Below are 57,671 nucleotides of genomic sequence, written 5' to 3'. Positions count from 1 at the left end.
GCTCGGCGTGATCAATATCGTTACAAAATATAATGGTCTTCGACATTGAACCAATACGTGTTAAATAATTGGTCACGGTTTGCGCCACCAACTGAGTACGCTCATCGATGACTAAAGTTCGATCCATGTCTTTTTGGTTATAGATTCGATCCTCTATCACATTGCCTTTTTTATCTATTTGCTCTTTGTAAGGTCGCCAACCTTGTACATCAATATCAATGTCGACACGCACTACTTTGTAAGGCGCTAAGAAACCATCCTCAATGCCTTGCTTTAACGAATAGGTATAAATAGGATCGCCAAAATATTCGATGTTAGAGACTTCATCGGTTTCTTTTGGTGTGGCGGTCAAACCTACTTGAGTCGCAGAGCTAAAGTATTCAAGGATCTCTCGCCAAGCACTCTCTTCCGATGCGCTGCCACGATGGCACTCGTCGATAATAATTAGATCAAAGAAATCGGGATCGACTTGCTTGTAGGCTTTTTGGTCTTCTTCTGGTCCAGTTAAGGCTTGATATAAAGCAAGGTGAATTTCGTAAGCAGGATCAACTTTGCGGCCCGTGATTTTCGTCATGGCCGTGCCAAAAGGCTGAAAATCATTAATTCGGGTTTGGTCTACTAATATATTGCGGTCGGCTAAAAAAAGAATGCGCTTCTTAGCTCTTGCTTTCCATAAACGCCAAATAATCTGGAACGCCGTGTAGGTTTTACCTGTTCCGGTTGCCATCACTAACAACAATCGATTTTGGCCTTCAGCAATGGCTTCGACTGTTTTGTTAATGGCTTGCAGCTGATAATAACGCGGCGCTTTGCCTGTGCCATCATCATGATAATCTTGTGCGATAACCGGAAGATTTTCGGTTTTATAACCTTTCCATTGGCAGTATTTTTCCCAGAGTTGCTTTGGTGTAGGGAAATCTTCAAGGCGAATTTCGGTTTCTAATTGAGCTAGGTTGGTCTTATCGTGAAAAATAAAACCATCACCATTGGAAGCAAATACAAAAGGTACTTCAAGCAAACTGGCGTAACCTAAGGCTTGCTGCATGCCTTTGCCAACTTCGTGCTTGTTGGCTTTCGCTTCAATGACCGCGAGCGGCATACTTGGCTTATGATACAAAACAATGTCTGCCGACTTCACTTTCTTACGCGCCGCCATCTGGCCGCGAACAATGACCATGCCGTCTTTGAGCTTTACCTCTTGACGTATCTGCGTCATATCATCCCAACCAACGCTTTTTACAGCGGGCAGAATAAACTTAGTGATGATGTCGGTTTCTGTTAATTTTGCTTTGTTAATGCCTGAGGCCATGCCATTTATCCGCTGCAACTCCATTTAACTTCCTAATATAACGAAAGTTTTGTGTAAAGCCGAGCGTATTAGAAAACTAACCTGCAAACGGATCACCAATAAACACTTAAATACTGACCAAACCAAATTTGGTCAGTATTTAGTGGCCAAACTGGCTTTAGTCAATAATTTGTGCTTTTATTACGGCTGCACTTAGCGATTAATCTTGGCGAGCTGGGAGGATGGATGCATGAGTTTGAATAGCAAAGCGGCGCTTGGCGGTGTGATTACCGGTGATATGGTGAATTCTAGTGCTTTGTCTGATGAAGCACACCAAGCATGTTTGCAGCAGATAGAACAAACCATTGTCATTTTTCAAGATGAATTCCATGCTCAGGGCGATGTGTTTCGCGGTGATGAGTTTCAGGTATTTGCCCCTGAGCCAAAACACGCGCTGCGCTGCGCTATATTGTTAAGACTCACGCTGATGAAGTGTGTAAAAGGCGCGGATGCTCGGGTGTCTATCGGTATTGGCCGGTATCAACAGATCGAAACGGAGCTGAGAAAAACCGCCAAAGGCGAAGCTTTTCAACTATCAGGCCGAGCTTTAAAAGACATGGATGAAGAACGCCTCAAACTGTCTTTGCCAGACACAGTTGAAGCCAACCCCAGCCGTGATTTATTGATTCGCCACTTAGATTTTATGATGACGGGGCTCAGTGAAAAACAGGCCGAAGTCTTGTTCCCTCGCCTTCTTTATCCAGAATTCACTCAAGAGGCTCTTTCCGCGAAAACGGGAATCCACCGCCGTTCATTAGCCTCACGGTTGCAACGCGCCAACGCGAGTTTGATACTAGATACTTTGGATGTCATAGAAGCCACGTTAATAGGGAGTAAGTCGTGATGTTTCAGTTCGACGGTTTGGCCGTGTTGCTCTTGTTGTTACTGGGGCATGTGATTGGTGATTTCTTTTTACAACCCAACACTTGGGTGAAAGACAAAAATACCCATCAAGGACGTTCGCGCTCTTTGTATTATCATGGTCTGGTTCATGGTGCTATTGTCTTAGCGATTGTTAGTTTCGCAACCGCCACCAGCTTGTTAGGCTCGCTTTTCATCGGCTTATTATTCGCCGTTATTCATAGCCTAATCGATTATACAAAAGTGAAAGTTGGACAAGGCTTTTTGTGGTTTATCATCGACCAATTACTTCATGCCCTAAGCATCCTATTTTTATGGTTTTATCTCTTTGATAGCGCGATAGAGCAACTCAAAACACTCATCAATGACATAGATTACAACGCAGCTTTGCTCATCGCTCTCGCTTATTTAATGATGCTCAAACCGGCGTCTATCATCATCGGAGAGATTCTGTCTAAATGGTCGGCGGACTTGGAAGCCGATGTGTGTGATTCGCAAAACAAGAAAGTACAATCCTTACCGAATGCAGGCCAGTATTTGGGCTACCTTGAACGCGTCTTAGTGCTGACCTTTATACTAAACGGCCAATACACCGCAGTTGGTTTTGTACTCGCCGCGAAATCCATCTTTCGCATGGGGGATTTACGTGAAGCTCACGATAGGAAGTTCACCGAATACGTCATGCTTGGCTCACTGTTTTCAGTGAGCATTGCCTTATTTACCGGCTTTGTGGTGGCGAAGCTGTTGCCTTAGCCACCCTGTGGTTAAAACAGGTTCTACGATATTGCCATTTTCATCTGCTAAAACGGCTGACATATATTCATGTTTAGAAAATAACACCGATTAAGAGAGTAATTTATGAAACGTATTGGTTTTTTGGGTTTAGGCATCATGGGTAAGGCGATGGCATCAAATTTGGTTAAGGCTGGATTTGATGTGACGGTGTGGAATCGCAATTCTGCAAAATGCGCTGAGTTAGTGGCATTAGGAGCTCGCCAAGGCGCGACGCCAAAAGACGTGACTGCTAACTGTGATATCACCTTTGCCATGGTGTCGGACCCTGAAGCGGCGTTAGCACTTTGCCAAGGCCCGGATGGTGTTGCAGCAGGAATTGGCGCTGGTCGAGGTTATGTTGATATGTCGACGGTTGACGACGGCACATCAAAAACAATCGCTGCTTTGATAAGCCAAGCGGGCGGACGCTTTTTGGAAGCGCCGGTTTCTGGTACGAAAAAGCCCGCTGAAGACGGTACTTTGATCATTCTCGCCGCGGGTGATCAATCCCTTTATGACGATGTTAAGCCCGCGTTTGAGGTGATGGGTAAAATGTCGCCCTACCTTGGCAACGTCGGCCAAGGCGCAAATATGAAGCTAGTCGTTAATATGATGATGGGCGGCATGCTGAGCATTTTCAGTGAAGGCATGTCTTTGGGACAAAAAGCTGGTTTAGATGGTCAGCAGATTTTAGACATAGTCGATGCTGGCGCCATGTCGAATCCGATGTTTAAAGGCAAAGGCGCCATGCTGCTGAATGAGAACTACACCACCAGCTTTCCGCTTAAACATATGCAAAAAGATATGCGCTTGGCCGTCGCACTGGGTGATCAACTTGAACAACCTTTGCCAAGCGCCGCGATTGCCAATGAAGCGTTCAAACAAGCGATAAAAGCAGGCTTTGCGAATGAAGACATTGCCGCGGTTTATAAAGTGATAAAGTAATGAGCGTTCAAAGATGAGAAGGTAATTGAATCATTCAACTACCTTCTCTCTTATTCACTACCTGTGCTCAGTATGTTATTCAAGCTTAAACATACTGCCCTGCACAAAACCCACTCGCCCATGCCCACTGGAAGTTATAACCTCCAAGCCAACCCGTCACATCTAGCACTTCACCTATAAAGTAGAGCCCTTTTTGTTTTTGTGATTCGAAGGTTTTCGAGGATACTTCGTTGGTATTTACGCCGCCTAAGGTTACCTCTGCGGTGCGATAGCCTTCGGTTCCATTAGGAGCGATGTCAAAGTTGGCAAGATAATGAAACAGATTGTCGATCTGTTCGTTAGACATTTGTGCGCTTCGCTCGGTTAACCAAGGGAATTCTATTTTGACCAGCTCTACTAATCGCTTTGGTAATAAGTTTGATAAGAAGCCTTCGTAGCTTTTTTTCGGAGTGCTTTGGCGAACGTCGAGTAAGTCGTCTAAAGATAAGGTCGGTGCGATATTAATGTTAAGCGCTTCGCCTGGTTGCCAAAAATTGGTTATTTGCAAAATAGATGGGCCACTGACACCGCGATGGGTAAACAACATTGGCTCTTGGAAAGTTACACCACTTGCTGTTGCAGAGATCTCGCAAGCAATACCAGACAATTCAGCAAGCTGTGCTTTTCTATCTGGCTGTACCGTAATAGGTACCAAGCTAGCACGAGTTGGTAGAATATTGTGTCCTACTTGTTTAGCGATGTCGTAACCAAAGCCTGTTGCACCCATGGTTGGAATTGACAAACCACCCGTGGCTACCACAAGGGATTCACAAACAAAGTCCCCTTGATTAGTTTTAACAAGGGTCTGCCCGTCTTGAAAATCGATATTATGAATTTTTGTGTTTAACTTTAGCTCTGCGCCAGACCATTCAAGCTCTGTCAGCAATATATCAAGCAGGTCCTTTGCAGAGTGCTCACAAAACAATTGCCCTGGCGTCTTCTCTACATAATCCAGACCATGTCGATCAACTAGATCAACAAAGTCTTGCGACGAAAAACGGCGTAGCGCAGAAATGCAAAAATGTGGATTGTCAGATAAAAAATGCTTTGGTGCAGCATCTATGTTAGTAAAGTTACAACGTCCTCCGCCAGACATAAGAATCTTTTTGCCTGCTTTATTCGCGTGATCCAACACCACCACCTTTTTACCTCGGTAGCCCGCAGTTGCCGCACACATTAAACCAGACGCTCCGGCACCAATTACGATCACATCAACTTTATCCACAACCTACCTCATCACTTATTTGTGGCTGCATTATAGTGTCTGGGACATTTATTGCCATCGAATAGGCTGCGTTTTGTATCAAATAAAAGCAAAAATAGAATTGCCAAATCTTGTCCACAGAAACCGTTAAGAAGGCTGTGGGAATCATTAAAATCCCCTTAAAATTCAATACACTAAATAAAATCAAACATTATTTTTTATATTTTAAAAAAATCCTATATACGTCAATACCCAGAATTTTTTTGAGAAATGCAAACTATTTTTAAAAAAGACTCTGTACAAAATAACTGTCTGGATATACAGTACTGTATAAATAAACAGTAAAGATATTTTAAGGAAGTGGATATGATCAAGCTATTAAGCCCTACTCATACTATTCATAAAGTTGCACTTTTAGCCATTATGGCTTTAGCTTTGTACGCACCAGCAAAAGACCTTGCTCAATTTGCAGAAGCATATTTTGCAAAAGAAAGCATTCAAATTGTTGATGCATCATTTGGTACTAATATGCCTTGGCAGGAAGCAAGCTCTTCTTATGTAAAAGTCAGCCAAAATGCACAAACAAGCTTATCCAGTTCTCAAATTATCTATACAAAATTACGCTTTACTAATCCGACGTCTGAGCCACAAACCTACCGTAAGATTTGGTTAAATTTCTCTCACGCAAACGGTGATCAGGAATACACTACGGATTACACCTTATACAACACCGAAACTCGTCAGCGACTTATTGGGCAGTCAATTCAGTTAGGGGCCAACAGCAGTATTGATGTCGTTGCGGCATATCGATTTATTCCTAGCTATAAGAACAAATCACCTATCAGTATGAGTGTTTCTTGGGAAGGGCAGAATCTTTTAAGAGATAAAGCATGTGAATATGATCTTCACAATACGGCAGGCAATTCTTTTCAATATCAGTGCGGGAATTAATAGTTCCCCACTATTAATGTAAAAAATGTGCAAAGACATTCATTGATAATCGTTTTCATTTCTAATATTATGCTTGCACAAAATAATATTGGAGCTTCAGACATGAAACGATTGTTAACCCCCATCGCAATTTGCGTTACAGGTGCGATGCTTACTGCATGCGGACCTGCTACCGTAAAACAAGAATCTAACGCTATCACTGCAGATTCCGTCGTCGTTCATTATGCTGACATTGCCGAAGCTGTATACGGTGACTCTTTAACAACTGCAAAAACACTTCGTTCCTCTATTAATACATTCTTAGCTAATCCTACAGAAGCAAACTTGAAAGCCGCTCGGACTGCTTGGATTGCAGCTCGCGTTCCTTATCAGCAAAGCGAAGTCTATCGCTTTGGCAATCCAATTGTGGATGAATGGGAAGGCAAAGTTAACGCTTGGCCATTGGACGAAGGCCTGATCGATTACGTTGCGGTAGACAGCTACGGTACAGAATCCGATCTTAATCCTCTCTATGCTGCGAATGTTATTGCGTCAACAAGCTTGATGATCGGCGGCGTAAAAGTAGATACAACCAGCATTACTCCTGAACTAATTTCCGACAACCTTCAAGAAGCCGATGGTGTAGAAGCAAACGTTGCTAGCGGTTATCACGCGATTGAATTTTTATTGTGGGGCCAAGATCTAAATGGCACTAATCCTGGTGCTGGCGAACGCCCTGCCACAGATTTTGACCTAAACAATTGCACCAATGGAAACTGCGATCGCCGTCGTGATTATTTAGTAGCAGCTACCGATTTGTTAATTTCTGATTTAGAAGAAATGGCGAATAATTGGAAAGAAGGCGGCGCTGCACGCGTTGCGTTATTAGAACAATCACCAGAACAAGGCCTTTCTACTATTCTTACCGGTATGGGCAGTTTGGCATATGGAGAGCTGGGTGGCGAAAGAACTAAGCTTGGTTTGATGCTACACGACCCAGAAGAAGAGCATGACTGTTTCTCTGACAATACCCATTGGTCACATTATTATGATGCTAAAGGCATCAAGAATGCGTATTTAGGTGAATACAAACGTGTTGATGGTAGCTGGGTAAAAGGTGCGTCTCTATCTAATCTTGTTGCTAAGCAAAATCCACAATTAGACACAGAAATGAAGCAAAAGCTGAATGAAACAGAAGCCGCTGCTCAAGCAATGGTAGATGCTGCGAAAAAAGGTCAAACCTTTGATGTTCTCATTGCAATGAATAACACAAAAGGTAATCAACTAGTACAAACCTTTGTTGATTCATTGGTAAACGAAACACGCACCACTGAAGAAGTCATTCATGAGTTAAATCTTGAAGGCATTGCTCTTGAAGGATCTGATAGTCTAGATAATCCAAGTGCGGTATTTCAATAGAAAGTAGAATAATAATCTGCTACCTATAAGATTAACAAATGGGATGCCAAGGAAGATGTGTCATTTAGTCAGTTAATGGTATTTGTCTATTTATGACAGCAAATTTAAGAAATGGTATTTTTCTAGTAGCTGGCGTTTACGCCAGCTTTTTTTGTTTTCAGAACAAAGCTATTGCCAGTGATTATTCAACTCCGCTTGCAGGTATTAAGGTTGAAGACAAACTCGACTTTCATATCGGTGAAGGTGTTTTTCAAAAATTCTGGGTACCAGCACCCTCTTCAACGACTGCCAGCGACGGCTTAGGCCCGTTATTTAATACTCGCTCGTGCAACAATTGTCATGTCAACAATGGACGCGGCCATGCACCAGAAGCAAATATAAGTGGTACATCCGTTCCGTCTTTTTTAATTAGGCTTGGAAAGTCTTATCCTATCGTCAACAACAAGAGTAATAAAATCTACCCTCACATTGGCGATAAACGCTACGGGCATCAGTTTCAAGGTCAAAGCTCTCCTGGAATTTTGCCTGAAGGCGATTATTACCTTACCTACAGCACTCAGATTGAAACACTAAAGGATGGAACTCAAGTAGAGCTACGAAAGCCAAACCTTCATTGGAAAACGCTTAATTATGGCAACTTCGAAGACGGCACTGGTTTTACCATGTTGGTTTCACCAGCATTAGTGGGAATGGGACTATTAGATAACATTCCGGACGAAATAATTATGTCTGGCGCTGATCCTGACGATAAAAATAATGATGGTATTAGCGGTCGCGTCAGTTGGGTTTTCAGTGACAAAGAAAAAGTCATTGGCCGTTTTGGCTATAAAGCTTCTGTGGCTAGTGTTAGCGCGCAAAATCAGTCTGCATTTAATAGCGATTTAGGTCTATCGACGCAGCTTAACCCGTCACCGTCAGGCGACTGCACTGCGTTTCAACGCGATTGCATGGAAAGCCCAAATGGTAACAGTCCACATTTAGATAATTTAGAAGTAGATAAACAGCAAGCGAGATTGGTCGATCTTTTTGTATCATTATCTTCACCTCCCGCTATGCGTAATCTAACCAGCAACACTTTTTTAGACGGTAAACGTTTTTTTGAGGATGGAGGCTGCGCTAGCTGCCACACTCCCAAAATGAAAACAGGCAATAATTCAGATTTTGCAGTATTAAATAATCGTACTTTTTACCCTTTTACAGACATGCTATTACACGATATGGGGCCTGAGCTGGCCAGTGGATTTCCAAGCTTTTCCGCAAGTCCTAGCGAGTGGCGAACAGCGCCCTTATGGGGAATTGGGCTATCGAAAAAAGTGTCAGGCCGTGTGAGTTTTTTGCACGATGGCCGAGCTCAAACCATCGAAGAAGCCATTCTTTGGCATGGCGGAGAAGCTAAACGCAGTCAACAATATTATAAGAATCTAAACAAAGAACAACGTCAAAAACTCATCTACTTTTTGGAGTCGCTTTAATGAAATATCTTCCAAAGCTAATCGCCCTAGCCATTAGCGCTTCCACACCTCTGCTTGCCTCAGCTGGTCAGTGGGAAGGTCCACTCAACGGCATCGTAGCCAACGTGGTCAAACAAGGCTATGAATCCTATTCTGAATCATCAAAGACATTACAACAACGCACAGATGCACTCTGTGCTTCACCATCTAAAACAACTCTTCATGACGCGCAAGAGGCCTTTCAAACCAATGCGTTAGATTGGCAACAGGTTCAATGGCTGAACTTTGGCCCTGTCACTTACTTTATGCGTTATTACGCTTTTGAATATTGGCCAGATAAGAAAGGCGTTACTCAACGTCAGCTAAGAGCGCTAGCACAAGGCGATCCTGCGGTCATGGATGCACCGAAATTTTGGACCTCGGCAAGTATTGCTGTGCGTGGACTAACAGCAATTGAAAGTTTGCTTTACCATCCTGATTTCGAGCCAACACAATCCGTTGAGCACTGCCGATTACTAGGGAAAGTCACCGCTCATCATCTAGAAAGTGCCAACGCTGTAGCCAAACAATGGCAAGATGGAAAAGCACAAGATTGGGTATTTGACGAAGAAGGTACTGGCTTTGATCCAGAAAAAGTCGCGCTAGAATTATTTTTACAACAATGGATCGAACACATGTCGGCGGTTAAAGACGCCAAGCTCGAAACCCCGATAGGCTATAACAGCCGTGAAAACCTAAAACTTGCCGAATTTTACCGAAGCGATCTTTCCTTAAGAGCCATACAAAAGAATCTGCAGTCTTATCGTGAAATTTATCATGCAGGTTCACCATCTTTATACGAAATTGCCAAACAAACCAATCCTGCACTAGCTGAACAGTTTGAAGAGCAACTCACGCAGAATATTAAATTAGCCCTTCAATTACCAAGTGATTTCTTCCATGCCGACTACACGCAAGAAGCTCGTGTTGCTCTAGCAAAGCCGTTGGTGAAGTCCATATCTAATAGCCAATCTTATCTCGCCAGCATGGTGACTCAACTAGGCTTCCAAATTGGCTTTAATAGTAGAGACGGAGACTAACTACAGATGCTTTCAAGACGGTCTTTCCTTACGATGAGTAGCGCTTTGAGTGGCGCGATCATTACTGCACCATCTTGGGCAACATTAGCCCAACAGAATGCAGGTAAGAAACTTTATGCTTCGGCCTATTCTCTCAATAAACAAGAGCACTTTTTTGGCCTGTTTGATGAGAAGGGAGAGATGATATGGGACACAAAGCTCTTAGATAGAGCACACGCTCCGGTTGTTCATCCTAACCAAAGTATTGTAGGTATTGTCGCCCGAAGACCTGGTTTTTTTATGGATTTTTTTGATGTATCAACACATCAAAATATAATGCGCATAGAGCCAACTCAAGACCATCATTTTTATGGGCACGCTCTCTTCACTACTGATGGAAAGCGCTTGATTACTCAAGAAAATCACTATCCTTCAGGACAAGGTAAAATATTTGTGCGCGAATGGCCAAGTGGTCAGGTGGTTCAATCTTTTAGCAGTAATGGTATTGGACCTCATGAGTCCGTACTTTTAAACGACCAAGTATTAGTGATTACCAATGGTGGATTGATGACTCATCCAGACGAAGACCGAAAAATCTTAAATCTGGATACCATGAAACCAAACGTTACTTACTTGAATCTAAAAGATGGCAGTGTCTTAAATCAGTCTGGCAATAACGATGAGCTGCACCAATTAAGCATTCGGCATCTTGACGTAAACCAGCATGGAACCGTTGCTTTAGGTTTTCAATATCAAGGGGCAATGTGGGATCAAGTTCCACTGGTTGCCTTATCGCGCATTGATCAAGAAGAATTAGAATATTTACCGATTCCGGAAGAGGTGAGAGTTCGTTTTAAACAATACTGCGGCAGCGTTTGCTTCGATAACTCAGGTGAAATACTTGCAATAAGTACACCTAGAGGCGGGCTGGTCGCCTATTGGCACGTGGGGTCAAAAACCTTCTTAGGAGTAGAAAATTGTCGTGATGTTTGTGGCCTTGTTGCTACAGACAATGCCCACGAATTTTTATTAACCAGCGGCATTGGCTCTCAGCTAACAAGCAATCCTGTACAAAAAGTCAGCAAAGTGATTAAAAAACACCCAGACTTACATTGGGATAATCATTTGCGACAAATCAATACATGATTTTTTAATTAAAACTATAAACTAACGTAGTCAAATTCTTGATTTTTAGGTACTGTCTATTGAAAGCCGCAAATAACTGCGGCTTATTTTTTTCGCATTATGAAGTTTATTAATGTTTATTGATTTTCTTAAAAATTACTTTCTAGTAGATTCAGATCCCTCAACAGGGGGAGACGAAAAAGCCTTCCAGCAAAGCGCCTTACGAATTTTACTCGCGCTGACAATTTGTATTTTTGCTGTCTCAGAAATCCACACTCTATTTATATCCAGCGAGATTTCTTTCTTAGGCATAAACAGCACGTACCTATGCTTTCTTGGTGCCCTACTTTACTTCAGTGACAAGTACACAAAAACTACAGCCGTTTTTTTTCTTATAACTCTAATAACCACAAGCTTTCTATTACTCACACTCAGCGATGAATTTCATGCAGAAAAATATGCATTAGTATCGTTATACTCGTTACCACTCATTACTCGCCTACTCTTCAGCTTCAAAGCCTCTCTAGTAGCAATGATTGTTAACCTTTATCCTTTTTATCTGATGACTAACGACGGACTGAATAACGGCCAAATAGATATTGCGTCGTCTTTTTATTTTCAATTGCTGACTTTCGTCACGCTCAACATCGGCTTACCTCTAGCGGTCTCAAGAATCATTCAAACGCTTGAAAACAACGCCTCACATATGAGATTGCTTTATCGCAAGCTAAACGATAATTACGCGATGTATGAAGAATTCTTTGAGAACACAGGGACGCCAACCCTACTTTGTGATCAACGAGGTAAAATCCTTAAAGCCAATCAATTGGTTCGCGAGTTACTTACCAACTCTCCCAACAAGCACATATCTGATTCCACAATTACTGACTGGTTGTCACCGCTTGGTCAGACAGGTCGCTTTTTTTGGCAATCGAACATAGCGGAATGCACTTTAAAGAAAAAAACAAACGTACACATTGAAATACGCAGAGCATCACTAACCCAGCATGGTTATTATGTTCTTCATTTACAAAACACAACTCAACTAAAAGCAATACAGCAAGAGCTTGAAAATACACAACAAACTAATAGCCGCTTAGCCCATTTTGATTTGCTCACACTTTTGCCTAACCATCGACACTTCTGTCGTCAAGTAAACCAACGCATTGACGATCAAGATAGTCATTTGACTGGCGCTATGTTCATTATTCGTATTAGCCAATTTAAACTACTCAACAAACAATACGGAAAAGATAGTGCCAATAAAGTCATTCTCAATTTCTCAAAAACATTACAAAATAAACTGTCTGAACACGCTATCATTGGCCGCTTACGGGGCGTAAAATTTTCTTGCTTTGTACCGTTAGGGCAAGCCTATTTAATTCAAAAAAACCTATCAGCTCTCATTCACTCTGTACTACCTAGCCAAATAACTGTCGATGGCAGTAGATTGAATATGGACTATCAGGTAGGCATCGCTTACTACCATACTGATGGCAAAACAGCAGAAGAACTATTAGAACACTGTGAAATGGCATTGGAGTACTCGACCAGTACAGATCGCTTCTCGTACTACAATAATAGTCTTGAACATAAGCTCATTGAAGAACACAAGCTTGGCTTGAAACTCAGCGCCGCCATTAAAAATAAAAAAATCGCACTCTGGCTACAACCACAAGTATCACCCAATGGACAAATACGCTCCTTCGAAGCACTTGCCAGATGGCAATGCGATGGAAAATTCATTCCTCCTACAACCTTCATCAAAATAGCAGAAAAACTAGGCCTACTTCCGCTACTAGCTGAAAACCTAGTACGCGAACTCGTAGAGACCCTATCGGAATGGCATAAAGAACACATTCATACACCAATAGCCTTTAACTTGGCTGGACAAGAACTGATGAATGATGCATTTTTTGCTTTGTTGATGACATTAATTGCTGATAATCCATGGCTAGGTAGTATGCTGGAACTAGAAATAACAGAAACCAGCCCAGTAATGACACACCCACTCATACACAAGCGTTTAAGAAGTTTATCGCAATATGGCTACTCAATCGCCATTGATGACTTCGGTACGGGCCAAGCCTCGCTGGGGCAGCTTGTCGACATCCCTGCTAACATACTAAAAATAGACCGTCGTTTTGTTTCACCCTTACCAGATGACCAACGCCATGTAGACATTGTCAAATCAACTATACAGCTTGCTGAATCACTTGGCATGAGAGTAATCGCGGAAGGAATCGAAACGAAAGAGCAAGCTAATTTACTAGCCGCCTTAGGCTGCCAAACACTGCAAGGTTATTATTTCGCTAAGCCATCACCTCTCAGCGACTGGACAGCAAAAGACAACGCCAAAGCGAAAGAGCTACGAATGGTGTATTAAGTCAAATAGAGTAAGACATCAGCAGTTTCAAAGAATTACCTACCCCAGGATACAAAAAACCAGAGATCAAATTGAATTGAACTCTGGTTTTTTAAAGCGTTGCCACTCAAAAGGGATAAGTTAGAACGCCATGTTCATTGCAACAGAGATAACATTAGCAGATGACTCATAATCTGCATTTAACGTTCCACGAGCACTATCTTCAGGCAAATTAGTACGATTCACAGATACATCATCTATCATCACATGCGTAAATGCGAACGTAGCAGATGTCATGTCATTGAAGTCATATGTGCCACCGATAGAAATCCATTTACGATCACCATCTGGTGTCCGTGCTGAACGATATTTGTCCGTCACAGGCGAATTATCCATGGCCACACCAGTACGTAAAGTCAATTTATCTGAATAGGTATAAGTCAAACCAGCAGAATACATCCATTGATCTTCAAAACCAAAAGTAAGTACTGAATTTGCCTGAGAGCTGTCAAAATCGATATTTAAACCTTCTAAGGAGCTCCAGCCAGTTCTGATCGCTGATAGCCCTAAAGACCATTCAGGCGTTAAATCCTGCTCAACACTAAATGTTAGTACAGACGGCAATGTCACAGAATCACTAACATTAGTATTAACTAAATTACGTGATTGTAAAAAAGCTAATGTAGCTGAATTACCTGTATATTTAACATCCCCTTCAAAATCAAAATCCACTTCACTGCGGTAACCCAAACCGAGACGAGTGCCTTTTTGAGGCTCTACCATTACGCCTAAAGCATAACCGTAACCAATATCGTCGGCCTCAATGCGACCAATCCCTTCACGATCTGACCCTACACTTATACCAACAGCCGACTCCAAAACCACTTCAGCTTTATGAATTTGAACACTGGCGCCAACTGATGCCCAGTCATTAACACGATGCGCTAGAGAAAAACTCAGAGCAATATCCTGAATGGCTGTTTCAGTAGCGTGAAAACGCCCCGCCCAGTCTTGACCATAATCCCCTGACAAACCAAAAGGTACATTTAATGAAATACCTGCTACCGTTTTATCAGAAAGCGGCTTAGCAAAATAAACAGAAGGTACCAAGGTATTATCAACGGAATCTTGCGTAGCACCATCAGCAGTTAAATCTTGAGGCCCAGGAAAACCACCTCCACTTGGTGTAACATCAGTTGCCGAGTTTACCGTCACATCCATACTCGGCATGACATAAGCTCCTGACACATAGACAGTTGTATCTTTAGCATTTACAAAGAGCGCAGGGTTCCAGAAGCTGGCAGAAATATCTTCATTAGAAGCTGCTACACCGGCTAAGGCTTTACCTGAAGCTGTGGCGCTGTGATCATTTAAAGCAAAACCAGCTGAATAAGCTGATGACGCTGCTGCTACAGAGGCGGCAACAAGACTTGCTTTAAACAAGAATTTTGAGGAGGTAGTCATAAATAAGCTCCATTGTTATTTTTATTGGAAATTTTATTTTCTATCATTAAACCACTTATACGCTTCAAGTATAGAAGCACATAGGGTGATATTACCAGCAAGTATTTCTTGCGCAATAGATTATTTACACAATATTAGTCTAAAAAGGAAAAATAGTGATGGGTCGCAGACATACTTACATTGTAAATTTATTTGGAATGAGTGAACTCAGGAAATGGTATGAGTAAAGCATCAATAACGGACTCCGCTGTAGCCCTTGATCTCATTGACCACCCTACGACCAATCTAGAAAATAGATCAACAACGACGGTCACGTAAAGCCAGCCTTCTTTTGTCCGGATGTACGTAAAATCGGTCACCCATACTTGATCTAGTTCTGAGACAACAAACGCTCTATCGAGTGTATTGGGGGCTGTATTACGTTCAGATCCACGATAAAAAACAGGGTGGCGTTTGTAGCCTATTAGCGCTTTTAGACCCTCGCGGCGCATCACCCTTAGCACAAAATTCTTCCCACAAGACTGACCTTCTCCCTTTAGGTCTGTGGTGATTTTGCGATAGCCATAAACACAACCTCTTTCAAGCCAATGCGGTTTAATGGCAATAGCAAGCTAGTCATCCTCTTGTTCTCGTCGACTTTTTGGACAACTTAGTCAAGCATAAAAAAACGCTCCTATAGACTTGCAGCGCTCGACACAAGACAACAATAGAATAATCATTGAGCCGTAATTTTATGGACGTGTACTTTTCTTTGACTCACCGGGAAAGTACACGGCGTCCTTTAAAATATACCTTCTGTTCGGTCACCCGTTTAAGTTCAGCTTTGAGCCGTTAGATCTCTGACAAAGCCGAATCTTCCGCTTTTCGACTCGTTTCAGATTTGCTGTATCGGGCAATCCAATCATGCATACTTTTGTAACTAACGCCAAGTCGCTCAGCCACTTCTACAATTTTATAGCCCCGCTCAGTGACTTGTTTAACAGCTTCAATTTTGGACTCATCGGTATAACGTTTTCCACTCATAATTAACCTCATTTTTACCTATTATTATATAGCTATGAGATGTCTACAAAAGTGGGTCCATACCGATTAAGCACCAAGCTTATGAACTATTAATATTTTGAAATTACGTTACTTCATACAGCTATATCTACAAGCTGTATTAAATAACTTGATACACGATTATCTCTTACAATACTGTCATGATCTCCTTCTAATATTATTTTGTTCGTATCACCATATTTATCCCATTCACCTTTCATAGCTCCTTTTTGATACATAGAGCCATTCAAAGTTTGGCTGGACCAAAAAACATGCAGCGAAGCTTGTACTGGTTGTAATACATGCTTTCTCATTTGCTTATGACTATTCATATAGAGCTGCATCTGCATAAAACGTAAGTCCTGTTCGCCCTCGCCTGAGAAGGTGTCTTGCCTTTCATCCAGCAGTTTGACCAGTGTCTCAAAGGCGTATTTATCCTGAGAGCGGTTTATGGTCTGTACATTCTGCAACGAGGTTTCCAGACGTTGTAATGCATCCTGTTTATAATCCAACAGCCATTCCCGGCGATGATGATCCAGACAAGCCAGATAGCGTTTTACCCGATCAAGGCCAGTGACCTGAAGAGATACATTGGACACATCTGCTCTGGCATCAATAAGGGTAACCCACTCCACACACTCGCCTTGTTCTTCCAGGTAACGGGTTAGCGACATGGCAAGCCAGGCACCAAAAGACCAGCCGACAAACCGATACGGCCCTTTCGGTTGTATCGAGCGAATACAGCGGACATAGCGCTTGGTCAGGTCTGCTATCGTTTCTTCAGTCTTTGTCTCTGCATACAGAGCCAAAGACTCAATGCCATACACCGGAAAACGGTTATCAAACGCCTGTACCATATCCTGATAAGCCCGTACGATGCCTCCCGCCGGGGGCAGAACAAACACACTGGCAACCTGTGTGTTGTGCGTTTTCAGGTTTGCTTTTGCCTGATCATTCATTGGCACTAACAACCTCTCCGTCTGATCATCAGTCTCTGTTGAGAGAAACAAAGCCTGTACCTGCTCCACGAGATCGCCTAACACTGGATAGCGAAACACCTGAGCCAGAGGCAGTTCGATGGCTAACTGGCGGCGCAGCATGGCAATCATTCTGCCCGCCAGTAACGAGTTGCCCCCAAAGGCAAAGAAGTCATCTTCCAAAGCAAGGTCACTCACACCCAACAGAGATTCCCAAACACGGGCAATGGCTTTTTCCGTTTGCGTAGCTGGTGCTGTTTTGCTGACATCTTCGCTCACTACCTGCTCAATAGACACAGACAAGGCCTTGCGATCTATTTTATTGTTGGCATTAAGCGGCATCGTATCAAGCGGAACGATATACTGCGGCACCATATAAGAAGGCAGCACCTCTTTGAGATACTTCCGTATCTTGGTGATATCAACGTTATTGCCCGTCACATACGCCACCAGACAGGCTTTGGGTGTGTTGGCGTACCATAGTGTTACAACGGCCTCTTTGATATTGGCAAGGGCCGTCAGTCTTGCTTCAATTTCTCCGGTTTCAAGGCGATAACCACGCAGTTTTATCTGAAAATCTGTGCGCCCAACAAAGTACAACGCCCCTTCTGGAGACAGAAACACCTTGTCGCCCGTTTTATACAACCGGATCGATTGTGTCTCACCCAACACATCTGTTGTCAGCGGGTAATCCAGAAACACGCTTTGTGTTAACTCAGGCTGATTTAGATAGCCTTCTGCCAACCCATCTCCGGCGATGTACAACTCTCCTGTCGCGCCAGGCGCCACCGGATTCAGCCAGTCATCCAGCACATAAAATTGGGTATTGGTGATAGGCTTACCCAATGAGGGCTGGTGGACATTCTCCTGGGTGATATGGCTGAAAGAAGACCAGATGGTGGTTTCCGTTGGACCATACATGTTCAGCAATGTGGCCCCTCTGGCAAGTATGTCCTGCGCCAGAGAGGCAGGTAGCGCTTCGCCTCCTACTAGCGAGGTCAGCCCAGACCAATCCTGTGTTTCCTGTTCGGCTAGCATTTGCCAGGTAATAGGCGTTGCCTGCATAAAGCGGATATTTTTATCCTTAAGACAGCGGTTTAGCGCCTCCCCGTCACGCACTTGCTCTTCGTCGGCGATCACCACTTTACCTCCCGTTAACAACGGCAGGTAAAGCTCCAGGGCAGCAATGTCAAAACCGACTGTGGTCACCGCCAATAACGCCTCCTGTGGCGGTATCTGAATCAGCGCCACCATGCTGTGCAGAAAGTTATTCAAGGCAAAACGGGAGACCTGAACGCCTTTGGGTCGCCCGGTCGAACCCGAGGTAAAAATGGTATACGCCAGGCCGCTGTCCTGTGCCGTCATACGGGCTAATGCTTCCGCTCGGTCATATTCACTCAACGTTGTCTGAGCTACCAGCTCAGGCACACTATGACACAATGATGTCGAGCCTATTTCAATACGACCATCCGTCAAAATGCAGTGCGGCTGTGCGCCTTCCAGAATCAGATTGAGCCGTTCTATCGGTTGTTGTGGGTCCAAAGGCACATAACTGGCACCACTGACGTATACACCGAGCAAGGCCACCAACATATCAACTCGGCGAGGATGACACACAGCAACTCGGCTGTGCTCGGTTATCCCTTTTTCTCTCAACCCCTGAGCAAGAAGCAATACTCGATCCAGCAATTGTTCGTAAGTAAGCTGTCCGTTGCCATCGACCACCGCCACAAGATCTTTTTTCGCCTCCCAATCTGCCAATAGGCCTTTACCAAGAGACCAGCCTTTAAGGTCCCTCTCTGGCCCCTGAAAATGGGCGTTACGAGAAAACGCCCGATGGGCAATGTGCGTCAAGGATGTACCTTGTTCTGCCTGAGTGAATACCCGTAGCAGCGCCTCAAGGGAGGTCAACATGGCTTTGGCCGCCTTTAGCGACACTCTCTCGCCATCGCAAGCCATGCGCAGCAGAACCTCATCATGGGGCATAATAGTTAATGTCAGTGGGTAATTGTTGCGCTCATAGGCTTTTAGCGGCGAGACGGATAAGCCTTGGTTTCTTTTATTGGGATTATCGGAAACGCCTTCACTGGATGCTTCTCCCAAGGCTTCATTTTCAAACACTAGAAGTGTCTCAAAAAGCGACTGCCCTGGTTGCAGGGCACTTTGCGAGGCAATTTCCACTAAGGGCACACTTTCGTGCTCACGCAATGACACCCCTTGTTGATGAGCCTGAGCCAGCAGGTCTTGCAGGGTAGCATCCGCTTTCAGAGTTAAGCGCACGGCTAGGGTATTAATAAAAATCCCCACGATGCGCTGAGCCTGATCCAGTTCTGGCGGACGCCCAGAGGTCGTCATACCAAACACTATGTCTTGCTGCCCACTGTGGTGAGACAGCACCATGGCCCAGGCTGCCTGGAACAAGGCATTCAGCGTAATTCCATGAGTTCGGCACAAAGCTTTTAAGGAAATGGTGGTTGCGAAATCCAAGCTATGGTCAATAAGCTCAAACGACACTCCGCTTTCGCCACGTGGCAGTGCCACTGATGTCTCGTAGCCCTGTAAATAGTCTTTCCAGAATCCCAAGCTGGCCTGTCTGTCTTGCTGGTTTAAAAAGTCCAGATAGGTGGAAAAATCAGGACGTGGCCGCAAAGAGACCGTCGGATCTCCCAATGCTTTGCGATAACGCACCATCACATCCTGAATCACCAGAGCCGAACACCAAGCATCGACAATCAGGTGATGTCGGCTCCAGATTAACCAATGTTCCCGCGCGGAGATACGAATCAGGAATATACGCATCAAGGGTGGCGTTGCCAGTTCAAAGCCTTTGGCACGGTCCTGCTGACACAATGTTTCCAGCGCCTGATGTTGCTCAATATTGCTTAAGGCAGACCAGTTCAGTATCTGCACTGGTAAATGCACACGTTGCATAAAGCTTTGCCTTGGTTCACCCTGCTCCGTCTCCCAGAAACAGGCTTTTAGTGCTTGCTCCGCGTTGACGGTATCCTGCCAGGCTTGCAAAAACGGCTCTGGCTTAAGCTCACCGTTAATGGCAACGGCAGTTTGGTTAAAATATACCGAACCCGATGCAAGGCTGTGCAGATACATACCCTGTTGCACTGGCGTTAAGGGGTAATCCCGCACTTCTTGATTATCAGATTGCGTGTTTTGACTCTTTACGCCTGAACCTGAGCCGCCCCCATCCGGCTGATGAGTTTGATTTAAATAGCTTTCAAAGGCTTCTATCACCGGCTCCAGAGCAGAATGCAAGGACGCAGGGTATTGCCAGTTTACTTCTAATTGCCCATCACGTACCTGAGCCGTCACATCAATCAATTGACGGCGTACAGACCGTGGATGGCGCGCTTGCCCAGCCCCTTTGATGGGTTGCCAATCCGCAGACAAAGTGCCTGTTTGTCCAAGGTAATTAAACAGGAGTTGCGGCGTTGGGAACGCCAGACTCTGCTCAAGATAACGCAGCACTCCGTAGCCGATACCCAAGTCTGGCACCGAACTCAACTGCCCGGCAATGGCTTCCAGTGTGTATGCCTGTGTTGCAAAACGCACAGGGAAACGGCTGGTCAGCCACCCCACGGTTTCACTCAAATCCTGCCCATCATGGAGAGGCCGACGACCATGGCTCTCCATTTCCAGCAGAATCGTCTCGCGAGGAAAGACACGATTTACTGCCTGCACCAGAGCAGACAACATGGCCGTTTCACAGGCCGAATGGGATTGGCTCTCCCTCGAGATATGCTCTGTAATCTGCCCCGTGATCTGCCCCAAACTGAGTAGATAATCAGTTAATACTTGGGAAAACACGCACTGGCGAGAATGCACCTCACTCACCCGACCGGGTTTAGCACCAGGAATCAGGATGCCATCCTCATAGTGGTTGACCATCGGCTGCCAGTAGCGACGAGCCGATGTACGTTTCTCTTCCGGGAAGCGTTGCAAGGCCTGTTGCCATTGGGCCGCCGTGGTGCTTTCACTGCCTATATTCATCTTATCTCCACGGCACAGTGCGTGGTACGCTTGATGCAGATCCTGACCGAGAATCCGCCATGAAACGCCATCGACTACCAGATGGTGGGCCACCAGCAGCAACCTAGCTGTGCCATTTTCCATGTTAAACGCCGCCAGTTTGAAGATCGGCCCCAAAGTCAGGTTGATACTTTTTTGTATGGCCGCCACCAATGCTGGCAGCGACTCTTCGTCCTGAGCTTCAAAGGCGCTATAGACCGCAGCCGTTTCATGGCTAGGCTGATAGGTAATGCCCTTCTGAAGAGAAGAAGTCGCAAAACGCGCCGTCAGGATAGGGTGTTTTTCCAGTAGTGCCTCCAGAGCCCTGCTCATCGCCTCATGCTCTACCCGATGGGGCAATTGCAGCATCACTGCCTGATTCCAATAATCGGGATGGGGTTGAGCTTGTTCAAAGAACCAATGCTGAATCGGCAAGAGTGGTATTTGCTCTGTCTGGTTAGACACTGTTGCAGAGACAGAACGAGGCGGTTCATTGGAACTTGATTTCTCCACAACCACTGATTGCGTTTTCCTCTCCAGTTGGCTTTTCTGCTGGCTTTCCAAATAAGACGCCAACTCCGCTACAGTTGGCGCTGCGTAGAGTTGTTTCGGCGTCAGTTTAAAGCCGTGTTGTCTGGCTTTGGCCACCATTTGCAAAGCGATAATGGAATCGCCCCCCAGACTAAAAAAGTTATCATCAGGCACGACGTTTTGTTTGAGTAAATCCTGCCAGAGCTGGATCAAGGTCTCCTGAATGTCTCTGTTGCTCTTTGAGTTTTCTACTCTCAGAGCCGTGTTACTTAAGCTTTCTTCTTTTGGGTTTTCTTCTCTCGGACTTTTCTCGCCTAAACAACGCGCCAGCTCCGCCACTGATGGAGCGGCGTAGAGTTGCTTCGGTGTCAGTTTAAAGCCGTACTGTCTGGCTTTGGCCACCATTTGCAAGGCGATAATAGAATCGCCTCCCAAGCTAAAGAAGTTATCGTGAATGCCCACATCCTGTTTTAACAACGTCTGCCAGATAGACTGCAAAGTCACTTGTACAGAGGTACCCTTTTCCTCAGGCAATGCCATCGCTGACTTTGGCTTTGACGCTGCCTCTAGGTGTTGAGTATCTTCGGATTCCACTGCCTGCTTCTCTTCCATAAAACGTTTTTTCAGCGCCTGACGATCCAGCTTGCCATTGCGTTGTAATGGCCAGTGTGTCAGAGCAAGCCAGCGCCTTGGCACCATGTAATCTGGCAACGCCTGTTCCATAGACATTTCCAACTGTTTCAGAAAACGAGCCTCTCCTGTGTTTTTATCGTTCAGAATCGCTCCATTTTGCACCCTCACCGCAGCAGCCAAACGCTTACCCGACACTCCGTCTATTGCCATGACCACAGCGTCTACCACCTCGGGCAGTTTTTTCAGCGTGACGGCGACTTCATCAGGCTCCACTCTGAAACCGCGTATTTTCACCTGATCGTCCCTGCGTCCTAGATAAATAAGCGAGCCGTCTTTCTTTTGAACCACTCGATCTCCGGTTTTATAGAGTGTCAGAGAGACTGTGTGATTGGTTAAATCACTGTCAGTTAAACCACATATATCTGTCCGGCTGAATTGTCTGGCACTTTCCTCCGGCTTATTCAAATAGCCTTTGGCGACACCGTGACCGGCAATCCAAAGCTCTCCGCCAATGCAAGGGGGCACCATAAGCCCGGCGTTGTCCACCACATAGGCCTGATTGTTGTTCAGAACGGTGCCAATACAAACACGGTCTTCTACGCTGTGCATTTCTCCGGCGGCACAGCCAATGGTGGCCTCGGTCGGGCCGTAGTGGTTGATGATTTTCATGCCAGGTGCCAGGGATTTCAGCCGTGCGAACAGGGTTTGGTCCAGCACCTCGCCCCCGACAATCAGGCAGGTCTTGGGCAAAAGCCGCTCTGGTTCTTCTACCGACATCAGCGCCGTTAAGTGCGCTGGTGCGATTTTCAGTATCGATACGGGGGTTTTGCCGAGCCGCAGGGCTAGGGTTTCTGGATCAAAGTAAGCCTCAGGAGGCAGCAATCGTAACGTCCGACCACTACATAATGCCCCCAATACACAGGTAAAACCTAGGTCGGCTGCTACGGTGGCAAAGGTGGTCATAGAAGCGTCCTGCGGCAGCTCGATTCTATCAAACAGGGCAGAGACGTAACTGATCAGGTTGCCATGGCTCACCTGTACTCCTTTGGGCTTACCAGTTGAACCTGAGGTATACACCAGATAAGCCGTATCCTCAGCTTTAAGCGCCGGCAATGCTGGCAATGCTGGCAATGCTGGCAACGGAGTATTGATCAAAGTAGCAGTGTTGGCTGTGATCTGTGCTAATGGCAACCAAGTACATGTTGTGTCCCAAGCAGGCGCATCATTGGCAATCACGTAAACAGGTTTGGCATCGGCGATAATGTCCTGAATGCGCGATGGTGGGAACTCGGGATCAATACACACCCAGGCGGCCCCTTTCCACCAGACAGCCAGCATGGCAAGCACCTGCTCTTTCTGTCTTGGCAGGCAAATGGCAACCACTGGCTCATGGCCGGCTGAGTTTGAAGCGCTTATCTCAGACTCTCTTATCTCAGGCAAAGCGCGCGCAAAGGCTGCCGCCTGTTGCAATAAGGCCTCATAGTTGTCAGTGTTCAACACATCTGACTGATGGCTTTCCCATTCTAGTGCCTTGGCGTGGCGTGCTTGCTTATAGATTTGCTGTAAGGCATTTTCAGCATCCTGTGCTTTATGCACTTTGTACACTGATGTCATTAACCAATGCCGTATAACCTGTCCAAGGGTATGCTCAGGGTTCTGGCTGCTTTGCGTTTTCTGCTCTTGCGTAATCAGGTCAAGACACTGCATCATCCCCTGCACCATGTCTTTTGCTAGATGGCTATCGACCTTTTCTGGGTCTAGCAGCAAGTCAAATTGCAGGTTGGCCTTTGGCACCACTCTCAGCGTTAGAGGGAAATTGTTTTTTACATGGTGAGCTTCCAGCGTCAGAGACAGCCCTTCAATGGGAGACGAATCCGAAACAGGCAGGTTTTCAAACACCAAGACACTGTGGAACAGGGCATCGTTGCTGGGCACCTCAGACCACCCCAGAATCTTCGCCAAAGGGGTTTGCTCATAATCACGCATTTTCAGGTTCTGCGCCTGTAGCGCCTGTAGCCAGTCCGTTAACCCGGCCTGTCCATTGATACGAAGACGCAGAGGCAAGGTGTTTATGAAAACGCCCATAATGCCATCAGCGTTAGCAAGGTCTGCCGGGCGACCAGAGGTGGTCACCCCAAAGACGATGTCATCGCTCGCCATATAGCGGGACAACACTAGTCCCCAAATGCCCTGAATCACCGTATTCAATGTGACGCCCTGTTGTCTGGCCCACTGTCCAAGACGTTCGCTGTTTTGTTCGCCCAGCGTCATACTGACAAAATCATCCTGACAGGTCGCTTGTTCATGATGCTGGCTGAGTGTTTCGTAGCGCGGCAGAGCATTGGCCTGGGCGAACCCCTGCAACACAGAGCGCCAGTAGGACTCTGCCTTGGCACTTTGTTGATTATCTTTTAACCATTCAATGAAATCACGATATTCGGTGTTCCGTACTAGCACCGGAGCCACCGATTTTTTTCTTTCATTGAGACAGAGCGTGCGGTAGTCGGCCATGATTTCACTGACCAGACGTTGCAGACACCAGCCATCCATAATGAGGTGATGTATGGTCCAGACAAGCTGATAACACGCCTCGCCGGCCTCGTCTGTTTGCTGCAATAGGGAAAGACGCATTAAAGGCGCCTGCTCCAAATCGATGGATTGGCGTTCCTGCTGTAACAGACTTTGCTGCTGTTTCTTGTAAGCCACGACGGACAAAGCCGAGTAATCTTGCTGAGTAAAGATCAAAGGTGTCTGTGCCAGCACAGCCTGATGAGGTTCATTCACATCATCACAAATAAAGCAAGTACGTAACGCCGTATGGCGTGCAACGGCCCTCTCCCAGGCCCGTTTGAAATGACTAATGTGGAACGCCCCCCGACATGCCACGAGGCTTTGGCTGATGTAGGCCTGAGGATGATCCAAACAGTAAAAATACATGCCCTGTTGGGCCGGTGAAAGGGTATAAAGATCCTCTAACACCTTGCCTTCACGATCCATTTTTTCAACCAGTGTCAGTGCCTGCTGATCAGTCACATTAGCCAGTGGATAATCCGCGGCAATGGCACCTTTCACAAGCTCGTCTACCTGTGCCAGAGACGAAAGACTGTGCTGCATCAAAGACGCCAACGTTTGCGCCTGTTCCCGGCTAAGACATTGAGCGGCGTATTGGATATTCACACTCAATTTGTCCTGTTGAACAAACACATTCATTTCTATAGGCCAGTAACGAGGATTTTGTTCATCCCGAAAGGCAGAGAGAGCTTCTGGAGCTTTATAAAAAAGCATCTCTGCTGTATCACCAGCTTGTAAGGTATCGGAAGACACTGACAACTGCCCCAGATAGTTAAAGACCAGAGGGGCTTGCCATTCATCCGAGCGCAGATGTACCAGAGAGGATTGCACCGACAGAAACGCGGCGTCTTTCCCAAGAAGATGGTTTAGCTCGGGCAGATGGCTTAGAGCTTGTCGTGTCGCTAATAGGCTTTTACGCCATTGATTAGAGGAGAGCGAGAGGTTATCCATGCTCTCATTTCCAAGACCCTCATTGTCAAAAGTAAGCAAGGCCGGATACAAGCGAGTAAACCAGCCCACCGTCTGGCTGACATCCAGATCCAGTTGGTCACGGCCATGCCCTTCCAGTTGAATCAGGTGTGTTTTTTCCCCCGTCCATTGATACAAAGCGCGGGACAGCGCGGCCAGACACACTTCTTCTGTAGTGGCATTGACTCCAAGGCCCACCTGCAAGAGCAGCTTTTCGGTCTCGCCCCGACTCAGGCTAAAACGTACTGTATCAGCTAAGCCAATCGCCTGCTCTGGAAACAGAGAGGTATTCGAAAAGGGGTAACGATTTTGCAGCGCCTTTTGTACGGCGCTTTGTTGCTCCCAAGTACGCCAAGCGGCAATGCCTTTTTCCTGTTGTTCTGCCTTGGCATGATGCCGTGCCACCTGCTCCAGCCAACCTTTGTAAGGTAAGGTACGAGGTTGTTGTGTTTCTGGCGTGTTACCCGCGAGAATGTGGCGATAATATTGCCCCAGATCCGCCAGCAATATATGCCAGGAAACTGCATCGATCACCAAATGATGCACCACCAGCAATAAACGATAGGAAGTCGTTGCCTGAGTCTCTACTCTTTGTGAAGAGCTGGCTTTTGCTGAAGAAACGGTTTTTGGTGAACTAACTGACACTAGGCTAGCACGAAATAGTCTGCCCTCTTGCAGGGATAAACAGACCTGTTCTTGCTGGCACAGAATGTCGATTTTTTCTTGTAAAGGCTCTTCTTTCTGTGACGTTTTTTCTAAAGCGTCTTGCTCACCTATCTTCCATTTATGCTGGTTCAGAACGACGGCTTTTCGATCTATTTCAGCGGGGTTCGGGATAGATTGTGTCCAGCCTGACGCTTTGACGCTTTCATTCCAGCTCTCTTTGTCCCGGCGGTTAAAACGAGCGCACAGCAGTGGATGGGATTGCAAAAGGTACCAAAGGGCTTTTTCCAGCACAGAGGCATCTATATCTTGTTGTGAAGCCAGTAAAACAGCCTGGTTAAATTGGTTTAGGTTAGACAGGTTTTGTGTCAAAAACCAATGCTGAATAGCACTCAGTTCCGTGTCACCATGGCTTTGCTCGGCACTAAAGCGGGTTTCCTGAGCCGTGCTTGCCACCCACGCCAGAGCTCTCACACTGGCTTGCTTAAAGACATCCTTCGGCTGTATCTGCAAGCCACGTTCACGGGCCTTGGAGACTACTTGCAGGCTCAAAATGGAATCGCCCCCCAGAGCGAAGAAATTGTCTCCCACACTGACCTTATCCAGTTTGAGTACCTCGGCAAACACCTCGGCCAGGTGTTGCTCTTTTTCATTTTGCGGTGCCACATACGCCCCAGCATTGTGTGTGGCCAAATCCAATTTGGGCAGAGCTTTACGGTCAGCCTTACCGTTGACATTGACTGGCATGGCAGGCAACGCCATAAACACCGCCGGAATCATATATGCGGGTAGGTGCTGCGCCAATTGTGCCTGCCAGCTCTGCCAGGAAGGCTCTTCTCCTATCAGCACTACATAGGCGGCCAGAGTCTGGTCTTCTACCACCACAATGGTTTCCTTAACAAACGGCAAGCTAAGAATCGCCGCTTCAATTTCGCCCAGTTCGATGCGCAAGCCACGCAGTTTGACTTGAAAATCGGTACGTCCCAGATATTCGATGCTGCCATCTGAACGATAGCGCGCCAGATCCCCTGTGCGATATAAACGCGCATACCAACGCGGGTTTTGGGTCGGGCTGATTTGTGCCACATAAGGGTTGGCAATAAAGGCCTGCTCGGTCAGGTCGTCCCGACCAAAGTAGCCTCTGGCCAGCCCCGGCCCTGTCAGGTACAGCTCGCCTGCGACACCAACAGGCAACGGGTTCAGGTCATCATCGAGAATCCAGGTCTGCATATTGGCAATGGGGTAGCCAATGGGCACACAGCCTTCCAGAGGCGTAGAACAATCCCAGTAGGTCACATCAATGGAGGCTTCTGTCGGGCCGTAGAGGTTATGCAGTTCGCAGGTAAAATGTGATAAGAAGCGTTCTTTCAAGGCAAAGGGTAACGCCTCACCGCTGGTGAAGACACGCCGAATGGAAGAACAATTCCCTGTGCTCTTGTTCTCTAAAATCGCCAGCTCCTTCTGAATAGCCCGCCCATCGAGAAAAGCTTGAAGCATGGTGGGGACAAAATGCAGCGTAGTCACGCCATGCGCTTCAATCAGGTGAGCCAGCTTTTCCGCATCTTTATGATCCGAAGGTTCCGCCACCACTAACGTGGCTCCCACCATTAAAGGCCAGAAAAACTCCCACACGGACACATCAAAACTGTATGGGGTTTTCTGTAGCACTACATCGCTGGCATCCAGCGGATAAGTATCTTGCATCCAGAGCAAGCGGTTCATGACCCCCACATGAGGCACGGCAACCCCTTTGGGTTTTCCAGTTGAACCTGAGGTGAACAGGATATACGCCAAATGCTCAGGGTCCACTGCCGGCAAAACCACCTCATCACTAAATGAGGCGCATAAAGAGAACGCGCTATCGACCACGTAACAGGGCAGGTCCGCACATAGCCCACTCGCTTTGTCCATCCACTCGGGTTGGCTGAGCATCAGGGCCGGGCTCGCCTGTCCCAAAATAGACTGCAAACGTTGTTCTGGGTGCTCCGGGTCCACCGGTACATAGGCACAACCAGCTTTGACCGTCGCCAAAAGGCTGACTACCATTTGAACGCTGCGTTCCATACAAATTGCAATGCGGCTTTCCGGGCCAACCCCTGGCTGCTCTAACAGCCAGTGAGCCAGTTTATTCACCTGATGATCCAGGGTTTGGTAATCCCAGTGATGAGTAACCACTTTACCCTCTTCGCGGGTTGTAAACACCAATGCCTTTTGTTGTGGTGTTTTTTGTGCCTGTGCCAACAGGGCGTCCCCCAATGTGGCGTGGGATAATTGCGGCGGCAGGAAGGCCACTTTTTCTGTACGATTCCAGGCTCTCAATTGCTGCCATTCGTCTTCGCTTAATATCGGGAAGGTGCGCAACAAACGCTCCGGTTCCCCTTGCAGTGCACCGAGTAACTGAGACAGTGCCGTTTGGTAATATGCCACCAGTTGTGCCACGTCTTCGGCTTGATAACAGGCCGTGCGGTACTGAAACGACAGAGAGATACCGTCTTTTTCCTTAAGCGCAAACAAGGACAAATCAAACTTGGCTCCCAACTCGGGCACTGGCAGGGAGGTGACGTTCAGATCCCCTAACCTCATGTCTTTCACGTCCGACGCTTCCAGATAATTAAATAGGGTTTGCGCCAGCGGTTCGTGCTCCTGATCCCGCGTTGTTACAAGCTCTTCCACCAGTTTCTCAAATGGCATAGCACTGTGGCTCTGGGCTCCCATTACGGCTTGATGAACACGGTCCAGCCACGAGGCCGCGCTTGTATCACGGTCACATTGGGCACGGATAATCAGCGTATTGACGAATAAGCCCAACATGCCTTCCAACTCTGGTAAGGGGCGCTCTGTTACCGGAGTGACAACGCGAATGTCCCGTTGTCCGGTACGCTGGTGCAACATCCATTGATACGCTGCCAGCAATACCACGTAGGGTGTCACCCGCTGCTGTTCACACACCTGTTTCAGGCGCTGATAGTCGGCTTGATGCAGCGCAAAATGGTAGCGATCGCCTTCTTGTTCTGGTGCTGTCTTGCTCTGCACTTTGGCACTTTTCAAGGTACGAAGCGGTAGTTCCAGACGGTATTCGCCATCCTCCAAGGTATTACGCCAATAGGTCAACAAGGTATCGTAGATATCGCTTTCCAAAAGTTGTTTCTGCCAGTGGGCATAATCAAGGTATTGGCAAGTTTCCTTCTCTGACCCGGTGTCTGAGGTAGTTTGCGTCAGAAAATCATTGGCCTGTTTTACCATTAACCGTGTCAAATTTTGTAATGACCAGTGGTCCACAATAATGTGATGGAAAGTCAATAAAAGGTGCGACTCCCCCGTTGGCAAGAGAAAGTGGGTTAGACGAAACAGGGGCGGCTCAGCCAAATTAAAGGGGGTTTGCATGACCCGCTTTAACGCTTGCTCATAATGTCTTTGCCCATTCGGGTCGGCACGAAAATCCTCTACCGCAATATCCCAATGGGAGAGAAGCAGTTCGGAGGGTAATAAATTGGCTTGTGGTCGGCCATCGCCCCCGACCACAAAGGCCGTGCGAAAAACTTCCTGTTTGGCAATCAGTGCTGTAAACACGCGTTTAAAAAGCACGGTATGGTTGCAGTTATTCGACTCTGTCAAAGGCGTCAAAGCCAACAATGCATTCACATTGTATTCGCCGCTGTCCTGTTCAAACCGCTGCAAAAACCACATGCGATCCTGGGCTGAGGATAAGGAAAAGTGCGCTTGTGCTCTGTCGACACGCGCCAGTACTGGCAGAGACGTCTGACGATTCTGGTAACGCAGATAGTCGATCAATGCCGATTTATTTGCGCTTAAGGTCGCCTTGATGTCCTGAGTTAACGCGCCCTTTGGTGCATCCACTTTCAGTTTGTCATCTTCTAGACGTACTCGAATGCCCTGTTGAAATAATTCCGTTAAAAAGACGGTCATGTTCATAGTTCAAAACTCTCCCTTTCTTCTTCGCTGTCTGTGGTGTTGATCGCAGAGGTGAAAGATTGGCAACACATATCGATATAGGCGGCCAATGCCTGTAGGTCTGACAATGCCATCAGTTCAGCCAGTCGAAGGTTCAGGTTAAAATGCTGATTAATCCGGTTAACCAAACGGGTCAGGAGCAGAGAATGTCCGCCTAGGGCAAAGAAATTATCCCGGCGCCCAGCCGCATCGATTCCCAGCAGGGCTTGCCATAGTTCGGCTAACGCCTCTTCGGTCGGGGTGGCAGGAGCCTCAAACGGCACCTGATCCCAAATGGGTTCGGGCAGAGCCTTGCGATCCACTTTGCCGTTTGGTGTTAAAGGCAGGGCTGCGAGTGTTTCCACGTGCTCTGGCACCATATAAGCCGGTAGCCTGTGTTTCATAAAGTCACTTAAGGTGTCCATTTCAATGGCCGCATCTGCCACGATGTAACCCACCAACGCCTGCTGTTGACCACGCTGACGCAGTTGTACAATCACTTCTTTTACCGGTGGGTATTGGGCAATCACCGCTTCGATCTCGCCAAGTTCAATACGCAAACCGCGCAGTTTGACCTGAAAATCGGCCCGGCCCAGGTATTCAATGGCCCCATCAGGACGGTAGCGCGCCAGATCTCGTGTCCGGTATAAGCGGGCATACTGCGCATCCATCCGAGCATTAGCGGGCGCCCAGGGATTGGGGATAAAGGCCTCCTGTGTCTGTTCTTCCTGCCCCAGATAGCCTGCTGCCAACCCCACACCAGCCAAATAAAGTTCTCCTTCAACACCCACAGGAACCGGGTTTAGATCCTTATCCAGAATCCAGGTCTGCATGTTGGCAATGGGGTAACCAATCGGCACTTCGTTCTCAATGTTCTGGGCCTGACAATCCCACCAGGTCACATCGATGGAGGCCTCCGTTGGGCCGTATAGGTTATGCAGTGCCACATTCGGCAGTTTTTCAAAGCAGGTCTGTTGTACGTGGTAAGGCAGGGCTTCACCACTACAAACCAAACGTTTTAGCGCCAGTGGTTTTGATTCAGGCCTGATTAATCCAGATTCAGCAAGCGGCTGTTCCAGAAAACCATGCAACATAGCGGGAACAAAATGCATGGTGGTGATGCCATACTCCCGTACCAGCGCGACCAATCGGTGATTGTCTTTATGGACGTTTGGCTCAGCCATCACCAAACAAGCTCCGGTCACCAGCGGCCAAAAAAACTCCCACACGGAAACATCAAACCCATAAGGCGTTTTTTGTAGCACCGCATCCTCCGCTTGCAGGCCAAAGGCCTCCTGCATCCAGGCAATGCGGTTAACAATACCTGCGTGGGGCACCGCCACACCTTTGGGTTGTCCGGTCGAGCCTGAGGTATAGAGTACATAGAGTATGTCATCCGCCTGAGGGGACGCATTAAGGGCTGTTAACTGCCCTTCTGCTTCTTTTGCTGACATGGACTGAGAAGCTACCATCACCTCTTCCATACACAATACAGTACTGTGGTTCTTCTCTGGCAACGAAGTCCGGGTATGTTGTTGGGCCAGAATCAGGCAGGGCTGAGCATTATTCAGAATCATCGTCAGACGTTTGGCGGGCATATCCGGGTCCAGCGGCACATAAGCACAGGCCAGTTTCACACAGGCCAGCATGGCAATAACCATCTCCGGGGAGCGGTGCAAACACAAGGCAATACGCTCGCCTTTTTGGACATCGTGGGCGCTTTGCAGGTACGCAGCCAATTGCGAGACACGCTCATGTAATGCCTGATAAGACAGCTGCAAATCCCCGTCCGTCTGCCAATAGGATTCAACGGTGGCAGCCGGACACACAAGCGCTGTGTTATTCGGTGTTTTCTCCGCTTGCTGAGCCAGATAGGTATCCAGCGTGGCAGGTACTGTGTAGTCTTTTTGGGTTTGGTTCCAATGCCAGGGGCTCTTACTATCCTGATCAAGTGCCTGACCGCTTGCAAGATGGCGTATCAGGTGAGCACAGCTTAGGTTGTTTTCCGGGTGAGAATTTTGAGCAATCTGCTCCAGCAGGGTCACAAATGCCCTTTGCATATCGCAGGCCACGGACAGATCCATTTTCTGAGTGTCCACTGCAAGACGAATGTCTAAATGGCTATTCTTCAACTTAGTATGAGGCACTAACACCAGCGTCAGTGGGTAGTTGTTGGTTTCACGTGTTTCTTTAAGACGAAAGTGGAGATCACCGCCCATTTCATGCTGCTCACCTGGGTAGTTTTCAAACACCAGCAGGTTGTCAAACAGGGCCTCGCTGTCACCAACGACTTTTTGTATCTCTACCAGTGGCACATGTTCATGCTCGCGACTCTCGGCCAGTTGAGTCTGCAATGTCTGAGCCAGAACCAACAGGGATTGCTGTCGGTCACCGAGGTTTACCACCAGAGGAAAAGTAGTGATCATCACGCCCATGATGCGCTCGGCATGATCCAAGGTATCTGGTCGGCCCGAGCTGGTAATACCCAGCACGACCTGATCACTATTGGTGTAACGACTGACAATCAGTGCCCAGGCCGCCTGACATAAGGCATTCAGGGTTAAAGAGTGCTCTGCTGCCAGACGCTTCAACGCATCGCTTGCCAATGGGTTCAAAGTCTGAGTGAATTGACGGATACCACCTGTTGCCGATACATGCCCGCTGGCGCTTTTGATGGGTTTGGGCAGGCGGCCTTTTTCTGCCTTGTCAACATTGGCAAAGACTCCTTGCCAGTAGTTCAGGTTCGCTGCCTGATCCTGTTGCTTTAACCAAGCAACAAAGTCGGAAAACTCCCCTACAGCCAACGGCTGTATGATATTCGGCTCGGTTTTGCCTTGTACCAAAGCCTGATAGGCGATACGCACTGCCCTCACCATTTGCCCGGTACACCAGCCGTCCACAATCAAGTGGTGTCGCGTCCAGATCAAGCAATGATAATCAGGGCGGATACGAATCAGCTTAAAGCGCATTAATCCCGGTTTTTGTACATCAAACCCGGTTTGTCGTTCCGTTTCGGCCAGGGTCTGGATGCTTTCTTCATGTAACGCATTATGGGGTAAGGTTAGCGTCTGCCAATCCAGCGCGACCTGCTTGCTAACGTATTGCAGTGGCAAGTCCAGCCCTTGCCAGACAAAACCAGTACGCAACACATCATGGCGATCCATCAATGTTTGCCAGGCTTGTTGCAGGGCTTTTTCATCCAGAGTGCCATGAAAGTCAATCAAGCTCTGGTTCAAATACAGACCTTTTTCTGGCTCGGCCAGTGTGTGGTACAGCATTCCCTGTTGAGTGGGCGTCAGCGGATACAGGTTCACCAGCTCGTCCAGGGAGACTGGCAGCGTGTCGAGCACTCTCTCCAGCGCTTGCTGGCTTACAATACTTTGTGCAATTAAGGGGTAGTCCGCCAAAGAAACTGATTTTTCAGCCTTCTCACAATGATGGATCAGGATGCTTAAGATGTCGATAAACTGGTCTGCCAGTGTCTGTATTGTCCTGGAAGAATGCACCTTGCGATTAAACTGCCAACGCAGCACCAGCTCGCCGTTTTTGATCATCCCGTTGATGTCCAGCCACTGTTTGCGGCGGTTATCGCCGTGGCGTTGGTGAGGGACAGATTCATCTGCCAGAGACAGTCGCGTACCGTTCACGTCTTGTAAGCTTAATCCACGATCCAGTTGTCCCAAGTAGTTAAATACAATAGAAGGGGTCGCCAGAGACGGGAAAGCATCAAACAGGTAACGCATTACACCATAGCCTTGCCCCTGATCCGGCACTCGTCTCAGTTGGGCTTGAGTATCCAGAATCAGGCAGCGCAGGCTATCTTCTGTTTGTGCCAATGAATGGCAATGCAGCAACACGGGGTAACGACTGGTAAACCAGCCCACAGTCTGAGATAAATCCAGTACGTCATGCTGACGGCCATGACCTTCCATCTCCACCAGTATGTCAGAGTGCCCACGCCAGCGAGACAAGGTATGATTTAACGCGGCGAGCAGTAAATCGTCAATCCTCAGGCTATAAGCTGTTAAAGCACGAGTAGTCAGTGTTTGTGTCAGCTCATGGGGCAGGTGCACCTCCAGGGAATCGCTTTCGGCCAGTGTATTGGGCTGGTCAAGATTCGCCGTCTGGTAAAGGTCAGCATTGGAGAGGTCTAGGGGTAGACTCACCCACGCTTGTTGTTCGCTTTTGTCTGTGTCGGCTAGTGCTTGCCAGTAGGTTTTAGCTGCCTGTTTTTTTGCCTCAGACCAGGCTCCTAACTCCGCGACCCATTGACCGTAAGACGCCGATGGAGCCAACAGCTCAGTCGATTGTCCGGCTAGCTGGGAAAAATACGCCTGACAAAGCTGACCTATGAGCACGCGCCAGGAAACACCATCGACCACCAGATGGTGGGCACTCAATAAAATGCGCCCGTCGCTTTGGTCAGTAAAGTCGATAAGATCCACACGAATAGGCGCTTTGTCCACTAGGGAAAATAAAGACTGCTGCTGTGCCAGCAAAGCAGGTAAATCGGCGTAGGCAATGGCATGTGTTGCTATCTCCCATTCCCCTGTGGTGAGCGTTTGCACTACCTGATCCGACGTTTTGTGTTGAAAACGGGTATTCAATTGCGGGTGCAAGGCAAAAACCTGTTTTACCGCCTGGGCAAAGTAAATACTGTCCATTTCGCCTTCGTAGCTTAGTAACACCGACTGATTCCAATGGTCTACCTGTGTCAGCTTCTGCTCGAAGAACCAGTGTTGTATTGGCGCAAGAGGCACGGTTTGCCTGTCTGCAACGGCCGCTTGAGTGCTCACAGTAGCGGTGTCTGGCGCTTTCTTGTCAATGATTTCCTGGGCAATGCTCAGGGGTGTTTGTTTCGCAAAGACCAGCTTAGGCGTCAGCTTGATTCCGTCTTTTTTCAGACGGGCAACCAATTGCAAACAAAGGATGGAATCACCCCCTTGCTGGAAAAAGCTGTCTTCCAGGTTTACGTCTTTACGCAATAACTCCCGATAACCTGCGGCAATGTTTTGCGCCAGAGCTATAACCTCGTCACTGTATAAAGCGGTACTTTCCTGTTGAGGATTCTCATCTGAATGGGTTGCCCCCTGGTTCGATTCTTGTTGTTCTTGCTCCCTCAACGGCAATTCTGTCAATTGTCGTTCTGTCAATTGCCACACATGGTCTGGTGCTTCCAGAACCTTAATTAGAAGGTCATGATATTGATTCAGTAGCGTTACAATGGTTTCCCGGCGAAAGAGTTCCGTGCTGTATTCCAGGTCCACCCGTAGACCATCGTCTTGTTCGGTTTCATTCAAACGAACTGTCATATCAAAACGGGCCTGAGTCAGTTCCTTATCCACCACCTCGACGGTTAAGTCGGTCAGTTGCAAGGATTGGCGTGGCACATTGCGATAGACAAACAGCACCTGAAACAATGGGCTCCAGGCCTGCCCACGTTCAATGTTCAGCTCATCCAACAGTAAATCGAAGGGGAAATCCTGATGTTCAAAGGCCGAGCGAGTGGTCGACGACACGTTAGAGAGCAGTTGACGAAACGCCATTTTGTCCGCTAATTGATGGCGTAATACAAGAGTATTTACCAAAAAACCCAGCAGGTTTTCCAGCTCCGGGCGCTGACGATTGGCAACAGAAGTACCAAGGCACAGATCCCGACCGCAGCCTTGTTGATTCAGCAAAAGCACAAACGCAGCCTGCATTACATTGTACAAGGTGGTGCCTTCCCGATTGGCTAAGGCTTTCGCTCGCTGCACCGTATCTTGGCTTAGGCTCAGGCTTTCTTCCGCTCCCTCGTAGGTTCTTGCCGCCATATCCGGGTAGGGAAAATCAAACGGCAAGGCGGTATTTTTCGATGCATCTTGTAGTACCGAGCACCAATAGGCCCGTTGTGAGCTGGCGTGGACACTGCTCAACCATTCCCGTTGCCAAACGGCGTAATCCGCGTATTGCAGTGTTGCTGCTGACAACTGTTTTTCTTGTTTCAGTTTTTCCGTATCAAGAGCAATCTGACCTTTCACGAACTGATCGTACAGCGCTGTTAGTTCCTGAATCAGCAGAGCTTCGGACCAGGCATCAAAGGCAATATGGTGGATCACAAAGAGCAATTGCCAGACCCGGCAGTCTTCTCCACCTTCACTTAACAAGGCAATACGTACCGGTAAATCTTGATCCAGCTTAAAGGGCTGGCGAATCAGCCGGCCACAGGCTTGTTCCATATCCACCACATTCAGCTCAATTTGCATAGGCAGAGTATAATCCCGCTCTTGTCGCTGCCAGGCTTCTCCCTGCTCATCTACCTGATAGGTACTGCGTAAAACAGCATGGCGTTCTAGCAAAGTAGCAAAGGCCTGTTTCATGGCGTCAAGGTGAAAACGCCCCGTCAGTTGCAGACGGCCACTTAGGTTATATAAAGCGCTGTTTTCTTCGTATTGATCAATAAACCAGAGCCGTTGTTGAGCGCTGGAAAGCACCGCTTTTCTGTCGCCCTCTTTTTGTGGCAATGGAACGATGGGTAATTGCCAGCTATCGATATTTTTAGACGCCAATAGCGCGCGAAATTGAGCTTTTTTCTCTGCTGGTAATGCGGCCAATCGCTCAGCAATACGCTTGGCATCCTGGCTATTTTGTTGTTTCACGTCAGACTTACTCATAGTTCAAACTCATCTAATAATGCTGCCATCGCCGCCAGATCATCCTCTTGGGAAGTGTTCACGTCGAGTTTCTCGGCCAAGGCTTTTATGGTTGGGTTCTGGAAGATGTCTGCCAACGAAAGGCTGATATGAAACGCCCGCTGGATTCTGGCCTGAAGGCGCGTAGCCGACAGGGAATTGCCTCCCAAATGGAAAAAGTTGTCCCTCACACCGGGATCTTTGACGGACAGAATCTGCTGCCAGATCTCCGCCAAGGTATGTTCCACCTCGGTTTGAGGACACTCATAATGGGTACTTTCCAGAAGTGTCGGGCATGACAATGCACGGCGGTTGATCTTGCCATTGGTATTCAGTGGTAGATTATCGAGTATCTGAATGTGTGCCGGAACCATGTAAGCTGGCAAATGTTCACCCATATAGGCCATAAGATCTGCCTCTGCCTGCCCTTTTTGAGGAAACATGAGTGACACATACGCTGCGATAAAGGCCTTGTCTGGCTGTTCATCCCACATGAGGGTAACGGCTTCCCTAACGCTTGGGTGTTGTTGCAACAGGGCGTCAATTTCCCCCAGTTCAATGCGAAAACCGCGCAGTTTGACTTGAAAATCCATGCGCCCCAGGTAATGGATTACCTTATTCTGATCCATCCGCACACGGTCTCCGGTGCGATAGAGTTTTTCGCCAATTGGGAAATCAGGTGCTATTGATTTAAGACCTGTGGATTCAAAATCTGTGGATTGAGCAGAAAAAACCTCTTTGGCAAAAGGCACGGGGACAAATTTCTCGGCTGTCAGTTCCGGCTGATTCAGATAGCCCTGCGCCAGCCCATACCCGCCGATATACAGCTCCCCTTCTACACCAGGACGCACCGGATAGCCCAGGTTATCGAGCACAGACAATGCGGTGTTGGCAAACGGATGACCCAATGCAACATGGTTGCCATCCAGATTATCCAGCGAGGCAAGCGTAACCTTTTCACAACTCACCCAGATAGTGGCCTCGGTCGGGCCGTATAGATTAGTGAGGCTGTTGGCTTTGTTAAGTAAGGTTCGTGCCAAAGTGACAGGTAAGGCTTCCCCTCCCACCAGCACATCCAGTGTCTGCCACCAGGGGCCGTCGTATTCCACCAGACCATGCCAGGTTGCCGGTGTAGCTTGCATCACATTGATCTGGTGCTGGTCTATTAACTGCGCCAGAGCTTGTCCATCCTTGCTGTTTTCGTCATTGGCCAGCACCAGTGTTCCACCTTGTAACAGCGGTAATATCAGCTCCAATGCGGCAATATCAAAGCCAACAGTGGTCACAGCCAACAGGCGACTGTTTATAGAAACAGGCACTTCATCCGCAATAACGTGCATAAAGTGTTTCAATGCACCTCTGGATACTTCTACCCCTTTGGGTTTCCCGGTCGAGCCAGAAGTAAAAATACGATAGGCAATGGCCGAATCGGATAGGATTGGCAAGAGGTCGCCAACGTTCTGAATAGCACTGTTTTCCTGTTCCAGTTGAGCAAGAGAGACCTGTTCCACCTCGACATCTAAAGAAAGTGACTCGGTGACCAACATAAAGGCCACCTTCGCTTGCTCCAGAATACTTTCCAACCGTTCTTTGGGATGGCTTGGATCTAACGGGATGTAGGAAATACCAGCCTGGTATAGAGCCAGAAGATTGATCACCAGTTGAGCATCCCGCGCCAGCGCCACAGCAACCACTTTGTCCGCCTCGGGCACATTGCCTAATCTGTCCGTAAAATAGAGCGCACGCTGACTAATAGCCTCACACAATGCTTTGTAAGTGAAGTTTCGATCCTCAACTATCAGCGCTTTTTTATCCGGAGTGGTGCGTCCCCAATATTGGATTTGGGTAAGCAGGTCCTGATATTGCGAACTATCCAGTGACTTACCAGACACCATAGACAAAGCTTTTTCCTGCTCAACCAGTTTGCCAAGCAAAGTGTGAACAGTTTGATCAAGCCCCTGGGTTAAACCCTCCAGCGCCCGCTCAAAGGTGACAAGCAGTGCTGTGACAGTATTGTCCGCAATACGCTGACGGTCGTAACGGCAATGCAGGCATAATGACTCACCCGGTTCCACTTGCAGCATGAGCGGCAGGTTGCTGTGTTCCGCCACATGAAGCAGCTGAATTTTCGGTGTTTCAAGCTGTGTCAGCGCCGAAGAAATGGGGTAATTCTGGTACACCAGTACTGTATCAAACAGGGCTTCGCCCGGTGGTAAAGACAGGGAGGATTGTATTTGCGCCAGAGAAAGATGCTCTGCCTGTCGTGCTTCTGCCGCACTCAGTTGCAAGGCTCTGGCCTGCTCTGCCAAGGTTTGCTCCCCTTTGAGTATGACCCGTTGCGGCAGGGTATTCATAAACATACCAGCGGTTTGCTGAATAGCATCCACCAGCTCCGAGCGCCCGGAGCTGGTTGTGCCGAAAACCACATCGGTGCGGCCAGTAAAGCGATTCAAGGTCAAAGCCCACGCCAGTTGCACCAGCGTGTTGACGGTTAAATCATGTTGGCGTGCGCTGTGCTGCACCTGCTCGCTCAACGCCATAGGCAGTTGTGCCTGATGGTAGTTTTGCTGATTTTCACCAGTCGATTTGATCTGGTGGTCACTCAGTATTGTGGCTTCCTCAACACCCATTAGAGCCTCTTGCCAGTAGCGCAGCGCGGTGTCTTCATCCTGTGAGAGTAACCATGTGCTGTAGGCTGCCAGTGTGGGAGCAGGAGCCAACGACTTTTGCTGATACAGCGCAATGGCTTCACCCGCCACCAGTGATGATGTCCAACCATCCACCACCAGGTGATGACGTACCCAGATCAAGCGCCACGCATCATGAGAGAAACGAATCAGAGTAATGCGCATTAAAGGCGCTTGGCTGATTACAAAGCCGTTGCGTTCTTCTTCTGCCAGAAAGTCTGCCAACCTGGCCTCTTGCATCTGCGCTGAGAACGCTTGCCAGTCCTGAAAATCGGTTTGCATGGCAAGGTCACGACACACCACCATGACAGGCTGCTCCAATGATTCCCAAACAAACTGACTACGCAAAATGTCATGACGCAAACCCGCTTGTTTCCAGGCTTGCAAGAAAGCAGATACCTCTAACTCGCCCTCGAGCGACAAGGTGGTCACATTGGTGTAAAGCCTAGGATTGTTATCCAGTTGACAATGGTAAAAAATACCTTGTTGACCGGGAGAGAGAGGCAGAATGTCTTCAATGGTGTCTGGGGCAATCAAACGACACACCTGCTCCAGATCCTGCTGGCTTACTGGGGCATGGACCTCACCGCATGTTAGGTTGTCTGGCAAGAACATACTGGCGCGACGCATCGCATTTGGCGTGCTGGCTGGAGCATCTTCCTTAGCACTAACCGTCCCAGAGTGCGCGACTTTTTTAGCAGGAGCTTGCGTCTGTAAAAACGCACCGAGTGCCGCTGGTGTCTGATGTTGAAAGATTAACTGTGGGGTTAACGACAGGCCATCTTTTCTGGCCGCAGCCACCAATTGCAAAGCAAGGATGGAATCGCCGCCAAGGGCAAAGAAGCCCGCTTCCTTATCCACACGACTTTCCTCCAGCTGTAGCACCTTGGCAAAAAGTGCCTGTAGTGCTTGAACCAAAGTATTGTCTTGAGTTTCTGAACCGACGTGGTTTTCTGTTTCTTTTCTCTCTTGCTCAGACAGGTACTGGTTCGCGCGTTCACGCAGCGTTTTACGATCAATTTTGCCATTGCTGTTACGTGGGAGAACGTCCAGATTCTGCCAGAAGTGTGGCATCATGTAGGCAGGTAGCACTTGTGCGAGAGCCTGTTCAATGTCCTTAACTGGCTGTGTTGAAACCACAAAAGCCACGAGGCATTCTCGCTGCTCGATTTTGTCAAAATGCACAGCACATTCCATCACACCAGACAATTGCGCAAGTTTGTGCTCGATCTCGGCCAGCTCCACACGGTAACCCCGGATTTTCACCTGACCATCACCCCGACCAACAAAGGCCAGATGCTGGTTTGGCAAACGCCTTACCCTGTCTCCCGTGCGATAGAGTTTTTCACCTGACGCAAAGGGGTTATCAATGAAGCTATGCGCAGTCTTCTCTTCGTCCTGCCAATACCCTTGAGCCAGTTGACGCCCCGCAACATAAAGCTGCCCGATGCCACCCACTGGTGTTGGCAGCATGTCATTGCTCAAGACATAGAGTCGATTGCCCGCTAACGCTGTCCCCAAAGAAATGGGAGACCCGGCTTCCAGTTTGCCTGCTATTACCCCCACGGTGGTCTCAGTTGGCCCGTAGTGGTTAAAGAGAGCCAGTTCTGGGGCCTGTTGTTGCAGTTTTTTAACCAGCTCAGGAGTTACTCCTTCTCCCCCCAACACCAGAGCTTTTTTGGGAAGTATTTCCAGACGTTCCGAGGCTAGTAACCCCTGTAGATGAGATGGTACAACCTTCAACATATCCACAGAATGAGTCTGTAGGTGATCCGCCAAACCTTCTGCGTCCAGCATCCATTCTTCATCCAGAATGCGTACTGGATACCCACCCAATAATCCACCCCATAATGCCGTGTAACTGAGGTCGGTCGCAATGCTGGCAAGACTCGCATAGACACTGCCTGCGGGTAAATTAAGCCGCTCGTTCACCACATCCACGTAGGAGGCCAATGCCCCTTGGGAAACGGAAACGGCCTTGGGCGTACCGGTTGAGCCAGAAGTAAAAATCAGATATGCCGTATCATTTTTATCTACAGATTCCTGTTCGCCAGAAACAGAAGGCAAGACGCGGCTTGCAGAAGACATGTCTTGTCCCATATCCAGCCAAAGACTGTTTTCAGGCAAAAAATCCGGGCGTTCACCCAAACCAATACACGCACTGACTAGCACTTCCTGAAGCATAAGCTGTAAACGAGTACTAGGCTGTTTATCATCCAGCGGTACATAGGGTACACCCAGTCTCCAAGCGGCTAGCATGGCAGCCACTTGCCGTTCCCCTCTGGGTAACAAGATGGCAATCGGGCTGTCTATTCGCTCTTTCTGCGATTTAAGGCTCGCTATTAAACACTCTGCCGTCTGATTAACCTCTCCAACAAGAATGCGTTTATCACCATGCAAGAGTGCGATTTCGTCATTTGAGCGTTTTTGCCAGAGGGCAAGTGCTGAGCAAGGTGCGTCAGACATCTCACTAGCTTGCGTATCTACTGATGCCCGATCGAGCCAGAGTAACGCGGTTTGGATCGATAACCTCTCATTTGGAGCAGCTAATAAACAATGCAGCAGGGCAAAAAAATCCTGCGCCATCGCCGCTACGGTGTCCGCACGATACAAACTGGTATTAAAGCGCCAGATAAAATCCAGTTTCCCTACTTGGGTTTTAAACACACCAAGATGTAACTCATGAGCTGCTCCCCGCTGTCCCAGCTGCAACATTTCCCCAATAATTGGCGAAGCGAAATGCGTGTCATGCATTTGGGTATAGGTCATCATATGGCTGGTCAGGCCGCTTTTCTCTGCGCTGCGATCTTTGAGCAATGCCTGACTTAGTTTGGCAAAAGGCAACCTTTGATGAGGTCTTGCCTGAGCGAAAAAATTCGCATTTTTTTGGATAAGCTCGGCAAAACTGGTGTCTTCGTTAAAATCCGCTAAAACAGGAATTGGGTTGGCACAATAACCCACCACCTCTCGGTCCCGTCGACCACGTCTACCAGAAGTCGGCGAACCAATCAGAAAGCGTTTTTGATCACTTAGGCGATATAGGAAATATTGAAATGCACTTAATAATAAAACATAAGGAGTTGTTTTTAAGGCTTTCGCAGCATACAACAGAGCATCGGAGAGTTCTGCATCGGCATGGCAAACATACTGATCCCCGTTAAAACCAATGACATTGGGGCGATCAAAGTCCGCAGGAACATGCAGACTCTCTGGCAGAGAGCCAATGGTTTCTTTCCAAAACTGCATGGTATTACTCGCCTGTTCGCTTGACAGCCAGTCCTCCTGACGTCCTAGCCAGTCAGCAAACTGTTCCTTTACCTGTGGAGCCTCCCCTTCTCCCATCAAGTGCTGATAACACTCAGCCCAGGTCTGCATAAATCGCTCCATAGCATAGAAATCACCTGCTATGTGATGTGCGGTCACCACCAAATAGGAAACGTCTTGATCAATACATACATTGGCTCTGATGACATAACCCTTTTCCAGACAAAAAGGCTGATCTGCCGACCCGTTCACCCAGCTTTTATGCTCCTGCTCCGTCAGTTTTTTTCGTTCACAGATAAACTCAGCACAACTTGCCTCAAAGAGCTTGGCTTTTACTTCGCTCCCCTCCTGGAAATAACCGGTACGCATCGTATGCTGAAGATGAACCGCTTGATAAAAACTCTCTTCAAGCTGATCAAGCGCTAGCAATTGACCTTTATCCCGCCCCAGCACACAGGCAAAATGCATATTATAAGCACAAGATTCAGAAGACAGTTTATACAAGAACCAAAGAGCAGATTGATTAGATGAAACGAGAATATGTCCCCGATTTGGAGAGGTGATATCCATAAAGAAATTCCTAAGTCACGCAAGGTATTATCAAGACTGATCCCTGCCACACACTTTTTAACAAAGATGAAGAGGTATGCAGCTCTCTTACCTCCTCCACATTTTCATACAAAAGAGGAGATTGAAGATCTAAAATGTATCTATTTATTGGGTTCAGCCATTGCAACGACTACTTTTCTAGGGCCGCTAAATCGAGAACGAGCATGGGCAACCAACATGTTATCAAGCATCAGCACGTCCCCTTTTTGCCATGGGAACTTGACCATACACGAATCCAGCACACCGCGAATTTCATCCAAAACACTGTCTTCAATGGGAGTGCCATCGCCGTAGTAAACATTACGTGGCAGGTCTTCTTCCTCCACGATGGATAACAGAGTTTCACGGATATGAGCATCCAGATTGGAAACATGAAATAGGTGTGCTTGGTTAAACCAAACCCACTCTTGGGTGATAGGGTGCTGTGCTACAGATTGACATATCTGGCGGGTTCTTAACTCACCATCGCCTTTCCATTCAAAATCGATCTGATTCTGACGACAAAATACTTCTACCTGTTTTGGGTCTTCGGTGGAAAAGACTTTCTCCCAAGGCAAGTCCAAACCATTACCGTAATTGCGCACATACATCAGCTTTTTCTCTGCGAAGCGTTCACGTATGCGTACTGGAATCCGCTGGTACACTTTACGGCTATCCGCAATAGGAGTTTCCCCCTCTGTGTGCGCAGGTTCAATGCAGTGAAACCAAATTTTCATTGGCCAGTTGAGAGTGTAAGCTTGTTCATTATGAAGCGGAATCACCTGATGCGCTGGGTATTCCGTTGTTGTGTAGACCCCTTCTCCCAAATCAGTACGCGGAGTAGAACCAAATTCATAATCAAGAAGAGGAAAACCAAAAGTTTTGGCAAATTCCTGGAATTCAGCTTCCCCTAAAAGATCTCCCCCCCTAAACAACAACCCACCAGATTTTAATAAATGATTCTCAACTTCGCGGTGAATAATAGTGATTGAGTCTCGCCAACCCCTCCCTTCACCTAGAGAAATAATGTGCGGCAATACTGCACAAGCCCCTTCGCTAGCAGTCAATATTTTGTTTTGAACGATAATTGACATCCCTAATCCCCTTTAGCTAATGCGACAAAATTTGTCGAAACATTAAATGAAAACGATTATTAATTGCAATAGTATTTACATAAATATTTTTTTTTGCTATTAATTGTAAATTAATGTCAATGCCTTAATTGCATTAACAAAACATTCAAACAAACGCTATCAATTAAAAATAGGATTGAGCAACAACATGAATAAGACACTCATAGCCAAATATGTCTCATCTAGGATCAAACCAAGACATTCATTTATTCTGGCTCTCGCTATAATCAGTCCGATTGCTCTAGCAGCAGATGAACCTACAGATCAAAACACAAATACAGAGAACAATACGCTAGACACACTTGTTATCTCTGGAGTTAAACAGTCGCTCACAACGAATGTCTCACAATCCTCCATGCGAACTGAGGCGAACCTAGCTGAAATCCCTAGATCTGTAGTGGTTATAAACGACGAGATTGCAAGCGAGCAAAATGCGAGCTCTTTAAGCGATGTAGTACATAACATCAGCAACGTATCAGAAGACAATAACTATGGCGGAACAAGAGATCAATTTTCTATTCGTGGTTTTAATGCCAACGTCTATGAAGATGGGGCTAGAGTATATGGCGTCGCACAAGATAAAGCGGTCATGGAAGACATTCAGTATGTCGAAGTAGTTAAAGGGCCAGAATCAGTTTTGTATGGCAACATGAATCCTGGTGGACTAATCAACGTCATTAGCAAAAAGCCATCACCTAACCAAGCAACAGATATTGAGTTGAATCTAGATGAACATGGACAACAACGTCTAAGCATCGACAGCACTGGAGCGCTTAATAAAGACAAAACGGTTCTTTATCGTATTGTCGGAGTAACGGATGATTCTGATGGATGGCGAGATGACTCAGACAGCACCCAAACCTTCATTGCTCCGACCATTACGTGGTTTGCCAGTGAGGACACCGAAGTCACACTGTTTTATAAATACAATAAAGAGGAGCTTCCTTTCGATCGTGGCACATTGGCGGTACGTAACGCCTCAAACACAGGGTGGGATTTTCTAGATATTGACTCTAGCCGAATAGGCACTAGCTTTTCTAGACAGGAGCGTGAAACTGAAAAATTTGGTTTTGAAGTGGCTCATGACGTCAATGATTACTGGACGACTCGCTTCAAATATCAACATCAAAAGCGTGATACAGACGGTCGCAGAGTGCATTTCTATGCTGCTTCAGACGCTTCAGTATCAACAGTTCTTGGCACAAGTGTCCGAAACCAAGATCAATACAAAGTAGCATTTGACGGTAATATCAACCGCTATGTTAACGATAGCCAAGCAAGCAGCAACACAGACATATTCTCTTGGGAAAACCAACTTAACTTTGACTGGGGAAAAAGCTCTCACACAATTATTACTGGTGCTGACGCAACACGTTACAAAGAGACAATAATTAACAATGCCTCTAAAAGCTGGTCAAATACCACAATGGCAGCACTCTCTGCTCGAATATTTGGTGAAACATCACCAAATTCCGGACTGTATAATTATTACACAGATAGCTCAGCAGCCAACGACCCAAATGATTACTACCACTTAAATACAACAAAAGAAGAAATAAAAGAATACGGCATTTTTATCAATGATTTAATAAAGTATGGAGACTGGAACTTTGCTGTAGGGCTTCGACATGATACTTATTCAAGAGAATTCAAAGACACCTATGACAGCGCCATTTTAGCTGACTCTGCAGGGAGAGCCAACTTTAGCAACTCAGACGCGAAAAGTCCGAATAACTCTAACCTAAGCGGACAAATAGGCGCCCTATATAAGCTGTCGGATTCTGTTTCTTTCTTCTCAAATATTGCGACTTCTTATCTACCAAACAACAATTTCGATACAGTGAAGCAAGAATGGGTAGACCCACAGGAAGGTACACAATACGAAGCAGGCATCAGGTTTTCGCTCTTAAATCATAAACTTAATTTGACAACATCCGCATTCCATATCAACTTAGATAATGTTGCTTATAGAAACGATGGCAATCCAATTAGTTATGATGTCTACAAACAACGCAGCCAAGGTTTTGAAATTGATGGTGATTACGCCATCAACGATCAACTAACCACCTTATTTTCATATGGCTATACAGACGTTGATTTTGTAGATTCTCCGGATAGTGCGAATAAACCAGTCAATGTGCCGATGCACAACGCAAGTGCTTGGTTATTTTATGATGTCACAGAAGAGTGGGGAGTCGGCACAGGTATCCTTTATGTAGGAGAGCGTGCAGGAAATCGTAGAAAAGACTACGACTACAAACTCGACGCTTATACGACAACCGATGTAACCCTTTGGTACCAACCTAGTTTCGCAAACGACCAGCTACGCATGCAGTTAACCGTTGCAAATATATTTGATGAGGATTATTACAGTGCTGGTTCAGATTCCACACAAAATGCAGTTTATTTAGGTGAACCTCGCACTGTCTCTTTAAAAGCAAAATACAGTTTTTAACCTTGCTTTAAAAACCAATAAAGGAAAGGCTCTGTAAAAAAGCCTTTCCTTTATTTCATTGAACCTTCCTTTCAAAAAATCTTTGCTTATGAAAACACTTATTTGCTTTCCTTCTTCAGGTAGTTCCTCCAGCCTTTTCGCGCCATGGAAACTCTTTTTTGAACAAAAAAACATCGCACTTATCTGCCCAGAATACCCTGCCCGAGGGCGACGCTTTAACGACCCGCCAACCAAAAGCATAGATGCACTAGCACAAGATATGATGCACCAGCTGCAAGATGAACTAAAAAACAACGAAGATTACCATCTTTTTGGTCACAGCCTTGGCGGTATTGTTGCCTACGAATTAGCGCTAAAAATTCAACAAAGTCCCTATAAGGCACCTAAAAGTATTTTTATCTCATCAAGCCATGCGCCCCATAAACGGGAAGAAACCTCATTGAAAAGTCATTTAAGCGATTCAGAATTGATTGTCGCACTCAAGCAAATAGGCGGACTAAAACAGGAAGTGCTGAATCATCCAGAATTAATGGAACTGGTTCTTCCCATTATTCGCGCAGATCTTGCCTTAAATGAGCATTATCAGATCTCAAAAAAAGTGCCGTTATCCTGCCCTATTACCACGATTCATGGCACGGATGATCCTGTAGTCAAACTTGAGTATATAAAGGAATGGAAACACTATAGTGAGGATTATCAACATATAAATTGGCCCGGCGATCATTTCTATTTTCAGCCAGACCTAGAAAGATTTCTCACGGCGTTAGCCACATCGCTTGAAGCTGTCTATAAACGGGATTAGTCTGATTTTTTATCGGAGAAAAGAGACGTGGCAACTTCTCCCAAACCTTGCCATTCAAAACAATAATCATCAGGAGCCTTACGTTTCAGCGGACGTTTAAAACGTTCTATTGGCGTCCCCACCGCAATTGCCCCTAAAACCTGATCTTCTGGCTTCATGCCAAGAATAGGCTTTAGCGCATTGCCCGCAAGAAAGGTATACCAGAAAGCGCCATACCCCATCAGGTGTAGACCATTCATGATATTCTGCACCGCCGCACCACCACATAGCTGCTGATCCCAGAGTGAGACATGATGCTCTGGTTTCACATTGCTGATTGCTATGATCATCATGGGAGACTCGGCAATCTCTTTTGCTGAACGACGTGCCTTCTCCGTCACCTTTCCATCTGGGGATTGTTGTCGATACATTTCCAGCGTTGCCTCGGCCAACTTGGGCATGTTCTCTTCTTTTACCACCAGAAAACGCCAGGGTTTTAAGTTGCCATGATCGGGGGTGGTCATCACCAGATTAAAAAGCGACCTCATTTCTTGATCGTTTGGGGCGGGGGAAGTGAGTTTTTTCCGACAATATGAACGTCGGTTTAATAGTGGCTCCAAGGGGTTCATAATGACTCAACCTGTAATGATGTGATGTTTTGGACTTGATGCATGCCCCGATCTTCCCATTCGCCAAATGCCAGCTGTCTACCGTGAGACAACACCAGATACCTATGACACAGGCACTCTAAAAGACCTTGATCGTGGCTAATCACAATCAAACTGAAATGGCGCTGTGCTTGTAATCTCTGGATCAAATCCATAATGCTTTGGCGACTTAGCTTATCCAGCGCCGTTGTTGGCTCGTCCAGAATCAGCAATCTGGGCGAGAGAAGCAGTGCACGGGCAATCATGATTCTCTGTCGTTGTCCTCCGGATAATTCATGAGGGTAGCGATCCAGTAAAGCAGAGTCTAACCCCACCTCTTCCATGGCACTGGCTAATTTTACCGCAAGCGATGGCACGCTTTCTGTCGCACAGCTGACTCGGTAAACCTCCTTTAAGGAGCGACGAATAGTAAGGCGAGGGTTAAAACTGGCTGCCGTATCCTGAAACACAAACTGCATACTGGCACGCTGCTGCCGTAGAACATTGGGAGTTAAAGACAACCAGTCCTGTCGATTAAACCAAATATGACCTGATGCGGGTATCAGCCTGAGCAAGGCTTTTGCCAAGGTGGATTTTCCTGCCCCGCTCTCTCCGATAACACCCAGATTCTCGCCAAGAGATAGGTCAAAACTCACGCCATGAAGAATGCCCTTCACTGTAAGATCCATCACGCTTAACAATGGAGATATTGGGTTAGCCGTCACACCCTGTATGATTTCCGGCGCCAGCAGCCTTTTAGTATATTCGTGTTCAGGCGCAGAAAAAACGCTTTCAACACTTCCTTGCTCAACGATCTTACCTCGTTTTAGCACCATGACCTGATCTGCTATTTCCCGCACCATTGACAAGTCGTGAGAAATAAAGACCATGGTCATATTCCAGCTGGTTTGAAGTTGCTTCAGCAACGCCATAATTTGCTGTTGAGTTCGGCTATCCAATGCTGTTGAAGGCTCATCTGCAATAATCAGTTTTGGTTGATTGGCAATCGCCAAGGCGATCAATACTCGTTGCCGTTGTCCTCCAGAAAGCTGATGGGGAAAACGTCTTTTATGATTTTCTTCCAATCCTACCTGCTCTAAAAGCGCATGTATTTTTTCTGTACATTCGTCTTGCGACAGTTTACTTCCAGCATGCAAGCGAAGTACTCTGGTCAATATCCACTCTATTCGCTTCACCGGATTTAATGCGGATAAAGGCTCTTGTGCCACTCGCCCAATTAACCGCCCCCGTATTGCTTGCCAATCCTTGTCATTGCACTGAGCAAGAGATTGACCCGCAAGTAACATGCTTCCTTGTAAGCGACCATTTTCCGGTTGCAATCCCAGTATTAACCTGGAAAGCAAGGTCTTTCCAGCACCGCTCTCTCCCACAATCGCCAAGGTTTTTCCTTCTGGCAAGTGGAAGTGAATATTTTCCAGTAACGTCTGATTAGCAATGGAAAAAGAAATACCTTCACAACTAAGCATATTGCCCCTCCCCTCTTTGCTCTATATTGGAAGAACGTTTTGCGGATCGCTCTTGAGCCATTTCGCCCATTAAGACAACAGAAGTCACTAACATCAGAATATACACACAACCAGTCACGCCAAGCCATGGAGCTTGTAAATTGTTTTTCCCCTGTGCCAACAACTCGCCTAAAGAAGGATAACCAGAAGGCAAGCCAAAACCGAGAAAATCTAACGTAATTAGTGCTCCCAAGGCTCCGGCGAAAATAAAGGGTAAGTTACTCAACAATGACACCAGAGCATTAGGCAGTACGTGAGTAAAAATAATACGTTGATCAGATATACCCGCAATAATCGCGGCCTGTACATAATCCAACTGACGAATACGTAACACCTCAGCTCGAACCTGCTGTGCCAGATGATGCCACCCAAGAAGGGAGAGAATCATCAACAACATCCAAGGACCTGGGCGAACCAGACTGGAGAGAATCATGACAATAAAAATGGCCGGAATGGCTCCCCATATTTCCGTTATGCGTTGCCCGATCAAATCGACTTTGCCACCATAATATCCCTGCCAGGAGCCAAAACACAGCGCAAGAAAAGCAACACTGACACTCAAGCCTAAAGCAAAGAGCAGACTGATCTGCGTACCATACAGAATACGGGCCAGCACATCGCGCCCCTGATCATCCACACCAAGCCAATTCACACCAGAAGGTGGCGAAGGGAAGCTCACATTGTAATTAACGGTGTCATAAGAAAAGCGGACAGGAGGCCACAACCACCACCCCTGCTGGGTGATTTCCTGAGCGATAAAGTCGTCTTTATAATCGGCCTCGGTGTCAAAAAAACCGCCAAATGCTGTTTCAGGATACGCCTTCACGATAGGAAAAAACCAGTGCTGTTTGTAGTGGACCATCAACGGCTTATCGTTGGCGATAATCGGGGAGATACAGCTTAATAAAAAGACAAGCGCCAAGAAAAAAGCCGCCATTTTCCCACGGCGCATAATAGCGGCATACTTTCCCTGAAACTTCATATTCTCACCGCCTCAAAGCTTAGTCTTGGGTCCACCAGCCGATAAAGCATGTCCCCCAAAAGTGTCATACACAGCCCTAACAGGGAGTAAATATAGATAACACCCAACACCACAGGATAATCCCGTTGCAGTACCGACTCAAAAGCCAGCAAGGCAATACCATCAAGTGAGAAGATAATTTCCACAAGCAAAGCACCACCAATGAACAAGGCTAGAAGATCATTGGGAATACGCGCAACCAGTACCAACAAACTATTTGGCAGCACATGGCGAAAAATAACACTTTGACGACTCTCCCCCATACTGAGCGCCGTATCCACGTAATTTTGATGAAGTTGGTCTATCACGGCGTTTTTAACCAACAGTGTAATAGGGGCCAAGCCACCTGCCACACAAGTCATCACCGGCAACACCAGATGCCATAGGTAATCTTTCACCTGTGCCCCAAAAGAAAGCTGCGCAAAATCCGCCGATACAAGCCCTCTTAGGGGAAACCAGCTAAACACTCCGCCACCGGCGAATATGATCATAAAAAGAATAGCAACAATAAAAGTAGGAAGTGCGAAGGAGGTAAACAGGGCAAGGCTACTTAGAGCATCTAGCCAACCACCTCGACTCAAAGCCTTCCAGACCCCTAATGGCACAGCAATAAGATAGATAATCAGCAAACTCCAAAATCCGATGGAAAATGAAGCTGGCAGTTTACTCAAAATTAGGGAAGAGACAGACTGCCCGCTAAAGTAACTCTGCCCTAGATCCAAACTCAGATAATGCCAAAGAGTATCAAAATAGCGCTGCCAGAGCGGTTGGTCAAAACCATATTGATGGGCAATCTTTTGACGTAGTTGCTCATCAATATGGTTTGTATCAAGGTTTGTACTGTCGCTCTCGAAAAGTGCGGTCGTACCTGTTTCAACGCCACTCATTTTTGCTAAAACAGCATCAACAGGCCCCCCAGGTAACCACTGCAACAGAAAAAAATTCAGTGTCACAATCGCCACCAAAGTAGGTATGATCAGCAGCAACCGTTTTATCAAGTAATGTCGCATCATCCCACTTAATGACTCGCGTTCTCGTCCCACCAGAACTCCACTTCATAACCATAAGCCGGATTCACTTTGGGACGCTTGATATTATCCGCATGGGCGACCAATTGGAAATTACGCGCCCAAAGAGGTAAGAAGTAATACTTCCACTTTAATACCCGATCTAATGCTCTGCCGTAGTTTTCTGCCTGCTGATAGTCCTTCGCATGAACCAACTCCTCTACCAGTGCATCAATCACAGGGTCATTAAAACCTGCGATATTGCTACTGGTGGCCACATTGGCAAACGAAGACAGTAAGGCGGATTGCACCTCAGTATTGGGTGGAATACGCACCTTATACTGAATAGGCGTCATATCAAATTGACGCTGCATTAGCTGTTTATAAAATTCGGTTCCGGTTCTAACGGATATCTGCCCGTCAATACCAAGACGCTTCAAATTCTGTAAATAGGCCCCCAAAGCCGGTTTCATATCAGGGGAAGGCACTAGAAAATGAATGACAAACGGCTTACGCTGAGCATCCACCAGTTTCCCCCCTTCCAATTTCCAACCCGCCTCGTCAAGTAATGCCTTGGCTTTTATCAGATTTTGTCGGTTGTCACCCGATCCGTCTGTGGTTGGCCAGGAAAAGGTCTCATTAAACAACTCATCCGGTAAGTTCTGACGAAAAGGCGTTAAGATCGCTTTTTCTTGTGGGGAGACGCCACCACTAGAGGCCAGAAAGCTGTTATTAAAAAGACTCTCGGCTCTCTTGTATTGTCCACCAAACGCACGCTTATTCAGCCATGTAAAGTCGAAGGCATGCACCAGCGCTTCGCGGGTTTTAGGGTTGGCAAACTTCGCTTCTCTTAAGTTAAACAAGAACGCAGTCACAAAAGAAGGAGCATCGTAATCAATTTTCTCTTTAACAACTTCCCCGTCGGTAAAGGCCTTCCCTTGATACAGCTTTTGCCAACGCGCCAGATTGGATTCAGCAATGTAATTCACTTCTCCAGCTTCTAACGCCTGTACAGCGGCATTTCGGTCTCTAAAATACTCAACACGAATGGTTTTAAAGTTGTACTTGCCTCGGTTGGCTGGCAAATCTTTTGCCCAGTAATCATCACGCAAGGTGTAAGTGATACTGCGCCCAGGCACAACAGAGGTAATCTTATAAGGGCCACTACCCAACGGCACCTCCAAAGAAGACTTGGTAAAGTCTTTACCTTGCCAGAAGTGTTTTGATAATACCGGCAGATTGCCTGAGTTTAATACCTGTAAGCGGCTGCCCTCATTGCCAAAGTTAAACCGCACTTCTTTTGGACTTAGTACATCCACGCTTTTCACTCCCTGAAAGCGAGATTTAATATTGCTAAGCCCCTGTGTCTGATAGGTCTTGACGGAGAATGCCACATCCTCTGCCGTGACTGGTGTGCCATTGCTGAATCGAGCGTCTTTTCTAATTTTGTATTTGACCCAAGAGTTATCGTCGGCAATGACAATGGTTTCGGCCAGTACACCGTAACGGGTTTTAATTTCATCTTTATCATGGCCACGATCTGTCAGGCTATCATAGAGCCAAAACAAACCTCTTGGTTTGGACCCCAGGTTAATAAACTGATGAAGTGAGTCAAAGCTACCAATTTCCGCCATCACAAGCTCTCCTTGCTTAGGAGCATTGGGGTTGGCGTATTCAAAGTGATCAAAATTCGCTGGGTATTTCGGGGCGCCATAAAGTGCAACCGCATGGGTAACTTCGTCTGCCAGAACAGAATGCACACAGCAGGAAAGAATCAGAACCAATATACCTCCGGTCTTTCTTAACATTTCATATCTTCCTTATCATTATACGGGAACACTACCGTGGTAACCTGATCATCATAACTTTCTTCTTCGTGTAAGCTCATGACACCTTGATGGATGCGGTAAATTTTGTCAGCCAGATAAAAGTAATGGTCATCATGGGTAATGGCGATCACCGTTTTCCCTCTGGCTTTTAGTTCAGGTAAGAGTTCGGTATAAAACACTTTTCGAAACGAAGGGTCCTGATCCGCTGCCCACTCATCCAATAGGATAATGCTGCGGTTTTCCAAATAGGCCAGCAACAAAGCAAGGCGTTTACGTTGCCCTTGAGACAATTTGGTCGAGCTTAACTTCCCCTCAGATACGGTGACTTTTTGTTCCAGAGCCAGGGCATTCAGGTAATGTTCCACCAAGGCTTCATCAGGCCTGTCACCGGTTTCATTAATCAGTTGTTTAAACAAGTAAAAGTCGGCGAACACCACAGAGAAGTGACTCAAAAACCAGTCTCGATTCGTCTCATCGATTTTTTCTCCAGCAAAGAGAACCTCACCACCGTGAGGGTGATAAAGCCCCGTTACAAGGCGTGCGCAGGAGGACTTTCCGCTGCCATTGCCACCCACCCAAAACACCAACTCACCCTGTTTTAATTCAAAATTGATAGGCCCCACAGAAAAACCCGACTCATCTGACTCTGAAGGGTATTGGTAAGTGACTTCACGAAGCTGTAACGACTGCCAATTCTGCGTTAACGCTCTCTCCTGCTCAGGTTTGTCTTCGGCTTCATTTAGTTCCAACTGCTGGACCTTGTTATAGGCAACAGAGCCTTGTATCAAAGCTGGCAAAGACCCAATCATTCCCGCCAGTGGAGAACGCAGGTACAGAATAGTCAAAGCAAAGCCCATCAGTTGTTCTTTCGAACCAATACCAAACAAGGTATGAATCAAAATGATGGCAGCAATTAATAAGAGAATCGAAGTATTTACCCAACTACCATTGAGCACTGTGTAGCGATCTGCCCGAACTTCAAGGCCCAATGCCTTACCCACTATAGGTTTTAAACTGTCTTCAAAAAACCGATTGCGCCGTGCGCGACTCAGCTTGAGTTCATTTCGTCCCAGCAATAATCCTGCGTAACGATCATAAAGGGCGTCATCATTTTCCCTGACTTCCCGTTTTAGCCTTCTTGAAGCTGACATGAGCTGCTTGGCGATAACAACCGATAATATTGTCATGACAAGCGTACTGAGGAAAAAAGGCACGGATAGTTGTATTAAATATCCGTAACAGCAGAGTAAAACAGCCACCCCATAAACAACAAAAGGCAAACTGTTAAACGCCTGACTAATAGCTGTCACATCCTTCGTGAGACTCGCCAAGATCGCAGGTTGACCCAGTTGATCAATACGCTCGACAGAGGTTTTCAGAATACGACGACATAAATGGAGACGTAACCGATACACCACATGGTGACCAAGCGAAGTTAGCATCGCCTGAGAAAAGAAACTTAACCCAAACAGCATAAAAATGAAGGCAAACAACAGAACCACATCCTGTCCGGTAATCGCATCAGCTGAGGTAACTCGACCAATCATAGAGATCACGGCAACGCCACAACCTCCGCTCAAGGCACTTAAAATAACGGCAACAAAGAACTTGAAGGAACTACCACGCAACAGTGTCCATACTAGCAACATGAGATACACCAATACTAGAAACGAAAGAGATAATGATTATCATATATACAATAGATAAATGAATCAATTCTTGCTTCACTAAAAAGTGATTTACAGAGCCATCAACCTGCTTGTCGGCTTCTTCTTTGCTGTCGAATTATTCCAGTCAATTCAATTCTTTCGCATGAAGAAATAGTTTCTGAGCTCCTCAAAGGAGGAACAGGCAGCAATTCAGGCTACTCTGGTTGTATGTTGCTCAATAGCACACGCTTAAGTTGAGCTTCAAACAGCTTCTGTGTCCCCCCCTATAAGACGCCGGCACACTGGCTGTAATTATTAAGTTCAGCGTGGCTGCTAGCTGGCCAATGGAAAGGCTTTTTTCCTTATTTGACGAGCCCTACCGCTTTCTTATGTAGATCTGACAAAGTGGTATTCGAGGAATGATGAAATGTTTTTAGGTTAGATAGAATGCGCTGATTAAGAATTTGCTTTTCAGAGGCCAAGATAAGCTTGCAAACAAGTTGAGAAACATGCGATTAAGTCGGCAACATGAGATAATCATGCCGACTTAATCAACCAATCCTCCTCAGCATGAAGCAACTCCCTTTTGCCGATACCGAATTTACCAGCAAACGCCATAAGACCCACAAAGAACTCTTCCTTTGCTAAATGGATGAGCTGATTCCTTGGCAACAAACTTGAAGCTCAAATAGAGCCATTTTATCCAAAAGCCAGCAACGGTCGTCACCCAGACCCTCTTTCCATTATGCTGCGTATTCACTTTATGCAGAACTTATACAGCATGAGTGATACTGCTATGGAATATGTACTTTACGAGATCACCCCAATTTGACTGTTTGCAGTATTATCATTAGAAGATGCAATACCTAATCACACAACCATAATGAACTTCAGACATTTGCCAAAAAGACACAAGCTTGGGTATAAGCTTTTTAAAGAAGTACACAAATGACTGCCTGATGCTGGCGTATGTTTCAAAGAAGGTACGATCGTTGATGCAACTATCATTGAGGCGGCAAGCTCTACTAAAAATAAGTGAGCTCACGCGATCTAGAAATGCATCAAACACAGAAAGGGAAGCAATGGTATTTTGGCCTGAAAGCCCATATTGATGTCGATAGAAAACGTGGCCTAGTACACAGCCTTACGACAACCTCTGCGAATGTACACGACCTTCACCAACTGCTAAATCTGATGCATGGAGAGAAATCTTTTATCTCGGCAAATTCCAGCTATCGAGGCGTGGAAAATCGCAAAGAAACGAAGAATAGAAAGTTAAGTTGGTTGGTTGGTTGGTTGGTTGGTTACAGAAATACCGAGCAAGATACGAGTTTGGAAAAAGCACCCTCGAATTAACAAAGAACCTATTCGAACGGAGTACTTGAAAACTAGTATCATGGCAACAGCCGAGCACCAATTTAGAATATTTAAATATCAATTTGGGTTCCGAAAGGCCTGATATGGACCCAATAAAGTAAAACAAGATGTTCTAAAAGAGAAACTAGGGGGTCTGTGACTTGTTAGTATGAGCTACAAAATCACACGAGAAATGCTTTTGAAAAAAGGTTACGAGAAATGGAATTCGCAAAATATGACACAAATCGGTCATAGCCAGGTCACATGGATAATTTCAAAAGACCATCGTCACAGCGCGGTCACAAATTCAATGCGATAAAAAGAATGATTACACCATTAAAATTCAGAGACTTGTAAAAGAATTCCTAAACAAGAATAGANTTCAATGCGATAAAAAGAATGATTACACCATTAAAATTCAGAGACTTGTAAAAGAATTCCTAAACAAGAATAGATGGTGGGTGTGGAGAGGTTCGAACTCCCGACATTCGCCTTGTAAGGGCGACGCTCTCCCAACTGAGCTACACACCCAATCATAATTTTTATATAAATAAGATATGAAGTAGAGAAACTCTAAGAACATGAGATTTTTTAAGCCAAAAATCTTAACTACACTCCCACTATGTGGGATTGCCTTTTCCTGAGTTAATAGATTTATATATTAGAACTAAGGAAAATGGCGGAATGGACGGGACTCGAACCCGCGACCCCCTGC

Annotated in this window: 25 protein-coding genes, 1 tRNA gene and 2 pseudogenes (1 of these 28 running past the window's edge); 12 read left to right on the top strand and 16 right to left on the bottom strand. The window is 46.7% G+C overall.

Going from position 1 to position 57,671, the window contains the following annotated elements:
• Positions 1–1,309: the 5' portion of an EcoAI/FtnUII family type I restriction enzme subunit R gene (gene hsdR / locus KPL72_RS16100; RefSeq protein ID WP_430010743.1), read on the bottom strand. 1,166 nt of this gene lie to the left of the window's left edge; 1,309 of the gene's 2,475 nt are visible here — the first part of the coding sequence; it begins with the start codon at positions 1,307–1,309; its stop codon lies beyond the left edge, outside the window.
• A gap of 229 nt (positions 1,310–1,538) precedes the next feature.
• Here hsdR and KPL72_RS16095 point away from each other — a divergent pair, with 229 nt between their 5' ends.
• The 3 genes from KPL72_RS16095 (at position 1,539) to KPL72_RS16085 (ending at position 3,928) form a co-directional block, all read left to right on the top strand.
• Positions 1,539–2,192, top strand: a complete 654-nt coding sequence (locus KPL72_RS16095; protein ID WP_219703707.1) for a hypothetical protein — start codon at positions 1,539–1,541, stop codon at positions 2,190–2,192.
• Entirely contained in the window at positions 2,192–2,962 is a 771-nt protein-coding gene (locus tag KPL72_RS16090; RefSeq protein WP_249422306.1) for a DUF3307 domain-containing protein, read from the top strand. Before KPL72_RS16095 ends, KPL72_RS16090 begins: the two co-directional genes overlap by 1 nt.
• A 105-nt stretch (positions 2,963–3,067) precedes the next feature.
• Positions 3,068–3,928 carry an NAD(P)-dependent oxidoreductase gene (locus tag KPL72_RS16085; protein WP_219703703.1) on the top strand — a complete coding sequence of 287 codons (861 nt, stop codon included), beginning with the start codon at positions 3,068–3,070 and terminating at the stop codon, positions 3,926–3,928.
• Between the two features lie 85 nt (positions 3,929–4,013).
• Here the strand turns inward: KPL72_RS16085 and KPL72_RS16080 are convergent, their stop codons facing one another.
• Positions 4,014–5,192, bottom strand: a complete 1,179-nt coding sequence (locus tag KPL72_RS16080) for a BaiN/RdsA family NAD(P)/FAD-dependent oxidoreductase (RefSeq protein ID WP_346729522.1) — start codon at positions 5,190–5,192, stop codon at positions 4,014–4,016.
• A gap of 345 nt (positions 5,193–5,537) precedes the next feature.
• On the opposite strand from KPL72_RS16080, the gene KPL72_RS16075 reads away from it, so the two are divergent.
• The 6 genes from KPL72_RS16075 (at position 5,538) to KPL72_RS16050 (ending at position 13,540) form a co-directional block, all read left to right on the top strand.
• Entirely contained in the window at positions 5,538–6,122 is a 585-nt protein-coding gene (locus tag KPL72_RS16075) for a hypothetical protein (RefSeq protein ID WP_212915531.1), read from the top strand.
• A gap of 102 nt (positions 6,123–6,224) precedes the next feature.
• The gene (locus KPL72_RS16070) at positions 6,225–7,520 is read left to right on the top strand and encodes an imelysin family protein (RefSeq protein ID WP_212915532.1); all 1,296 of its coding nucleotides are present in this window, start codon (positions 6,225–6,227) and stop codon (positions 7,518–7,520) included.
• 92 nt (positions 7,521–7,612) lie between these two features.
• A complete protein-coding gene (locus tag KPL72_RS16065) occupies positions 7,613–8,992 on the top strand; it encodes a di-heme oxidoreductase family protein (protein ID WP_219703701.1) in 1,380 nt (459 codons plus the stop codon).
• Positions 8,992–10,050 carry an imelysin family protein gene (locus KPL72_RS16060; protein WP_219703699.1) on the top strand — a complete coding sequence of 353 codons (1,059 nt, stop codon included), beginning with the start codon at positions 8,992–8,994 and terminating at the stop codon, positions 10,048–10,050. Before KPL72_RS16065 ends, KPL72_RS16060 begins: the two co-directional genes overlap by 1 nt.
• Positions 10,051–10,083: 33 nt before the next feature.
• Positions 10,084–11,175, top strand: a complete 1,092-nt coding sequence (locus KPL72_RS16055) for a DUF1513 domain-containing protein (protein ID WP_249422303.1) — start codon at positions 10,084–10,086, stop codon at positions 11,173–11,175.
• 112 nt (positions 11,176–11,287) lie between these two features.
• On the top strand, positions 11,288–13,540 hold the full coding sequence (locus KPL72_RS16050) for a sensor domain-containing protein (protein WP_219703693.1): 2,253 nt from the start codon (positions 11,288–11,290) through the stop codon (positions 13,538–13,540).
• A gap of 120 nt (positions 13,541–13,660) precedes the next feature.
• Here the strand turns inward: KPL72_RS16050 and KPL72_RS16045 are convergent, their stop codons facing one another.
• The 7 genes and pseudogenes from KPL72_RS16045 to KPL72_RS16015 all read right to left on the bottom strand — a co-directional run bounded on the left by KPL72_RS16045 (position 13,661) and on the right by KPL72_RS16015 (position 44,646).
• On the bottom strand, positions 13,661–14,983 hold the full coding sequence (locus KPL72_RS16045) for an OmpP1/FadL family transporter (RefSeq protein ID WP_219703691.1): 1,323 nt from the start codon (positions 14,981–14,983) through the stop codon (positions 13,661–13,663).
• A gap of 218 nt (positions 14,984–15,201) precedes the next feature.
• Positions 15,202–15,579: pseudogene (locus KPL72_RS21505) on the bottom strand (DDE-type integrase/transposase/recombinase); the annotation flags it as partial.
• A gap of 235 nt (positions 15,580–15,814) precedes the next feature.
• Positions 15,815–16,006 (bottom strand): transposase, encoded by a 192-nt coding sequence (locus KPL72_RS21500; RefSeq protein ID WP_219703689.1) that lies wholly within the window; start codon positions 16,004–16,006, stop codon positions 15,815–15,817.
• 113 nt (positions 16,007–16,119) lie between these two features.
• Positions 16,120–30,324, bottom strand: a complete 14,205-nt coding sequence (locus tag KPL72_RS16030; RefSeq protein WP_219703688.1) for a non-ribosomal peptide synthetase — start codon at positions 30,322–30,324, stop codon at positions 16,120–16,122.
• Positions 30,321–36,995, bottom strand: coding sequence for a non-ribosomal peptide synthetase (locus tag KPL72_RS16025; protein ID WP_219703687.1), 6,675 nt, complete (start codon positions 36,993–36,995; stop codon positions 30,321–30,323). The genes KPL72_RS16030 and KPL72_RS16025 overlap by 4 nt, the downstream gene beginning before the upstream one ends.
• On the bottom strand, positions 36,992–43,534 hold the full coding sequence (locus KPL72_RS16020) for a non-ribosomal peptide synthetase (protein WP_219703686.1): 6,543 nt from the start codon (positions 43,532–43,534) through the stop codon (positions 36,992–36,994). Before KPL72_RS16020 ends, KPL72_RS16025 begins: the two co-directional genes overlap by 4 nt.
• Positions 43,535–43,674: 140 nt before the next feature.
• The gene (locus tag KPL72_RS16015) at positions 43,675–44,646 is read right to left on the bottom strand and encodes a TauD/TfdA family dioxygenase (protein WP_219703684.1); all 972 of its coding nucleotides are present in this window, start codon (positions 44,644–44,646) and stop codon (positions 43,675–43,677) included.
• 187 nt (positions 44,647–44,833) lie between these two features.
• On the opposite strand from KPL72_RS16015, the gene KPL72_RS16010 reads away from it, so the two are divergent.
• Complete coding sequence (locus KPL72_RS16010) at positions 44,834–47,140, top strand: TonB-dependent siderophore receptor (RefSeq protein ID WP_219703682.1); 2,307 nt, start codon at positions 44,834–44,836, stop codon at positions 47,138–47,140.
• Positions 47,141–47,228: 88 nt separating this feature from the next.
• Entirely contained in the window at positions 47,229–47,942 is a 714-nt protein-coding gene (locus KPL72_RS16005) for a thioesterase II family protein (RefSeq protein ID WP_219703677.1), read from the top strand.
• Here the strand turns inward: KPL72_RS16005 and KPL72_RS16000 are convergent.
• Genes KPL72_RS16000 through KPL72_RS15975 form a run of 6 tightly spaced genes read right to left on the bottom strand, consistent with a single transcriptional unit; the run spans position 47,939 to position 55,600 of the window.
• Positions 47,939–48,550 (bottom strand): nitroreductase family protein, encoded by a 612-nt coding sequence (locus KPL72_RS16000; protein ID WP_212915545.1) that lies wholly within the window; start codon positions 48,548–48,550, stop codon positions 47,939–47,941. The genes KPL72_RS16005 and KPL72_RS16000 overlap by 4 nt on opposite strands.
• Positions 48,547–50,055, bottom strand: coding sequence for an ATP-binding cassette domain-containing protein (locus KPL72_RS15995; RefSeq protein ID WP_212915546.1), 1,509 nt, complete (start codon positions 50,053–50,055; stop codon positions 48,547–48,549). The genes KPL72_RS16000 and KPL72_RS15995 overlap by 4 nt, the downstream gene beginning before the upstream one ends.
• The gene (locus KPL72_RS15990; RefSeq protein WP_212915547.1) at positions 50,048–51,076 is read right to left on the bottom strand and encodes an ABC transporter permease subunit; all 1,029 of its coding nucleotides are present in this window, start codon (positions 51,074–51,076) and stop codon (positions 50,048–50,050) included. The genes KPL72_RS15995 and KPL72_RS15990 overlap by 8 nt, the downstream gene beginning before the upstream one ends.
• Entirely contained in the window at positions 51,073–52,158 is a 1,086-nt protein-coding gene (locus tag KPL72_RS15985; RefSeq protein WP_212915548.1) for an ABC transporter permease subunit, read from the bottom strand. The genes KPL72_RS15990 and KPL72_RS15985 overlap by 4 nt, the downstream gene beginning before the upstream one ends.
• Complete coding sequence (locus KPL72_RS15980) at positions 52,134–53,930, bottom strand: extracellular solute-binding protein (RefSeq protein ID WP_219703675.1); 1,797 nt, start codon at positions 53,928–53,930, stop codon at positions 52,134–52,136. The genes KPL72_RS15985 and KPL72_RS15980 overlap by 25 nt, the downstream gene beginning before the upstream one ends.
• Positions 53,924–55,600 carry a cyclic peptide export ABC transporter gene (locus KPL72_RS15975; protein WP_219703673.1) on the bottom strand — a complete coding sequence of 559 codons (1,677 nt, stop codon included), beginning with the start codon at positions 55,598–55,600 and terminating at the stop codon, positions 53,924–53,926. The genes KPL72_RS15980 and KPL72_RS15975 overlap by 7 nt, the downstream gene beginning before the upstream one ends.
• Before the next feature lie 570 nt (positions 55,601–56,170).
• Here KPL72_RS15975 and KPL72_RS15970 point away from each other — a divergent pair.
• Positions 56,171–57,056 (top strand): annotated as a pseudogene (locus tag KPL72_RS15970) (IS5 family transposase); the annotation flags it as partial.
• 355 nt (positions 57,057–57,411) lie between these two features.
• Here KPL72_RS15970 and KPL72_RS15965 read toward each other — a convergent pair.
• Positions 57,412–57,487 (bottom strand) — tRNA-Val (locus tag KPL72_RS15965).
• Between the last annotated feature and the right edge of the window lie 184 nt (positions 57,488–57,671).

The organism is Marinomonas lutimaris (genome assembly GCF_019426345.1).
Taxonomy (GTDB): domain Bacteria; phylum Pseudomonadota; class Gammaproteobacteria; order Pseudomonadales; family Marinomonadaceae; genus Marinomonas; species Marinomonas lutimaris.
Note: the sequence above shows the minus strand (reverse complement) of the source record. Positions and strands in the feature narration are given on the sequence as shown.

Excerpts from the sequence above, each read along its gene's own strand:
- KPL72_RS16095 (WP_219703707.1), top strand. The coding sequence starts at position 1,539 with ATGAGTTTGAATAGCAAAGCGGCGCTTGGCGGTGTGATTACCGGTGAT.
- KPL72_RS16090 (WP_249422306.1), top strand. The coding sequence starts at position 2,192 with ATGTTTCAGTTCGACGGTTTGGCCGTGTTGCTCTTGTTGTTACTGGGG.
- KPL72_RS16085 (WP_219703703.1), top strand. The coding sequence starts at position 3,068 with ATGAAACGTATTGGTTTTTTGGGTTTAGGCATCATGGGTAAGGCGATG.
- KPL72_RS16075 (WP_212915531.1), top strand. The coding sequence starts at position 5,538 with ATGATCAAGCTATTAAGCCCTACTCATACTATTCATAAAGTTGCACTT.
- KPL72_RS16070 (WP_212915532.1), top strand. The coding sequence starts at position 6,225 with ATGAAACGATTGTTAACCCCCATCGCAATTTGCGTTACAGGTGCGATG.
- KPL72_RS16065 (WP_219703701.1), top strand. The coding sequence starts at position 7,613 with ATGACAGCAAATTTAAGAAATGGTATTTTTCTAGTAGCTGGCGTTTAC.
- KPL72_RS16060 (WP_219703699.1), top strand. The coding sequence starts at position 8,992 with ATGAAATATCTTCCAAAGCTAATCGCCCTAGCCATTAGCGCTTCCACA.
- KPL72_RS16055 (WP_249422303.1), top strand. The coding sequence starts at position 10,084 with ATGAGTAGCGCTTTGAGTGGCGCGATCATTACTGCACCATCTTGGGCA.
- KPL72_RS16050 (WP_219703693.1), top strand. The coding sequence starts at position 11,288 with ATGTTTATTGATTTTCTTAAAAATTACTTTCTAGTAGATTCAGATCCC.
- KPL72_RS16045 (WP_219703691.1), bottom strand. The coding sequence starts at position 14,983 with ATGACTACCTCCTCAAAATTCTTGTTTAAAGCAAGTCTTGTTGCCGCC.
- KPL72_RS21500 (WP_219703689.1), bottom strand. The coding sequence starts at position 16,006 with ATGAGTGGAAAACGTTATACCGATGAGTCCAAAATTGAAGCTGTTAAA.
- KPL72_RS16030 (WP_219703688.1), bottom strand. The coding sequence starts at position 30,324 with ATGAACATGACCGTCTTTTTAACGGAATTATTTCAACAGGGCATTCGA.
- KPL72_RS16025 (WP_219703687.1), bottom strand. The coding sequence starts at position 36,995 with ATGAGTAAGTCTGACGTGAAACAACAAAATAGCCAGGATGCCAAGCGT.
- KPL72_RS16020 (WP_219703686.1), bottom strand. The coding sequence starts at position 43,534 with ATGGATATCACCTCTCCAAATCGGGGACATATTCTCGTTTCATCTAAT.
- KPL72_RS16015 (WP_219703684.1), bottom strand. The coding sequence starts at position 44,646 with ATGTCAATTATCGTTCAAAACAAAATATTGACTGCTAGCGAAGGGGCT.
- KPL72_RS16010 (WP_219703682.1), top strand. The coding sequence starts at position 44,834 with ATGAATAAGACACTCATAGCCAAATATGTCTCATCTAGGATCAAACCA.
- KPL72_RS16005 (WP_219703677.1), top strand. The coding sequence starts at position 47,229 with ATGAAAACACTTATTTGCTTTCCTTCTTCAGGTAGTTCCTCCAGCCTT.
- KPL72_RS16000 (WP_212915545.1), bottom strand. The coding sequence starts at position 48,550 with ATGAACCCCTTGGAGCCACTATTAAACCGACGTTCATATTGTCGGAAA.
- KPL72_RS15995 (WP_212915546.1), bottom strand. The coding sequence starts at position 50,055 with ATGCTTAGTTGTGAAGGTATTTCTTTTTCCATTGCTAATCAGACGTTA.
- KPL72_RS15990 (WP_212915547.1), bottom strand. The coding sequence starts at position 51,076 with ATGAAGTTTCAGGGAAAGTATGCCGCTATTATGCGCCGTGGGAAAATG.
- KPL72_RS15980 (WP_219703675.1), bottom strand. The coding sequence starts at position 53,930 with ATGTTAAGAAAGACCGGAGGTATATTGGTTCTGATTCTTTCCTGCTGT.
- KPL72_RS15975 (WP_219703673.1), bottom strand. The coding sequence starts at position 55,600 with ATGTTGCTAGTATGGACACTGTTGCGTGGTAGTTCCTTCAAGTTCTTT.